At 67.7% G+C, this 57,671-nt stretch carries 48 protein-coding genes (2 of these 48 cut by a window edge); 28 read left to right on the forward strand and 20 right to left on the reverse strand.

From position 1 onward, the window contains the following. The 4 genes in view from OXG83_07275 to OXG83_07290 are tightly spaced (at most 19 nt apart) and all read left to right on the forward strand, a layout consistent with a single transcriptional unit that may run on beyond the window. On the forward strand, positions 1–439 hold the 3' portion of the coding sequence (locus OXG83_07275) for an ABC transporter ATP-binding protein (protein MCY3964820.1). Its footprint begins 416 nt before the window's first position; the window shows 439 of its 855 coding nt (coding positions 417–855); the start codon falls outside the window, past its left edge; it ends in the stop codon at positions 437–439. A gap of 19 nt (positions 440–458) precedes the next feature. Then, on the forward strand, positions 459–1,739 hold the full coding sequence (locus OXG83_07280) for an ABC transporter permease (protein MCY3964821.1): 1,281 nt from the start codon (positions 459–461) through the stop codon (positions 1,737–1,739). 4 nt (positions 1,740–1,743) lie between these two features. Further along, on the forward strand, positions 1,744–2,667 hold the full coding sequence (locus tag OXG83_07285) for a ribokinase (protein MCY3964822.1): 924 nt from the start codon (positions 1,744–1,746) through the stop codon (positions 2,665–2,667). A gap of 9 nt (positions 2,668–2,676) precedes the next feature. Next, entirely contained in the window at positions 2,677–3,975 is a 1,299-nt protein-coding gene (locus OXG83_07290) for a DegT/DnrJ/EryC1/StrS family aminotransferase (protein ID MCY3964823.1), read from the forward strand. Here the strand turns inward: OXG83_07290 and OXG83_07295 are convergent. From OXG83_07295 to OXG83_07315, 5 genes are all read right to left on the reverse strand, one after another. Continuing rightward, the gene (locus OXG83_07295; protein ID MCY3964824.1) at positions 3,972–5,240 is read right to left on the reverse strand and encodes a DUF1552 domain-containing protein; all 1,269 of its coding nucleotides are present in this window, start codon (positions 5,238–5,240) and stop codon (positions 3,972–3,974) included. The genes OXG83_07290 and OXG83_07295 overlap by 4 nt on opposite strands. A gap of 2 nt (positions 5,241–5,242) precedes the next feature. Next, the gene (locus OXG83_07300; GenBank protein MCY3964825.1) at positions 5,243–7,693 is read right to left on the reverse strand and encodes a DUF1592 domain-containing protein; all 2,451 of its coding nucleotides are present in this window, start codon (positions 7,691–7,693) and stop codon (positions 5,243–5,245) included. Positions 7,694–7,778: 85 nt separating this feature from the next. Continuing rightward, positions 7,779–9,188, reverse strand: a complete 1,410-nt coding sequence (locus tag OXG83_07305) for a M23 family metallopeptidase (protein MCY3964826.1) — start codon at positions 9,186–9,188, stop codon at positions 7,779–7,781. Positions 9,189–9,204: 16 nt separating this feature from the next. After that, positions 9,205–9,606, reverse strand: coding sequence for a VOC family protein (locus OXG83_07310; protein ID MCY3964827.1), 402 nt, complete (start codon positions 9,604–9,606; stop codon positions 9,205–9,207). A gap of 66 nt (positions 9,607–9,672) precedes the next feature. Beyond that, positions 9,673–10,293 (reverse strand): hypothetical protein, encoded by a 621-nt coding sequence (locus tag OXG83_07315; GenBank protein MCY3964828.1) that lies wholly within the window; start codon positions 10,291–10,293, stop codon positions 9,673–9,675. A gap of 135 nt (positions 10,294–10,428) precedes the next feature. On the opposite strand from OXG83_07315, the gene OXG83_07320 reads away from it, so the two are divergent. The 11 genes from OXG83_07320 to OXG83_07370 all read left to right on the forward strand — a co-directional run bounded on the left by OXG83_07320 (position 10,429) and on the right by OXG83_07370 (position 21,277). After that, the gene (locus OXG83_07320) at positions 10,429–11,160 is read left to right on the forward strand and encodes an alpha/beta hydrolase (protein ID MCY3964829.1); all 732 of its coding nucleotides are present in this window, start codon (positions 10,429–10,431) and stop codon (positions 11,158–11,160) included. Positions 11,161–11,164: 4 nt separating this feature from the next. Further along, positions 11,165–12,964 (forward strand): VWA domain-containing protein, encoded by a 1,800-nt coding sequence (locus OXG83_07325; protein MCY3964830.1) that lies wholly within the window; start codon positions 11,165–11,167, stop codon positions 12,962–12,964. Then, positions 12,954–13,532 (forward strand): MOSC domain-containing protein, encoded by a 579-nt coding sequence (locus OXG83_07330; protein MCY3964831.1) that lies wholly within the window; start codon positions 12,954–12,956, stop codon positions 13,530–13,532. The genes OXG83_07325 and OXG83_07330 overlap by 11 nt, the downstream gene beginning before the upstream one ends. A 5-nt stretch (positions 13,533–13,537) precedes the next feature. Next, positions 13,538–13,948 carry a rhodanese-like domain-containing protein gene (locus OXG83_07335; protein ID MCY3964832.1) on the forward strand — a complete coding sequence of 137 codons (411 nt, stop codon included), beginning with the start codon at positions 13,538–13,540 and terminating at the stop codon, positions 13,946–13,948. Between the two features lie 247 nt (positions 13,949–14,195). Continuing rightward, the gene (lysW, locus tag OXG83_07340; protein MCY3964833.1) at positions 14,196–14,381 is read left to right on the forward strand and encodes a lysine biosynthesis protein LysW; all 186 of its coding nucleotides are present in this window, start codon (positions 14,196–14,198) and stop codon (positions 14,379–14,381) included. 10 nt (positions 14,382–14,391) lie between these two features. Further along, entirely contained in the window at positions 14,392–15,273 is an 882-nt protein-coding gene (lysX, locus tag OXG83_07345) for a lysine biosynthesis protein LysX (GenBank protein ID MCY3964834.1), read from the forward strand. Beyond that, entirely contained in the window at positions 15,270–16,352 is a 1,083-nt protein-coding gene (gene argC, locus OXG83_07350; protein MCY3964835.1) for an N-acetyl-gamma-glutamyl-phosphate reductase, read from the forward strand. Before lysX ends, argC begins: the two co-directional genes overlap by 4 nt. 15 nt (positions 16,353–16,367) lie before the next feature. Then, positions 16,368–17,285: a [LysW]-aminoadipate kinase gene (locus tag OXG83_07355; GenBank protein ID MCY3964836.1), complete on the forward strand. Its 918-nt coding sequence runs from the start codon at positions 16,368–16,370 to the stop codon at positions 17,283–17,285. Continuing rightward, positions 17,282–18,475 carry an aspartate aminotransferase family protein gene (locus tag OXG83_07360; GenBank protein ID MCY3964837.1) on the forward strand — a complete coding sequence of 398 codons (1,194 nt, stop codon included), beginning with the start codon at positions 17,282–17,284 and terminating at the stop codon, positions 18,473–18,475. The genes OXG83_07355 and OXG83_07360 overlap by 4 nt, the downstream gene beginning before the upstream one ends. Positions 18,476–18,477: 2 nt before the next feature. Then, positions 18,478–19,728, forward strand: a complete 1,251-nt coding sequence (locus OXG83_07365; protein ID MCY3964838.1) for a M20/M25/M40 family metallo-hydrolase — start codon at positions 18,478–18,480, stop codon at positions 19,726–19,728. Between the two features lie 4 nt (positions 19,729–19,732). Beyond that, positions 19,733–21,277 carry a BCCT family transporter gene (locus tag OXG83_07370; protein MCY3964839.1) on the forward strand — a complete coding sequence of 515 codons (1,545 nt, stop codon included), beginning with the start codon at positions 19,733–19,735 and terminating at the stop codon, positions 21,275–21,277. A gap of 27 nt (positions 21,278–21,304) precedes the next feature. Here OXG83_07370 and OXG83_07375 read toward each other — a convergent pair whose 3' ends face one another. Together OXG83_07375 and OXG83_07380 are read right to left on the reverse strand one after the other, a co-directional pair. Beyond that, positions 21,305–22,084 (reverse strand): hypothetical protein, encoded by a 780-nt coding sequence (locus tag OXG83_07375; protein MCY3964840.1) that lies wholly within the window; start codon positions 22,082–22,084, stop codon positions 21,305–21,307. A 47-nt stretch (positions 22,085–22,131) separates the two neighbouring features. Continuing rightward, positions 22,132–23,862, reverse strand: coding sequence for a hypothetical protein (locus OXG83_07380; protein MCY3964841.1), 1,731 nt, complete (start codon positions 23,860–23,862; stop codon positions 22,132–22,134). A 181-nt stretch (positions 23,863–24,043) separates the two neighbouring features. On the opposite strand from OXG83_07380, the gene OXG83_07385 reads away from it, so the two are divergent. Continuing rightward, positions 24,044–26,752: a TonB-dependent receptor gene (locus OXG83_07385; protein MCY3964842.1), complete on the forward strand. Its 2,709-nt coding sequence runs from the start codon at positions 24,044–24,046 to the stop codon at positions 26,750–26,752. Between the two features lie 21 nt (positions 26,753–26,773). On the opposite strand, the gene OXG83_07390 is transcribed toward OXG83_07385, so the two are convergent. The 5 genes from OXG83_07390 to OXG83_07410 form a co-directional block, all read right to left on the reverse strand. Continuing rightward, complete coding sequence (locus tag OXG83_07390) at positions 26,774–28,582, reverse strand: ABC transporter ATP-binding protein (protein MCY3964843.1); 1,809 nt, start codon at positions 28,580–28,582, stop codon at positions 26,774–26,776. Continuing rightward, entirely contained in the window at positions 28,579–29,721 is a 1,143-nt protein-coding gene (locus OXG83_07395) for a hypothetical protein (protein MCY3964844.1), read from the reverse strand. Before OXG83_07395 ends, OXG83_07390 begins: the two co-directional genes overlap by 4 nt. 54 nt (positions 29,722–29,775) lie before the next feature. Beyond that, positions 29,776–31,071: an NCS2 family permease gene (locus tag OXG83_07400; protein MCY3964845.1), complete on the reverse strand. Its 1,296-nt coding sequence runs from the start codon at positions 31,069–31,071 to the stop codon at positions 29,776–29,778. Between the two features lie 27 nt (positions 31,072–31,098). Beyond that, positions 31,099–35,757 (reverse strand): ATP-grasp domain-containing protein, encoded by a 4,659-nt coding sequence (locus tag OXG83_07405; protein MCY3964846.1) that lies wholly within the window; start codon positions 35,755–35,757, stop codon positions 31,099–31,101. 141 nt (positions 35,758–35,898) lie between these two features. Beyond that, on the reverse strand, positions 35,899–36,837 hold the full coding sequence (locus OXG83_07410; protein MCY3964847.1) for a hypothetical protein: 939 nt from the start codon (positions 36,835–36,837) through the stop codon (positions 35,899–35,901). Between the two features lie 42 nt (positions 36,838–36,879). Here OXG83_07410 and aroE point away from each other — a divergent pair, with 42 nt between their 5' ends. Continuing rightward, complete coding sequence (gene aroE, locus OXG83_07415; protein MCY3964848.1) at positions 36,880–37,746, forward strand: shikimate dehydrogenase; 867 nt, start codon at positions 36,880–36,882, stop codon at positions 37,744–37,746. On the opposite strand, the gene OXG83_07420 is transcribed toward aroE, so the two are convergent. Genes OXG83_07420 through OXG83_07430 form a run of 3 tightly spaced genes read right to left on the reverse strand, consistent with a single transcriptional unit; the run spans position 37,680 to position 41,632 of the window. Then, positions 37,680–39,104: an ABC transporter permease gene (locus OXG83_07420; GenBank protein MCY3964849.1), complete on the reverse strand. Its 1,425-nt coding sequence runs from the start codon at positions 39,102–39,104 to the stop codon at positions 37,680–37,682. The genes aroE and OXG83_07420 overlap by 67 nt on opposite strands. Further along, the gene (locus OXG83_07425; GenBank protein ID MCY3964850.1) at positions 39,097–40,635 is read right to left on the reverse strand and encodes a sugar ABC transporter ATP-binding protein; all 1,539 of its coding nucleotides are present in this window, start codon (positions 40,633–40,635) and stop codon (positions 39,097–39,099) included. Before OXG83_07425 ends, OXG83_07420 begins: the two co-directional genes overlap by 8 nt. 22 nt (positions 40,636–40,657) lie before the next feature. Continuing rightward, on the reverse strand, positions 40,658–41,632 hold the full coding sequence (locus OXG83_07430) for a substrate-binding domain-containing protein (GenBank protein ID MCY3964851.1): 975 nt from the start codon (positions 41,630–41,632) through the stop codon (positions 40,658–40,660). 97 nt (positions 41,633–41,729) lie between these two features. Here OXG83_07430 and OXG83_07435 point away from each other — a divergent pair, with 97 nt between their 5' ends. Together OXG83_07435 and OXG83_07440 are read left to right on the forward strand one after the other, a co-directional pair. After that, positions 41,730–43,622: an ABC transporter ATP-binding protein gene (locus OXG83_07435; GenBank protein ID MCY3964852.1), complete on the forward strand. Its 1,893-nt coding sequence runs from the start codon at positions 41,730–41,732 to the stop codon at positions 43,620–43,622. Between the two features lie 22 nt (positions 43,623–43,644). Beyond that, entirely contained in the window at positions 43,645–45,030 is a 1,386-nt protein-coding gene (locus tag OXG83_07440) for a TIGR00366 family protein (GenBank protein MCY3964853.1), read from the forward strand. Positions 45,031–45,042: 12 nt separating this feature from the next. Here the strand turns inward: OXG83_07440 and OXG83_07445 are convergent, their stop codons facing one another. Beyond that, positions 45,043–45,891: an inositol oxygenase gene (locus tag OXG83_07445; protein MCY3964854.1), complete on the reverse strand. Its 849-nt coding sequence runs from the start codon at positions 45,889–45,891 to the stop codon at positions 45,043–45,045. A gap of 74 nt (positions 45,892–45,965) precedes the next feature. Here OXG83_07445 and OXG83_07450 point away from each other — a divergent pair, with 74 nt between their 5' ends. Next, a complete protein-coding gene (locus OXG83_07450; protein MCY3964855.1) occupies positions 45,966–46,334 on the forward strand; it encodes a hypothetical protein in 369 nt (122 codons plus the stop codon). A gap of 290 nt (positions 46,335–46,624) precedes the next feature. Here the strand turns inward: OXG83_07450 and OXG83_07455 are convergent, their stop codons facing one another. Both OXG83_07455 and OXG83_07460 read right to left on the reverse strand, forming a co-directional pair. Continuing rightward, positions 46,625–47,008, reverse strand: a complete 384-nt coding sequence (locus OXG83_07455) for a hypothetical protein (protein ID MCY3964856.1) — start codon at positions 47,006–47,008, stop codon at positions 46,625–46,627. Positions 47,009–47,026: 18 nt separating this feature from the next. After that, positions 47,027–47,521 carry a glycine/sarcosine/betaine reductase selenoprotein B family protein gene (locus OXG83_07460; GenBank protein MCY3964857.1) on the reverse strand — a complete coding sequence of 165 codons (495 nt, stop codon included), beginning with the start codon at positions 47,519–47,521 and terminating at the stop codon, positions 47,027–47,029. A 47-nt stretch (positions 47,522–47,568) separates the two neighbouring features. Between OXG83_07460 and msrB the strand changes: the two genes are divergently transcribed. The 3 genes from msrB to OXG83_07475 all read left to right on the forward strand — a co-directional run bounded on the left by msrB (position 47,569) and on the right by OXG83_07475 (position 50,053). After that, on the forward strand, positions 47,569–48,039 hold the full coding sequence (gene msrB / locus OXG83_07465; protein MCY3964858.1) for a peptide-methionine (R)-S-oxide reductase MsrB: 471 nt from the start codon (positions 47,569–47,571) through the stop codon (positions 48,037–48,039). 2 nt (positions 48,040–48,041) lie between these two features. Next, positions 48,042–49,649: a carboxylesterase family protein gene (locus tag OXG83_07470; protein MCY3964859.1), complete on the forward strand. Its 1,608-nt coding sequence runs from the start codon at positions 48,042–48,044 to the stop codon at positions 49,647–49,649. A 140-nt stretch (positions 49,650–49,789) separates the two neighbouring features. Next, positions 49,790–50,053 carry an RNA-binding protein gene (locus OXG83_07475; GenBank protein ID MCY3964860.1) on the forward strand — a complete coding sequence of 88 codons (264 nt, stop codon included), beginning with the start codon at positions 49,790–49,792 and terminating at the stop codon, positions 50,051–50,053. Positions 50,054–50,101: 48 nt separating this feature from the next. Here the strand turns inward: OXG83_07475 and OXG83_07480 are convergent, their stop codons facing one another. Further along, a complete protein-coding gene (locus tag OXG83_07480) occupies positions 50,102–50,827 on the reverse strand; it encodes a carboxypeptidase-like regulatory domain-containing protein (protein MCY3964861.1) in 726 nt (241 codons plus the stop codon). A gap of 73 nt (positions 50,828–50,900) precedes the next feature. Here OXG83_07480 and OXG83_07485 point away from each other — a divergent pair, with 73 nt between their 5' ends. The 3 genes from OXG83_07485 to OXG83_07495 are packed head-to-tail and all read left to right on the forward strand — an operon-like array spanning position 50,901 to position 55,179. Then, positions 50,901–52,283, forward strand: coding sequence for a hypothetical protein (locus OXG83_07485; GenBank protein MCY3964862.1), 1,383 nt, complete (start codon positions 50,901–50,903; stop codon positions 52,281–52,283). Between the two features lie 50 nt (positions 52,284–52,333). After that, on the forward strand, positions 52,334–53,551 hold the full coding sequence (locus OXG83_07490) for a DEAD/DEAH box helicase (GenBank protein ID MCY3964863.1): 1,218 nt from the start codon (positions 52,334–52,336) through the stop codon (positions 53,549–53,551). A 5-nt stretch (positions 53,552–53,556) separates the two neighbouring features. Then, positions 53,557–55,179, forward strand: a complete 1,623-nt coding sequence (locus OXG83_07495; protein ID MCY3964864.1) for a DNA mismatch repair protein — start codon at positions 53,557–53,559, stop codon at positions 55,177–55,179. Between the two features lie 34 nt (positions 55,180–55,213). On the opposite strand, the gene OXG83_07500 is transcribed toward OXG83_07495, so the two are convergent. Then, entirely contained in the window at positions 55,214–55,906 is a 693-nt protein-coding gene (locus OXG83_07500; protein MCY3964865.1) for a TIGR02453 family protein, read from the reverse strand. Positions 55,907–55,994: 88 nt separating this feature from the next. Here OXG83_07500 and OXG83_07505 point away from each other — a divergent pair, with 88 nt between their 5' ends. Then, complete coding sequence (locus OXG83_07505) at positions 55,995–56,744, forward strand: aquaporin family protein (GenBank protein ID MCY3964866.1); 750 nt, start codon at positions 55,995–55,997, stop codon at positions 56,742–56,744. A 12-nt stretch (positions 56,745–56,756) separates the two neighbouring features. Beyond that, on the forward strand, positions 56,757–57,671 hold the 5' portion of the coding sequence (gene glpK / locus OXG83_07510) for a glycerol kinase GlpK (GenBank protein MCY3964867.1). The gene runs 573 nt beyond the window's last position; the window shows 915 of its 1,488 coding nt (coding positions 1–915); its start codon is at positions 56,757–56,759; the stop codon falls past the right edge of the window.

Here is a 57,671-nt window from a genome sequence, read left to right on the forward strand (position 1 = left end):
GCAGCGGCGACTGAACCTGGCGGTCGCGATCATCCACGACCCGGAGTTGGTGCTGCTCGACGAGCCGACCGTCGGCGTGGATCCTCAATCGAGGAACGCGATCTTCGAGCGCGTCGAACAGCTCCGGGACGCAGGCAAACAGGTCGTCTACACGACCCACTACATGGAGGAGGCCCAGCGTCTCTGCGACCGGGTCGCAATTCTCGACCGGGGCCGGCTGATGGCGCTCGATACGGTGCCGGCTCTGATCGAGGCCCACGGCGGCCCTGGGAACCTGGTCGTCAGGACCGGCGACGGCGAGTCACGCCACGAGACGACCGATCCGCTCGGAACGCTCGCCGAACTCCAGGCCCGGCAAGCGGTGGATCACTTCCAGTACCTGCCGCCGGACCTGGAAACGGTGTTCCTCAATCTCACCGGCAGGGCGCTGCGGGACTAGAGCCGCTCAGGAGAACACCGTGAACAAGATCGTCGCCATGGCCGCGAAGGACATCCATATCCTCTTCCGGGACAAGCTGGGTTTCTTTTTCACGATCTTCTTCCCATTGATGATGGCGATCTTCTTCGGCGCCATGTTCGCCGGCCTGAGCCGCGGACCGGCGAGTATTCCGATCGCCCTGGTCGACGCGGACAGGACCGCCGGTTCAGCACGCTTCGTCGAGCGGCTCGAGACCGCCGGTGGACTCGCCATCGAGCGGATTCCAGGCGACCAGGCGCTGGAGCAGGTGCGCCGGGGTCAAACCGCCGTCCTGGTCACCTTGAGGCCCGGGTTCGGAGCCGCCCTGGACAACCCCTTCGTGGCGACGCCCGAAGTCGAGATGAGCGTCGACCCCACACAGTTCGCCGCTGCCGGGATGGTCCGCGGCGTACTGCTCGAAGCGGCCGGGGCCGAACTGCAGGCGTTCATGAGCGATCCGTCTCGCATGTCCGTAACGAACGAGCAGAATCGGCGCCTGATCGAGGAGTTCAGCCCTCCCTCGGAGGCCCGCGACGACCTCCTGAACGTTCTCGACCAGATCCCGCGCATTCCGGTGCTGATCGACGAAGCCGGGCTGGGCTCGGTCACCACGGGCGCAACCGGCGGATTCGGCCCTCCACTCGAGATCGAGCAGACCCAGGTCCAGGCGCAGAGACGTGGACCCACCAACTCCTACGCCACCTCGTTCGCGCAGGCCATGCTCTGGACCCTGATCGGCGGTTCCGTGTCCTTCAGCATGTCGATCGCCATCGAGCGGAGCCGCGGCACGCTGATGCGGCTGCTGGTGGCGCCGATCACGGCCCGTCAACTCCTGGCGGCCAAGGGGCTGGCCTGCCTCGGGGCAACCCTGTTCACGAGCTCAGCCCTGATCACGCTCGGGATTACCGTGTTCGACGTGACGCCGACTTCCTATCCGCTGCTCGCCCTGGCCCTTCTCTGCGGTTCGATCTGCTTCTGCGGCATCATGATGGTCCTGAGCGTGATCGGCAAGACGGAACAGGCAGCTGCCGGGGTCGGCTGGGGCATCGCGCTCCCCTTCACGATGCTCGGCGGCGGCATGGTGCCCCTGTTCCTGATGCCGGAGTGGATGCAGACCCTCGGCAACATCAGCCCGATGAAGTGGACATTGATGGCCTACGAGGGCGCGATCTGGCGCGGTTTCACGCTGAGCGAGATGCTGCTGCCCTGCGCCGTTCTGGTAGCCATCGGGGTCGTGGCCTTCACGCTCGGCGCCAGGAACCTGCGCTGGGACACCGGTTGAGCCCTTGACCGCGCCCCTGCTCGTCATCGGTTCGGTCAACTACGACCTGATCTTCCGGCATCCCCGTCTGCCCCGGCAGGGGGAGACGGTCACCGGTACCGAGCTGTTCGAATCCTGCGGCGGCAAGGGCGCCAATCAGGCGGTGGCGGCCGTGCGGTGCCGCGGCGCGCTCGATGGCGAGACGCCGACCATCTACTTTGCCGGCGCCGTCGGCAACGACGGAAACGGAGACGCCCAGCGGCGCGTGTTCGTGGAGGCCGGCCTGGACACCCGCCATCTGCTCGTACTCGACGACATCCACACCGGCCTGTCCGCAGTCTGGGTCGAGGCCGGCACCGGAGACAACCGGATCATGAACTCTCCTGGAGCGAACTCGCGTGTAACGGCGAGTGCGCTCGCGTCGGTGCCCGTGGAGGAAGCCGGATTGCTGCTGATCCAGAACGAAACGCCGGCCGACGGGGTGCGAAACGCGATCAAGCGCGCCTCTGACTCCCGCGTGCCGGTGATCTGGAACCCCGCGCCCATCGACGAACACACCGATCCCGGCCTCGAACCCGAGCAGATCGCCTGGGTGACGCCGAACGAGGTCGAGTGCGCGGTGCTGCTCGGCCGCGCGGGCGAGCGGATCGACGCGGCCGGCGCCGCCGATGCGGCTTCGGAGTTGCTCGCTCTCGGCTACGGCGGCGTCGCTCTCACCCTGGGTCCCGCCGGCGTCCTGCTGGCCGAACCCGGATCGGCGCCGACCTCGGTTCCCGCACCCGACGTCAACGCCGTCGACACGACGGGCGCCGGAGACGCCTTCAACGGCGCCTTCGCCTCCGCACTGCTTGCGTCGGCCGACAGCCGCGCGGCCGCCGCGTTTGGCGTCCGTTACGCCAGCGACTCGGTGACCCGGCCCGGCACCCAGACCTCCTTCGCACGCTGGTAGCGTCGCCGCGTGTCCGGCCGCGACTCCCACTCCAAGCTCGCCCTGTTGGGCGGTACGCCGGTTCGCACCGGTTCCTGGCCGCAGTGGCCGGCGCGCGGACCGGAAGAAGAGCGGGCCGTCGTCGCCGCGCTGCGTGAGGGCGACTGGGGAGGCTTTCCCCTGCCCAACACCCGCGCTGCGTCCTTCGCCCGAGCCTTCGCCGAACGGCACGACTGCACGGACGCGCTCTGCGTCGCGAACGGCACGGTCTCGCTCGAAGTCGCACTGCAGGCGATGAGCGTGGAACCGGGTGCGGAGGTCATCGTGCCGGCCTACACCTTCGAGGCGACAGCCTCGGCCGCGCTGTTCGCGGGCTGCGTGCCGGTTTTCGCGGACATCGAACCGGAGACCTGGTGCATCGATGTCGAGTCGGCGGCGGCCCTGGTCACGGAGCGCACCCAGGCGATCGTGCCGGTGCATCTGGCAATGACCATCGCCGACCTCGACGCGATCGGAGAGCTTGCCGGGAAGCACGGACTCGCCGTACTTGAGGACTGCGCGCACGCCCACGGCGCCCGCTGGCGCGGCCGCGGCGTCGGCTCCTGGGGTGACGCCGGGTCCTTCAGCTTCCAGACCTCGAAGCTGATGACCGCCGGCGAAGGCGGCATCGTGACGACCTCTGACGACGCTCTTCTCGACCGTCTCCACGCCCTGGTCAACTGCGGCCGCCAACGCCCCGGGGCTGCGGAGCCGGCCCCCGTCGTCGGCCACAACTACCGGATGACCGATCTGCAAGCGGCGATCCTGGAAGTGCAGCTCGAGCGGCTCGATCGCCAGCATGAGATCCGCGCCGCCAACGCCCGGCGTCTCCGCGCTGAGATCGAGGGTATCGACGGGCTCGGGAATCTCCGGATCGACGACCGGGTGACGACGCAGGCGATCTACCAGTTCGTGTTCCGTTTCGACAGCAACGCCTTTGCGGGCATCGACCGCGACGTCTTCGTCGCTGCCCTCGAAGCCGAAGGCGTGCCGGCCGACGGCCGGTTCTATGAGTCGCTTCCCGTGAGCGAGCTTCTTCGCCCGGACCCGGCCCGCTACCCGGCGTGGAGCACGGCTCTCGCGGACGCTCCAGCAGCGGAATGCCCGCACGCCGAGCGCGCCGCGTACCGGGAGTCCGTCTGGCTTCCCCACCAACTCCTGCTCGGCACGGAGACCGATGTCGACGACATCGTCGAAGCCGTGCTTAAGGTGCAGCGCGGCGCCACGGGACTGGCTGGGCTCGAGAGCGCTGAAGTCGAGCGCCTGCGACAGGCGCGATCAGCCCGTTAAGCCCAGGTCAGGGTGCTTGTGCTCTGCCCGAAGGAGTCCGTCTCCACGCCCATCGACTGGAGCAGCGTCACGTACAGATTGCAAAGCGGCGCGTTGTGATTGCCCTCGTGCACGATGTGCTGGCCGTGGCTGAAGCCACCGCCCGCGACCAGGATCGGCAGGTCCTTCGGCTCGTGGGAGTTTGCATTGCCCAGGTTGCTGCCGAACAGTACCGCCGTGTTGTCGAGTAGCGAACCGTTGCCGTCGCCGCGCTCGCCGAGATCGACCAGCAGGTCGTCGAAGCTCTCGACGATCTCCGTCTCGATCTTCTTGAGCTGGGTGATCTTGGCCGGATCCTGGCCGTGGTGCGACAGGCTGTGCTGGTCGAAGTTCACGCCCGGGACATCGATCACGACGCCGTGATCCTGGATCATCAGGCTGATGACGCGAGATGAGTCGGTTTCCAGGATCAGCGGGATCATCCGGAACATCAGTTTGATCCGACCGATCAGGTCGGAGCGCGACGGGATGTCGACGGGCGGTTCCGCGTCGACAACCGGCTTCGGCTTCTGCTGCCAGGCCTTGACCTCGGCGAGATCGAGTTCGGCCGTACGCACGGCGTTGTAGTAGGCGTCCAGCTTCAACTGGTCCGCCATGCTCACCCGGCGGCGGAGCGATGCCGTCTGTGACTTGAGCCGGTCCAGGATGCTGCCCCCGTCGTTCAGGCTCTGCTTCTCGCGCTCGACCTCCTCGGGCGTCCCCTGGAGGAACAACTGGCGGAAGAGGTTCGCCGGGCTCGTCTCGGCCGGCACCATCGCGCCGCTGCTGGTGTAGGACTGGCTCTGCGGCGACGCCGTGCCCAATACCACGGACGGGAACCTGGTCGTGTACCCGAGATGGTTCGCCGCCACCTGGTCCATCGAGATCGTATTCCGGAAACCGTCGAGCCCGGGGCGCCGGGCGGCCGTCAGGAAGGTGATCTCCGAGTTGTGCGGCTGCCGGCCCGTCTGCTCCTCGTGCGAGAACCCCGTGAACAGGGTGAAGTTCTGCCGGTGCTTCTCGAGAAGGGAGAGGTACTCCGTGGTCTCCCAGGCCGCACCGGCTGCCTTCGGAAACCAGGCCTCCTTGTAGAGGCCGAGCGTGTTGCAGATGTTGACCATCCGCCTCGGCCCGGCGGCTGCTGCATGGGCCAGCTTCGGGGTCATCGACTCAAGCATGGGCAACGCCAGAGCAACGCCGGAAGCGCGCAGGAAGGTTCGGCGGTCCACGGGCTGTCTCAGGTTCATCGCTACCTCGTCCTGAAGAGGCCGCTGTTCGCGACTTCGTGAATCATCGTCCGGAAAGGGAACCCGTCGTCACTCAGCTTCGCCACGACGTCCTCGACGCCCTCCCGGTCCGCGAACTCAATCTCGGCGCCGGTCGAGTAGACGAGGAGTTGGGACACCATGTGGCGGGCCACCTGCTCCACGTCCCTCTTGAGCAACCTCTTGTACTCCTCGATCCCGGCGAAGGGCTCGCCGTCGGCCGTGATGCCGGTGGCGTCGACCGGGGGCCCCTGCTTGTACGGCATCGGATAGGTGTAGCCCTCCGGAGTCGTTCCTTCACCGCCCGCCGCGCGGTAGTGCGTGCGGAGGCCGCCGATCACATCGAAAGACTCGAGGGCGAAGCCCGGCGGGTCGATCACCCGGTGGCAACTGTTGCAGACGGGCTCGTTGCGGTGCTTCGCCAACTGCTCACGGACCGTGGTGGCGCCACGCGTGTCCGGCTCGAGGGCCTCGACGCTCTCGGGCGGCGGCGGCGCCGGTTGGCCGAGCAGGTTCGCCAGCACGAAGTTGCCGCGGGGTATCGGCGAGGTGATCGTGCCGTTGGCCGTGATCTTGTGGATGCTCGCCTGGGTAATCAGCCCGCCGCGGACGCTGTCCGGCGGCAGCGTGACCTTGCGCATGAACTGTCCCTCGATTCCCGGAATACCGTAGTGCTCGGCCAACCGCCTGTTGACGAACGTGAAGTCGGCGTCGATCAGGCTGCCAACGCTGTGGTCCCCGGCGATCAGTTCGGCCAGGAACATCCGCGTCTCCTGGGCCATCGCCTGCCCCAGTCGGTCGTCGTACTCGGGATAGAGGCCGGAGTCCGGGTTCGTCGCCTTCATCTCGTAGAGCCGGAAGGCCTGGCCCGCGAAGTCCTTGACGAACCGCTCCGACCTGGGATCGTCGAGCAACCGCTCGACCTGAGCCGTGAAGACCTCCGGGTCGGACAAGCTGCCGTCGTCCGCACTGGCAAGCAGCGCATCGTCCGGCAGGCTGCGCCACAGGAAGTAGGAAAGCCGGGACGCCAGCGCGTGATCGTCCAGTCGACCCGGATCGCCGGTCTGAAACAGGAAGGGCGGCGCGCTGAGGATGGCGCGGAGCGGTATACGCACCGCTTCGGTGAACGGCCTGCCGTCCTCCAGAAGCGGCTGAGCCAGACTCGCGTAGGCCTCGAGCTCATCCTCCGCGAGCGGGCGCCGGAAAGCCCGCGGCCCGAACGCCGCGACGATGTCGACCACGTGCTCGTACGGCGTCTTCGTGAGGACGACGTCGCCCGCGTCGTCGAAGTCCAGACCGACCAGGAGCTTCCGGGCGCTCGGCGGCGGCCAGTCTTCGAACAGCGGACCCTCGATCGTCAGCGACCGGAGCGCGATCCCCTCGCCCTTGTAGTTCTCGACGTTCCTGTCCGGGGGGTAGTAGTCGAAGTACTCGCCAGGCGGAGGGTCCGCCTCGGCGATCGACGGGGCGAGGAGGTCGCCCGGCCGGAGGAAGGTCTCGAACTGCACCGTCCGCGGTTGTGTACCGACCAGATCGTAGGAAGCGATCAGTTCGTCGAGCGACGCGGCGGCGCCACCATGCTTCGACCCCCGGTAGACGGTCAGCGTCAGCGGACCTTGAGGCTGATATGCCCAGCCCTCGATCGTGGCGCGATAGCGCCCGGCGTAGGGCACGTGGTAGTCCTCGGTCTCACTGTGCATGAGATACGTCGAGCCGCCGTCGACGAACATGACCGCGGCGTCGTCCAGCATCTTGGTGATCCCGCCGCCCAGGATCTCCGCCTTGCTCATGAACGTGAGGTACTGCGAATCGCCGTAGGCGATCTCACGCCGGCCCGTAGACGGCCGCGGCCCGATCTTGATCGCCTCGTCGAGCGCCCGGTCCGCCACCTCGAGATAGCTGCGGACATGCAGGGGCGACATGCTCTGGTTCGCCGCCACGGTGTCGAAACCGCCGGAGTCGGCCTCGGCCGGCAGCGACTGACTCAGCTCCATCGCCACCGCCTCGTCGATGGCGAGCAGATCCTGGATCGTGTAGGCGTACTCGAGCCGGGTCAGGCGCCGCAACGGCACGCGCTGGCCTCCGCGGGCGGCCAGATTGGCCTCGACGAGGGCTCCCTTGAGCGACGCCAGCGCCGCGTTGATCAGTTCGGCTTCGGGCTTCGGTGCCTCAGGTGGCGGCATCTCGCCGTTCTTCAGCCGGTCGTGAATGCGCTGCCAGGTGCGGAACGTCTTCGCGTTCGTCAAGTCATGACTCAGACGGGTGATGCTGAGCGGCGTTGCGGTGCGGTTGCCGTGGCACCGAATGCACGACCGGTCCACGAGGGGCGCCACGCCCTCGAAGAACCCGGCGGCCTCCGACGTCTCCTGCGCTGCGCCGGCCGGTACGAGCAACGCTAACGGCAACGCCGCGACCGCGATGCGATTCTGCTTCATCCCTCTACCCCTTCGGACGCCGCTCACCGGGCTGGCTGAGAATTCGCCTCTGGAACTTGTAACACCCTACCAAACTGGGGCCGCCTCAGCCGTTGCCCTGAAGCGGCAGAACTGCTCCGACATGGTCCCCAATCCACTTGGCGTCGAACCACTCCAGCGGGTTGACCGGCAAACCGCCGAGCAGCACGGAGAAGTGGAGATGGTCGCCGCCGGCCATCCCCGTCTGGCCGCTCAGGCCCAGCCGCTCGCCCGCCGCTACCTCCTGCCCCACGACGACATCCATCCGCGACAGGTGCGAGTAGAGGGTCTGCAGGCCGTAGCCGTGGTCGAGGATCACGCTGTTGCCGTAGATGCCGAAGTACTCGGCGAACACGACGACTCCGGAGTTCGCGGCCGGCACGTCGTCCTGAACGCGCGACGCCAGATCGAAGCCCAGGTGATCCTGCGTGTCGACGACCCGTCCGTCGTAGAGGTACTGCCTGCGGGCGGCGAAGTGATCCATGACCTGAGTGTTGCGCATCTGCCGGAACGGCCCGCTCCAGAGCTGCCGGGACGCCGAACCGGAGGCCAGCTCGACCAGACGTTCGGCGTTCATGCGGCGAAGGTCGCCGTTCAGCATCAGGTAGTTGTCGAGCAGATTCCCCCGATCCGCCAACTCCGGTGTCTGGGCCATGATCGCCGGGACGACCCGGCTCATGAAGGTGTCGGTCAGCCGGATCGTCGACGACTTGAGCGGCAACGGCTCGATTTCGCTCAGAAAGGACACCCTCGCCTCGTTGCCGAGTTCGTCCCGAGCCACCAGACGGAAGGACGACGGGTCGGCGCCGTCGTACGGTACGCCGAACAGAGCGAAGCGTTCGCCGACGACGCCTCCGGGAACCAGGTAGCCGGGGAAACGGTAGCCGCGGATCTCGACTCCGCTCTCCGTGGCGCCCGCACCCACCCTGTAACGCACCACGCCGCTGCCAGATTGCGTCGGCGTCGCCACGACACCAACCGAGTCGAGTGCGGGCGGACGCAAACGGACCGGCAGGGACAGCTCCGCCACCGTGGGCGGCGGGCGCCGCAGCCACGTGCCCGGTCTCTCGACGCTGACCCGCACCGTGGCCTCGCCCTCTACCAGACTGGGCACCGAGTCGCTGCCGACTTCGACCTCGAAGACCGCCTCCCTGACCGGGTCGCCGCCGAACGACAAGGCCCTTGGGGGACGATGCGGTCTCTCCTCGAGCAGCAGCGACTCCGCGCCCTGGATCAACTCCACACGGATCGAGCCGATGCCGCGGCCGCCCGTCCGCGCCGCCGTCGTCAACACGGTGCGCGGACCGATGCCGGGGAGGTCCGAGTCGATCGTTACATCCGGTTCCGGACCGACCCGGAACCACAGTACGGCCCCGACGGCGAGCAGAAGGGCTGCGACCGCGATCAGAGCCGCCCGGGGCAGCCGGCGGCCGCGACCCGAGCCCAGCCCTACGGCCTTTCTCTCGCGAAACGGCAACGTCTGCTGCTACTCGTCAGCCGACCTGCAGCAGTTCGACCCAGTTGCCGTCCGGATCCTCGATCATCGAGATCTTGATGCCCGGTCGAATCTCGCGCGGCGAGACGACGACCTTGCGGCCAGCCTCCTCCGCCCGTGTCGTGGCCTCGTCCAGGTTCGAGACCGACAACGTCCAGTACCGGTAGCCGGTGGCTCCTCCGATGCCTCCCGGCGGCGCCGCTGCCTCCGGCTGTCTCGACAGCGAAACGAGCTTGATCAGACTCGTGCCGCAGAGCAGGCGGTGCATCGTGCCGCCCGGCATCGGCATCTCTCCCTGGTCTTCCAGCCCCAGGATGTCACGGTAGAAGTGAAGCGCCGCTTCCGCGTCGCGCACCACGATGCCCAGATCGATCGAGTCCTTCGTCAGCTGTACGCCCAAACCACCTTCCTCCTCGTCGTCGTGGCGGCGGATGTTATCCGGCCAGGACGTGCGGGGAAGGAGGCGTCAGGGATCGAATCGCCGCCCCTCGTTCTCCTTCTGCCGGAAAGCCACCGCACGAAACAGCAGGAACAGGCCGATCGCCATGACCACGACGGGCCAGAAGTCGAGAATCTGATCCGCCCACTCCCACTCCGGAAAGCCGGCGATGACGAGCACCGCGCCGGGAATCAGCGGCCACCAACGGTGCACCCGTTCGTAGAGCAGGGAGACGACGTAGATCAGGAGGAACCCGACCCCGAGGCCGAAGAGGGCGCTTTCACCGTCGACGAACGAACGCGAGTACAGATCGTCGTAGGCCAGGCCGGAACCGAGTCCGATCAGGATCCCGCCCGGGATCAGCAGTCCGAACGCCTTCCTGTAGAAGTAGCCCGCCGCGAAGACCCCGCCTACCAGGATCAGAAACAGATGATCGGGCGAACCGCCCGTTCGTTCGAGCACCAGCAACGCGGCGCCCAGGGCGATCAGGGCCACGCCCGCGGCCACCTGACCCACCAGCGTCGGTCCGGAGTCCTCCTCCGGTGCGGACGGCGGCTCGGGTGGTCCAGCGGATGTCGATGCCGTCGATTCGGCCTCGGAGCCCGCGGACGGAGCGGCGGTGTCGTCGTTGATCTCTTCAGGTGCCATTTCGTCCCCCCTAGTAGCCACAACAAGGTGAGCCGCAACAAGAGCGCTCCAAACACTCTACGCGGCTCGCAACCGCCAGGTTCCATCGACTTCACTTCAGCGGCGCCTACCGGCCGTGACTGGTACGCTTGCTACATGCCTGTGTTCGAACGGGGCGACGTCCGAATCCAGTGGTGGGAAGCCGGTTCCGGCTACCCCGTCCTTCTGTTCGCGCCCGGCGGCATGCGGTCCGCCGCCGACATCTGGGGAACGAGCCCGTTCGATCCGCGCGACGCGCTCTCGGAGTCGTTTCGGGTCATCTCGATGGACCAGCGCAACGCTGGCGGATCGACGGCTCCGGTGACCGTGGCGGATGGCTGGCACTCGTACGCGGACGATCACCTGGCGCTGCTCGATCACCTCGGCATCGAGCACTGCCACGTGATGGGGGGCTGTATCGGCTCCTCGTACTGCCTGGGCGTACTCCGGGCCGACGCCTCCCGGGTCAGCGCCGCGGTGCTTCAGAATCCGATCGGCCACCACGAGAACCAGGATCTGTTCTACGCCATGTTCGACACCTGGGCCGAAGCGCTCCTCGAGCAGCGCGACGACGTGAACGCGGCGGACCTTCCCCCGTTCCGGGAGCGCATGTACGGCGGGGACTTCACGTTCAACGTCGACCGCGACTTCGTCGCCGGCATCCAAACGCCGCTTCTGATCCTCGCCGGAGACGACGCGTACCATCCCCGGCCGATCGCCGAGGAGATCGCCACGCTGGCGCCGAGAAGCGAGTTGATCCTCGAGTGGAAGAGCGAAGAGGCGGCGGCGGCGGCAGCCGCGAGCGTCAGGGACTTCCTCCAACGACACACGCCCCAGAAGACCGGGTGACGTCATGATCGGAGCAACTCTCTTCGGCCTGTTTCTTGCCCTGGGCGCTCCGCCGCAGCCTGCAGCCGGTTCCGAAGGCGTGCAGGACCCGCCGGTCGGCCGCGGCGTCGGCGACCTGACCGATGTGGTCGAGGTCACCGTGGTCAACGTGGACATCGTCGCCACCGGCCGCAACGGGCGGCCGGCCCGGGACCTGACGCGCCAGAACTTCCGCGTCTTCGACAACGACGAACCGGTCGACATCGAGTACTTCGGCCACGCCGGCGGCAGCGGCGATCCCGCTGGCTCGGGTCTGCTCCGCGAACCCCTGTCGATCGCCTTCTTCTTCGACAACACGCACCTCTCCGTCGCCAGCCGCTCGGCGGTCCTCGAGCAGATCAAGGACTTCGCCCGCGGCCAGCTTGAAGCGGGCGACGAGAACGCCCCGGTCCACGCCATGGTCGTCGCCTTCGACGGCGAGCTGCGGATGCTCATGGACCTGACGGCCGACTACTTCGCACTGGCCCAGGGGCTGAACCGGGCCGAAGCCGCCCACCAGGTCTACACGGAGGCCAGCAACCTGAAGCGGCGATCCCAGGAGAGCTTCCTCCAGTTGATGGAACAACTGAACTCCGACGCCCGCCGCTCCGCCGGCGGCATCGGCGCCCTGCGGACCACGCTCGCCGAGATGCTCGCGTACGCCCGGGTCCTGCACGAGGACAGCGCCCGCACCGCCGAGGCGATCGAGGAAGTGGTCGAAGGCCTCGCCCTCGTCCCCGGCCGCAAGGCCTTCTTCCTGATCAGCGACGGCTTCCCCTCCCGGCCTTTCGACCGCCTCCTGCAGCACGTCCAGAAGCGGGTCGCAGGCAGACGTGAGCAAACCGGCGTCGAACTGATGCAAACCCGCATCATCGACGCCCCGGAAGGCTTCGACGCGCCGAACAACCTGTACACAAGGAACTCGAACATCCAGGGCACCGCGGCGCTGACGACCACCTCCTTCCAGCAGCGTCTGTCCAACTTCGACCTCAGCTCGCGCTTCTCCGAGATCGCCGCTCGAGCCAACTCGTACCGCGTCTCGTTCTACGCCTTCAAACCTCCCGAAACCGAGGTCGCGGCGGCAACGCTCTCTGAGCGCGTGGCCGACCAGCAGAAGCTGACCTACCTGTCCGACCTGCGAGGCGTCCTGCATCAACTAGCCGACGACACCGGCGGCCGGTCCTGGGTGTCGGGCCGCAACGTCGACGCCTTCTTCGACCAGGTGGCCGCAGACCTGGGCTCGTACTACTCGCTCGGATACGTGCTGGACCAGTTCGTCGAGGGATCGGTTCACCAGATCCGCGTCAAGCCGAGACCGCGACACCTGCGTCTGAGGCACCGGACGAGCTACGTCGCCCGCTCGCTCCGCGAGCGGATCGCCGAGCGGACGGTGGGGGCCCTTCTGCTCGGCTGGACGGAGAACCCGCACGCTCTCCACATCGACAGCATCGAATGGGATACGGGCGGCGGCGGCTACTACGACGTCGACTTCACCGTGTCGGTACCCCTGGGCAACCTGGCGATGATCGAGCAGGGCGGCAACCGCACCGACCAGGTGCGCGTCGTCGCCGCGGTGCTGACCGAGGACGGGGAGCAACTGGCCCCCAGCCACATCGTCCTGCCCCTTACCATTCCCGCCCAGGACTGGGCGCAGGCGAAGGACCAGTTCTTCGCCGTGAGTTTCGAGTACGCGATCCCCCGCGGCCATCACCGCGTTGCCATCGGCCTCTGGGACGAGAACGGCGGCAACGGCTCCTACATACGGAGAGAGTTCAATGTCCGCTGACAGCTTGACCTCCGAAGCCGCCCCCCTCGGCCGGATCGAGTTGGAGGCCGGCTTCGAACACGTCCTCGACTCACCCCTTGACGGCGGCACCATCGACATGATCGTCCGGCGCCCCGGAGTAAACCACCGCGAAGTGATCGAGGAAGGCCGGCTCACCTTCGAGGCCGGCCTGGAAGGCGACACCTGGGACCGCCGCAAGGGCTACGTCACCGACGACGGCTCCCCGGATCCGGATGCGCAACTGACGCTGACGAACTCCCGCTTCGCCAACCTCATCGCGGGTAGCCGCGACCGTTGGCCGCTGGCTGGAGACCAGCTCTACGTCGACCTCGACCTCGGCGCCGAGAATCTGCCGCCCGGCAGCAAACTCCGCCTTGGCGAAGCGGTGATCGAGATCACGGCGCTTCCCCACACCGGGTGCAAGAAGTACGCGCAGCGCTTCGGCGCGGAGGCACTCAAGTTCACCGCCCAACCGGAAGGGAGGCGGCGCAATCTCCGCGGTATCTACGCGCGGGTCGTCGTGCCGGGAATCGTTCGGGTGGGCGACATCGCCCGCAAGATCCGCTGATCTCCATGGCGATTACCAAGGGCATTCGGCAGCTTGTCGCGGAGGCCGATGCAGCGATCGAGACCGTGACGGTTGACGAAGCCCGGGAACGTCAGGCTCAGGGAGCCGTGATCGTCGACCTGCGGGACATCCGCGAGCGGGCACGCGAAGGCTTCATCCCTGGTTCCTTCCACGCTCCGCGGGGAATGATCGAGTTCTGGGTCGATCCCGAGAGCCCCTATTTCAAGGACATCTTCGGGAGCGGCCCGGAGTTCATCTTCCACTGCGCGAGTGGCTGGCGCTCGGCGCTGGCGACGAAGGCCGTCCAGGACATGGGGCTTGAGCCGGTCTGCCACATCGGGGGCGGCTTCACGGCATGGAAGAAGGCGGAGGCCCCCGTGTTGAAGACCGGGGACGGCCGGGAACCAAGAGCTTGACAGCACGGTACTGATTCCTTACCCTCTGCGCCCGTTCCAAGCCGAACCGCAAGATGCTCGTCCTCCTTACCTCCGCCTCGACCGCTCCCTTCGCGAAGGGTCACTGCCACGGCGCGAAGCGTCCGGGACAAGATCCTGGGTGACCTGGTAGATCGAGAACGCATCTTCTCCTAGAGGCCGGCCATCCAGAGGGATGAGCCGGCTTTTTCTTTCTGTACCTTTCCCTGCCAACCGAGGAGAACCCGCGATGGAACTAGCGACCGTGACCGCTCAGTCAGAGTGTCCCGAGTGTTTCGACGAGATCCACCTGACGGCCGTCATGCAGAACGAGATCGTCCAGTGCTCCGGCTGCGGCGTAGACCTCGAGGTCATGGAACTCGAGCCCCTGACCCTCGAACTGGCACCGGAAGAGGAAGAGGACTGGGGCGAGTAGCCGGCAGACGATGCGTATCGGAGTCCTCTACAGCCGGGTTCGGCCCGAAGAGAAGCTCCTGTTCCGGGAGCTGGAACGGCGGCGTGCCGAGGTCGAGTTGATCGACGACCGAAAGGTGGTCCTTTCGTTCGGCGGCCCAAGCGCGCTGGAACCGGCCCTTGACTTCGATGTCGTCTTCGACCGTTCGATCAGCCACAGCCGCGCCCTGGTCCACCTGAAGGTGCTGGCCGACCGCGGGATACCGACCGTGAACCGGATCGACGTCGCCCTGAACTGCGGTGACAAGGTGCGGACCTCGAGCCTGCTGCAGGCCGCGGGCGTGCCTACGCCGGACACACGGGTCGCCTCGACGCCGCAGGCTGCGCTTTCGGCCATCGAGGAACTCGGCTACCCCGTCGTGCTCAAGCCGGCCGTCGGCTCGTGGGGACGGCTGATCGCCCGCATCAACGATCGCGACGCGGCCGAGGCGGTGCTCGAGCACAAGAGCACCCTCGGCTCTTACCAGCACTCGATCTTCTATCTGCAGCGGTACGTCGACAAGCCGGAACGCGACATCCGCGCGTTCGTCGCCGGCGGCGAAACGATCTGCGCCATCTACCGTCAGGCGCCTCACTGGATCACGAACACGGCACGCGGCGCCAGGACCACGAACTGTCCGGTGACGCCCGACCTGGAAATCCTGTGCAGGCAGGCCGCGGATGCGGTCGGCGGCGGACTGGTGGCCGTCGACCTGGTCGAGGACAGGCATCGCGGGCTGCTCGTGCTGGAGGTCAACCACACGATGGAGTTCCGCAACTCGATCGAACCGACCGGCGTCGACATCCCCGCGCGGATGATCGACTTCGTCGAGCAGGTGGGCGCCGAAGGCCAGGACCGTCAGGAGGGAACATGACCGTGCGTGCCAGCATCGTCGGCGGATCCGGCTACGCCGGCGGCGAGTTGCTGCGTCTGTTGCTCGGTCATCCCGGGTTCGAGGTCGCCCAGATCACTTCCCGCCGACTGGCCGGTTCCTTCGTCCACTTCACCCACCCGAATCTGCGGGGCAGCACGGATCTTCGCTACTGCATCCTCGATGAACTGGAGCGATGCGACCTGCTCTTCCTCTGCCTGCCGCACGGCAGCGCGGCCCAAGACGTCGACCTCTACTCCCGGCTGTCCCCACGGATCGTCGACCTGTCGGCCGACTTTCGGCTCCGCTCGTCCCGCGTCTACGCGGACTGGTACGGCGCCGAACACCCCGCGCCCGAGTGGCTCGATCGCTTCGTCTACGGCCTGCCGGAACTCGATCGAGAGGCGGTCGCCGGCGCGGCGAACATCAGCGGCGTCGGCTGCAACGCGACCGCCACCCTGCTCGGCCTGTTGCCGCTACTCGAACCTGAACCTCTCGAGCGGAATCTCGTCGACTGGAGCCGTGGGGTCGTCACCGAACTGAAGGTCGGCAGCAGCGAGGCCGGCGCGTCGTCGTCGAGCGCCTCCCACCACCCCGAGCGGTCCGGAGTGGTGCGCAGTTTCCGCCCCACGGGCCACCGCCATACCGCGGAGGTCGAACAGGCGCTGGCGATGCGCGGTGTTACGGCCGCCGGCTGCGTCCACCTGTCGGTGACCTCGGTCGAGATGGTGCGCGGCGTTCTCGCCACGAGCCACGTGTTCCTGAACCAGCCCGAGACCGGCAGCCCCGTGGATCGCGACCTGTTCCGCGTCTACCGGTCCTTCTGCCGGCGACAGCCGTTCGTTCGCCTGGTCAAGGACCGGCGCGGCATCCACCGCTACCCCGAACCGAAGATCCTGGCCGGCAGCAACCACGCCGAGGTCGGTTTCGATCTCGATCCCCGCACCGGACGCCTGGTCGTCATCTGCGCCATCGACAACCTGATGAAGGGAGCCGCCGGCAACGCGGTCCAGTGCGCGAACCTGATGTGCGGATTCCCCGAAGTCGAAGGGCTGTCCTTCCCCGGCCTTCACCCGGTGTAACGGCCCATGCCCGCATTGCGCACGACTGACCCTGCCGCCGACCTTCGCAAGACCGGCGAGGAGCCGCTCGTGGTCAAGGCCGGAGGCGGCAGGTCGCTCGACCTGGAAGCGATCGCCGGCGACATCGCCGAGCTGTCGGCTTCCGGCCTGCGGATCGTTCTCGTTCACGGTGGCGCGGAGACGACGAACGAGGTCGCCGAGCAGTTGGGGCATCCGCCCCGGTTCGTGACCAGTGAGAGCGGCTACAGCAGCCGGCGCACGGACCGGCGCACGCTCGAGATCTTCGAGATGGTCTACTGCGGGCTGCTGAACAAGCGGTGGGTGGAGTCGTTGCAGCGACGCGGCATTCCCGCGGTCGGGCTCTCCGGCCTCGACGGACGCCTGTTCGAGGGCCGGCGCAAGGACAAGCTGCGTATCCGGGTCGGCGCTCGCCGCCTGGTGCTACGGGATGACTGGACGGGCACGGTCGACCAGGTCAACGCGGACCTGCTCCGCCTGCTGCTCGAGGCCGGCTACCTGCCCGTGCTGACGCCGCCGGGCTCGTCCTACGACGGCGAGGCGGTCAACGTCGACGGCGACCGCGCGGCCGCCGCGGTGGCCTCGGCGCTGGGCGCGAAGACGTTGGTCTACCTTTCCGGAGCCCCGGGCCTGCTCGCCGACTTCCCCGACGAGGCGTCCCTGATCGTCCGCCACGACGTCGCCCACACCGATCTGGCCGGGCCGGAAGCCCACGCCGGACTTGAATCGCTGATGGCGGCCGCCCAGGACCGGATGAAGAAGAAGGTACTGGGCGCTGCCGAGGCGCTGCGCGGAGGATTGGAGCGGGTGATCCTCGCCGACGGCCGCATCGAACGTCCGGTCCGAGCGGCCTTGGGTGGCGCCGGTACTCACGTCGTGGTCCGCGGCACCGGTCCAGGGGAGGATGCGCCATGAAGTCCGTTGTCCCGCAAAACGTCGCGGAGGTCGAGAACCGCCGGCTCGGCACCTGGGCGCCGCGAAAACCGACTCCACCCATCGTCCGTGGCGAGGGCTGCGAACTGATCACCGAGGGCGGCGACCGCTATCTCGACCTGACCGCCGGCTACGGCGTCTGCTGCCTCGGCTACAACCATCCGGCGCTGGTCGAAGCGCTCACCGCCCAGGCGGAGCGGCTCACCTACTGCCCGATGAACATCTCCAGCCAGAACCGGGCCGAGTACCTCGAGGCGCTGGCCGGCGTCCTGCCTGAACCTCTCGACCGGGTCTTCCTGTGCAACAGCGGCACCGAGGCGGTGGAGGGCTCCCTCAAGTTCGCCGCCCTGGTCACCGGGCGGAGCCGCACGGTCGCTCTGCGCGACAGCTTCCACGGCCGCACCCTGGGCGCGCAGGCGACGATGTGGAACCCGGCCGCCCGCAGGCTCTACAGCGGTCTGCTGCACGAGAACGTGTTCGTCCGACCGGACCCCGAGGCCATCGACGAGGCGGTCGACGACGACACCGCGGCGCTCATCCTCGAACCGGTCCAGGGCGAGGGCGGAGTCAACGTGCTGGGCGACGAGGTGCTGCTCGCGGCGCGCCGGGCCTGCGACCGGCACGGAGCACTGCTCATCGTGGACGAAGTGCAGACCGGCTTCGGGCGCTGCGGGGCCTGGTTCGCGCACCGCACGACGCCCGGACTCGACGCCGATCTGATGCCGCTCGCCAAGGCGATCGGCGGCGGCTTCCCGCTGGGAGCGATCGCATACGGTGAGCGGGTCGCGGCCGCTCTCCGCCCCGGCTGCCACGGCTCGACCTACAGTGGCAACCCGCTCGCCTGCGCCGCCGGCCTGGCGGTCATCGACACGCTACAGGCACTCAACCTTCCGGAGCGAGCGGCCAGCGTCGGCGCACTCTTCCTGACCTCACTGCGTGAGCGTCTGGCCTCCAACCCGCTGGTGCGGGAGGTGCGCGGTCGGGGTCTCATGCTGGGTGTCGTTCTGCGCCGGCGGGCCGGACGCCATCTCGCCCGTCTGACCTCGGAACACCGGATCCTGGCGCTGCCGGCCGGGCCGAACGTGATCCGCCTGCTGCCGCCGCTGATCGTGAGCGCGGCCGAGCTGGACCGCGCCGCCGACGCGCTGGACGCGGTGCTCGGCGAGGAATGACGATGGACGAGGCCATCCCCTGCCGTCGCGACCCGGCTCGCGACCGGACCGAGATCGAGCTCGTGCGAGGCCTCGTCTCCGTGCCGTCGCTCTCCCGGCACGAGGCCGCCGCGAGCGGCTGGCTGGCTGGCGAAATGGAGGCTCGCGGTCTGGAGCGCTGCGAGGTGGACGGCGCTCTGAACGCGGTCGGCGAACTCGGAGAGCCCGGAGCGTCCCGACTGGTCGTCCTGCTCGGGCACATCGACACCGTACCCGGGAACATTCCGGTCCGGATCGAGGACGACGGATCGCCCCACGGCATCCTTCACGGCCGCGGTTCGGTCGACGCGAAGGGACCGCTCGCGTCCTTTGTCGCGGCGGCGGCGCGCCTGGGCGGCGACTGGGCCCGCGCGCACGACCTCCGTTTGATCGTCGCGGGGGCGACGGAGGAGGAGGCGGCCAGTTCCCGGGGAGCACACCACCTCCTCGAACGGCTCAACGGCCGCGACGAGCCGACCCCCGACTTCTGCATCATCGGCGAACCCAGCCACTGGCACCGGGTGACGCTCGGCTACAAGGGTCGCCTGTTGATCGACCTCCTGGCCCGCCGCCCCGCCAGTCACACGGCCGGCCCGGAAGCCGGCGTCGGCATCACCGCATTCGACCTCTGGCGACAACTGGAGGCCATGGCCGAACGAAGCGGCGGCAGGTCCTCCTTCGAACGCGTGCTGCCCAGCCTGCGCTCGATCAACACGACGAGCGACGGCCTCTATGACACGGTCCGCGCCGACTACGGACTCAGGCTGCCCGTCGAGTTCGATGTCGGCGCCCTGGTGGACGAACTGACGGACTGGTTCCGCGACGCCGCGGCGGACATCCACGGACCGCTGTTCTCGGACCTCGATCCGGAGCACGCCACCGGCACGATCCGCTGCGAGCAGGGCGACGCCAGCCTGGAACTCAGCCTGCGCGGGTACGAAGTCGGCGTCCGCGCCGACCGCCACTCCCCGCTCGTGCGGGCCTTTCTCAGCGCCATCCGAACAGTCGGCGGCCCGGAGACGGCGCCGAAGTTCGTCGTGAAGACGGGCACCTGCGACATGAACATCGTCTGGCCCGTGTGGCGATGTCCCATCGTCGCCTACGGCCCGGGAGACAGTACACTCGACCACACCCCGAACGAGCACCTGGAACTGGACGAGTACCTGCTGGCGGTCGATACCGTGGAACTTGCGCTGAGGAACCTGGCCGCCGCGCCCGTTGGCGCCGCCTCCTGACCTGGTGGCCTCTCGCCCACCACGGGTCGACCGCATCGCCTTCGGTGTCAGCGCCGGACTGATCGCCCTCGTCTGCATTCCGCTCGCACTGTCGCCCCAGACCGGCGGTGCCCTGGTCGTCCGCGCCTACGAGTCCCTCACCGAGCGCTTCGGTCTCCTCTACCAGTGGGCAACGCTGCTGGTCACGGTGTTCCTGCTCTGGCTGGCCTTCAGCCGCCACGGTGCGCGACGGCTCGGGGACGAGGACAGCCGGCCGGACTTCAACATCTTCAGTTGGATGGCCATGCTGTTCTGCGCCGGCATCGGCGCCGGACTCCTCTACTGGTCGACGATCGAGTGGGTCACCTACCTCGATGCGCCGCCCTTCGGCCTGGCTCCCAACTCGACCGAAGCGGTCGAGTGGGCGGCAACCTACGGCATCTTCCACTGGGGCGTCTCGGCCTGGGCGCTCTACTGCTTCCCGGCGGTCGCGATCGCAATTCCCTACTACCGCCAGCACGCCCCGGCGCTGCGCCTGAGCACGGGCCTGCACGCGCTGATCGGCCGCGACGGATACGACCGCCCGCCGGCCCGCATCGTCGACGTCCTGTTCATCCTGGCGCTGGTCGGCGGCACCGGGACGTCCCTCGGCCTCGGCACTCCGATGGTCGCCGCCTGCATCAGCGAGGTGTTCGGCATCGAGCAGAGCTTCGGGCTGCAGGTGGGAATCCTGTTCGTCTGCGTCAGCCTGTTCGCGGTGAGCGTCTACCTGGGACTCGAGCGCGGCATCAAACCCCTTTCCGACGGTTCCGTCATCGCGGCGATCGTCCTGCTGGCCTTCGTGCTGATGGTCGGCCCGACGAACTTCCTGCTCCGCACGGGCACGAACTCGATCGGCCTGATGCTCGAGAACTTCATCCGGCTCAACACCTGGACCGACCCGGTGGCGAGAACGGGCTTCATCGAAGACATGACGGTCTTCTACTGGGCGTGGTGGATCGCCTACGGCCCCTTCATGGGCCTGTTCGTGACCCGCATCTCGCGCGGCCGGACGGTGCGGCAGCTGATCTTCGGGATGCTCATCCTGGGCACCCTCGGCTGCGCCGTCTTCTACGGCATCTTCGGCAACTACAGCATGCACCTGGACCTGTCGGGGGCCCTGCCGGTACGCGAGATCGCCGCGGCGTCGGGCAACGAGAACGCGATCGCCCAGACGATCGGCTTCCTCCCGCTCGGCACCGCGGTGCTCGCGATCTTCGCGCTCGTGGCCATCGTCTTCATCGCCACGACCTACGACTCCGCGTCCTACTGCCTGGCCGCCTCGGCGACCCGCAACCTGACCGAAGGCACCCATCCCGCTCGCTGGCATCGCCTGTTCTGGGCCGTCGCCGTCGGCGTGCTGCCGATCACGCTGATGTTCATCGGCCAGGAAGGGGGAAACGACCAACTGCGCGTGATCCAGTCCGCGACCCTGGTCGTCTCCCTGCCGCTCCTGGTCGTGGGCGTGCTGATGGCGATCTCGCTGATGCGATCGCTGCGGCTGGACGACGAGTCCGCACACGACCCCTGACGCCGGGCGGATCGTTCCCGGACCCGGTCAGCGGTCGCCGCCGGCCTCCATCGCCGACCTGAGTTCACCGATGGCGCTCTCCATCGCGTCGAGCGCGCTCTCCCAATCCCCCCAGTGGAACGCGTGTCCAGCCTCAATCGCTTCGTCCCAATGGGCGTTGATCGCATACAGCGCGTCGGCCGCCTCGTGGCGCTTCGAGGGGTCCCTGAGCCGCAGGATGGCACGGCTGACCTCGCTCCGCTGCCGCCCCAGACTCCGCAACCGCGCCAGGTTGCGGCCGCCCCGCGCCAGCGCCTCCTGGCCCTCTTCGCCGGGGAAACCGACCACCTCGTGGTCGGCGTCCGGGCCGTGACATCGATTGCAGCGCGCCTGCAGACCGCCCTCGACGCCCAACGACTGGGCCGCCACGCTGCCGTGACAGGTCCTGCAGGTCGGAGCCGCGTGGATCCTGCGTTCGAGGAGCGCGAAGTGGGCGCTCTGCTGCAGCGCCCGGTACTCGGCATCGTGGCAGCGGCCGCAGGTCTGGGGAAGATTCCAATGGTTCGTGGGGCTGTCTCGGTGGGCGCTGTTCAGTACCCCCTTGTGCGCGCGCAACTTGACGAACGTCGACGTGTTACCGCCATGGCAGTTGGCACAGGAAACGCCGGCAGCAGCATGGGCCGAGTTCCGCCACTGACGCAGGTGGAATTCCTCCGTCTCCTCGAGTTCCTGCGCCGCGTGGCATTCCACGCAGGGATCCTGCGCCCAGAGCCCGCACGCGCATGCGGCCATCGCGAGCAGCAGAAGCGCGGAGCGAACCGGACCCATGCCCGTCAGCCTACCAACGCGGGGCGTCGGAGCTTTCGGAACGGCCTTCAATCCCACCGGAACTCGGGCTGCAGCAACACCTCGCGCTCCCCGACCATGGGGATGCCGGGCAGTTCCAGCCGGTAGTAGTCCAGCGGAATCCCGCCGTACCAGTACGTGTGGCGTGCGATACGACGCGGGCGCTCGAGGACGACGCGGGTCGCTTCGCCCCCGTTCGCCTCGACGGGGACGAGGTCCACCGTCAGACCGGCCAGGGGTACGGGCGACCCGATCAGCATCTCGCCGTCCGTCCCCGGCCGAAAGCGGATACCGCCCTCTCCATGCGGCCAGACGCCGGCACCGATCAGCCGCACGCGAAGATCGCCGTGCTGGATGTCCGCCGGCGCCGAACTCAGATGGATCTGGGACGTCTCGAGCGGCAGGAGCCGCTTCGCGGCCGGTGAGACGTAGCGCAGCTGGCGCGAACCGGTATCGGGATCGATCACGACGGGGAAGGAAGCCGCCGAGCGCCACTGGGGCGCCACGAAGAGGGCAGCGACCAGGGACCAGGCAAGGAGCCAGCGCCGCGTCGGCGGCCGTTCGACGAGGAACCAGCACACCGGATAGAGCGGCAGAAACCACCGGTTCGCGATCGCGCCGGCGCCCCCGTAGAAGTTGTGCGGGCTCTTGACGAGGAACGCGGCGAGGCCGAGGGCGATGGCCACGAGCAGCCACCGCCGCCTCGAGTCCGGCCGGAGACAGAGGCAGGCGAGAACCAGGGGAAGGAAGTAGGGCACGATGCCGACGCTCCTCCCGAGGAAGGCGTAGACCACGTTGTGTCCGAGCAAGGCGGCGTCGAAGGAGGGCAACAGGAAGTCCTCCCGAACCCACGAGGCGTCGCCACGCGCGGCCAGCAACTCCGCCCAGCCTTCCCGGTCGAAGTCGATGTCGGGATAGCCGGTCGCGCTGCTGAACCCCTGCCGTTCACCGACGTACGGGCTCCAGGCGCCGCCGCTGGCCAGATGGAACCAGGCCGAGCCTGCGAGCAGGACAATGGCCGAGCCGAGGACGATGGCAGCCGACCTTCGCCCCCAGGACCGACGCAGCGTCGGCGCGGCCGCCAGAAGCACCGCCGCCAGGACGGCCAGGTAGAACGGTCGCCCGGCCCCGGCCACCGCCAGCAGGGCGCCCCCTGCCGCCAGCCGCCCGGGCGGCGGTCTCACGCCTTCGAACCACGGGTCGAGGCAACAGAGCCCCATCGCCGTAACGACGAGGTAGAACAGGTCGGCATGGACCCAGAACACGTGGCCGAACGTGACCGAGAAGAAGAGCAGGAACGCGGCCACCAGCGGTCCGTCGGCACCAACACGCTCGAACAGCAGGCACTCGAGCAGGAGGGCGGCGAAGATGAGCAGCAGCAGGTTCGCCACGATCGGCCCCCGCTCCGGCGCGAAGCGCACGAAGGGCGCGAGGTAGACCGAGTAGAAGGCGGGCTTCGCGTACACCAGGGTGGCGCCGCGGTCGGTGCTCTGGAGGATCAGGGGGTCCGGGACCTTGCCCGTGGTGTCCAGATAGCGCCGGTAGTCCGAGGCCTCGTACCGGCGATCGAAGTCGAACGCCAGGCTCTGGGCCTGCATCGAGTAGACGCCCTCGTCGCCCACCGTGTACGGCCAGTCCCGCGGGTCGAAGACGGCCACGGCAGTCGTAAGGACCAGGACCAGCGTCCATAGCACGGCCCGTTGCCAGGTCAGCCGCCGGCATGCCGGCCAGCCCCACCGGCGTTTCCCCGGAACGCTCATACTCTCCGGAGGACGGTAGCAGCCGCTTGCGAGAAGCCCCCGAACGCGTGTTTCAGCTACCGGGGAATCGGACAAGATGCGCCGTTGTTCGGTCCAAACGACCTCAAACTGTCCCCGAAGGGCCTCCCTGATGTAGTCTTCGCGGACGGTCGACGCGAACTGGAACCCATAGGAGTGTCTCGTGAAGAAACCTCGAACCGGTCTTTCCACGCTGTTGCCCCTCGTCGCCATCATGCTCTCGCTTTGCCTGGGCGCTCCGCTCCTGGCGCAAGAAGGCGATTCGCAGGACGAAGGCGAAGCGGCTGAAGAAACACCTGAATTCGGCGAAGCGATCGTCGTCGTCGGTACCCGGACGGAAGGACGGACTGTCACCGCATCCCCTGTGCCGGTCGACGTGATTCCCGAGACCGAGCTCGTCAGCCAGGGAACCAACGACCTGACGGACCGGATCCGCACCGTCGTCCCGTCCTACAACGTCGGCACCCAGCCGATCAGTGACGCGGCCACGCTGGTCCGACCCGCCAACCTCCGCGGTCTGGCGCCGGACCACACCCTGATCCTCGTCAACGGCAAGCGCCGTCACCGCGCCGCCGTCATCGCCTGGCTGGGTAACGGCATTTCGGACGGTTCCCAGGGGCCGGACATCTCCGTCATCCCCGCCATCGCGCTGCGCCAGGTCGAAGTCCTGCGTGACGGCGCCTCGGCGCAGTACGGCTCCGACGCGATCGCCGGCGTCATCAACTTCCAGCTCAAGGACGCGAGTTCGGGCGGAAGCGTCGAGATCCGCTCGGGTCAGTTCCAGGATGCGAACCCGGGCTCCAGCTCCGGCTTCGGCGGCCAGTACACGTTCGCCGGCGACAAGGGCATGTCCTACGCTGTGGCCGCGAACTTCGGCATGCCGATGGGCGAAAACGGCTTCTTCAACCTGAGCATGGAGTACGGCGCTGCCGACCCGACGAGCCGCAGCGTCCAGCGGAACGACGCGATCGCGATCATCAACACCGGCAACTCGATGATCCGCAACCCGGCGCAGGTCTGGGGCTCGCCGCTGGTCGAGGACGACATCAAGCTGTTCGCCAACTTCGGCTCGCTGTTCGACAACGGCACCCAGTTCTACGGCCACGCAAACTACGCCAGCCGGACGACGACCGGCGGCTTCTACTTCCGCAACCCGCACACGCGGACCGGCGTCTTCACCTACTCGGATCCGGCGAGGCGCGGCAAGTTCCTGCTCGTTGGTGACCGGGAATGGGCCCGCACCGGCGTCGAGGGCGCAGGCGGCTGTCCTGCCGTTCCCGTCGTCGACCACGTGCCCGACCCCGGTGCGCTGGCGGCGGTCGAGGCCGACCCGAACTGCTTCGCGCTCTACTCGCGCTTCCCCGGCGGCTTCACGCCCCAGTTCGGCGGCGACCTGATCGACTCCTCGATCGTCGCCGGCCTCCGCGGCTACCTGGACAGCGGGATGACCTGGGACCTCAGCGTCAACGTCGGCAACAGCGAGGTCGACCAGTTCATCTACAACACGGTGAACGCCTCGCTCGGCTACGACACCCCGACGTCCTTCATGCCCGGCATCTACGAGCAGACCGACACGAACGTCAACTTCGACATCACCTATCCGGTCCGGGACAACGTGAGCCTCGCGGCTGGTGTCGAGTGGCGGAACGAGCAGTTCCGGATCGGCGCCGGTGACCCGGCCTCCTGGGAAATCGGCCCCTACGCCGCCCAGGGCTTCAGCTCCGGTTCGAACGGCTTCAACGGCTACCGCGCCGATGTCACTGCCGGCACCTGGGACCGGGCCAACGTCGCGATTTACGGCGATGTCGAGATCGACGCGCCGGACGACAGGGGGACCTTCACCGCCGCACTGCGGGTCGAGGACTTCGACGGCTTCGGCAATACGATCAACGCCAAGGTGTCCGGCCGCCGGCAGGTGTCCGACGTCGTGTCGCTTCGCGCCGCCGCCAGCACCGGCTTCCGCGCGCCGACGCCCGGTCAGCAGAACGCGTTCAACGTGACCACGGCGTTCGATCCGGAGACCGGCGGACTGTCCAACAGCGGCACCGTGCCCTCCAACTCCGCGCCCGCGGCTCTGCGGGGCGGTGAGGATCTCCAGCCCGAGGACGCGGTCAACTTCTCGGCCGGCCTGGTCGTCGACAAGGGCGAGTTCACCCTGACGGCCGACATCTTCCATATCGACGTGGACGACCGGATCGCCCTGTCCGAGACGTTCCGCCAGTGCAACATCCTCGCCACTCCGGAACCGGGCTGCGTGACGGACGAGGAGATCGAGCAGTTGCTCTCCGGCGGTTTCGTCGAGGCACGCAACCTGAAGAACTTCAGGTTCTTCGTCAACGACTTCGCCACCCAGACCCAGGGTCTCGACGTCGTCGGCACGTGGACGCCGCCGGAGCTTGGTGGCGACACGAGCTTCAACCTCGTGTTCAACTACACGAAGACGGAGGTCACGGACCACAACCCCGACACGGTCGGCCCCTTTCGTATCGCCACGATCGAGCAGGGCCTGCCGGAGTTCCGCTGGACCCTGGGGATGAACCACAGCGCCGAGCGCTGGAACCTGATGACCCGCGTGAACTACTACGACGGCTGGTGGGACAGCGAGGACGCGCAGAACCTCCTCGGCCGGAACAACGCGCCGATGTACGGGGACTACAGCGGAGAGTTCCTGCTCGACGTCGAACTCGGCATTCCGCTGCCGAACGACACGTCGATCGCGATCGGCGTGCAGAACCTGTTGAACACCTATCCGGAAGAGAACCCCGGCGGCGCCGACGGAGTCGGCAACCAGTACGGCCAGTTCTCACCGTTCGGCTTCAACGGGGCCTACTACTACGTCCGCTTCAACTACGCCTGGGGCACGAGCTTCTAGGGCGGTTCCAAGAAGGCCCAATCAGCCGCCCGTCGCGAAACGGCTCGCGGCGGGCGGTTGTTGGCTTTCCAGGCTCTGCAGCAACCAGTAGCGGCGGTACAGCTCGTTCGTCTCGTACAGCTCCTCGTGACTGCCGCCGGCAACCAGCCGGCCCTGATCGAGGACGTGAATTCGCCGGGCCCGGCGCGCGGTAGCAAGCCGATGGGCGATGACGATCGTCGTCCTGCCCTCCAGTAGCTGTTCGATCGCTCGCTGAACCGTAGCTTCCGAGTCCGGATCGAGAGCGCTGGTCGCTTCGTCCAGCAGCAGAATCTGCGGATCGCGCAGGAAGGCCCGAGCGATCGCGATTCGCTGACGCTGACCCGCCGAAAGGCGCACGCCACGCTCGCCGACGCCGGTGGCGAAGCCCTCGTCCAGCCGCTCGATGAACGAGACGGCACCGGCCGCCTGCGCGGCCGCTCGGACATCCGCATCGTCCGCACCAGGCCTGGCGAGACGGATGTTGTCGGCCACCGAGCCGGAAAACAGGAAGATGTCCTGGGGCACAAGGGCGATCCGGCGCCGCAGATCGCTGAGCGCCAGATCGGCGAGCGGCCGGCCGTCGAGCAGCAGCTCACCCTGCTGGGGTTCGTAGAACCGTAGCAGCAGGGCGAACAAGGTGCTCTTCCCGGAGCCGCTCGGCCCGACCAGCGCCGCCAGCTCACCCGGCGCAATGTCCATGGACACGTCCGCGATGGCGTGTTGTTCGGAACCTTCGTAGCGAAAGGCGACCGAACGGACACTGAGCGCCGAAGCGTCCTCTCTCAACCGCACGGGCGACGGCGACTCCACAATCGCCGAACCCTCGTCCAGCAGTTGAAAGACGCGCTCACTCGATCCCCGCAACCTGCGGTAGCCGGCGTAGAGGGAGCCCAACTGGCCCACCGACGTGGCAATCGCGAACGTGTAGAGCAGGAAGGAAGTCAACTGGCCGGGCGTCAGTGCCCCGCCCAGCATCAGGTTCCCCCCGTATCCGAGCACCAGGGCGAAGGCAGAAAAACCCAGGAAGGTCATCAGACCACTGAAGGCTCCGTAGAGCCGTACGTTCCGCAGCTGGACGGCGAGCAGATCAACCAACCGTTCCCGGTAGCGGCCCCGCGCCTGATCTTCCGCCGAGAACGCCTGCAGCGTCCGGACGCCGGCCAGAGCTTCCTCAGCCCAGGCCGACGTCTCGGCGACCGCGTCGCGCTCTTCGACCGCGACCCGTTCGAGCCTCCGGCCGATGACCATGGCGAACACCACGACCGGCGGTACGACCAACAGGGCCACGGCCGTCAATCGCGTGTGGAGCACGAGCAGGATGGCCAGCACGCCGACGAACCGCGCTACTGCCTGGAGCCCGGACGGAATCTGCTCCGTCAGGGCCGTCTGAACGACCGTCAGGTCCGAGTTCATGCGCGACAGCAACTCGCCGACCCGCCGCCGGTCGAAGAAGTCGATCGAAAGGCCGACCAAATGGCCGAACAGCCGCCGCCGCAGATCGCGCAACAGACGCGCACCCGCGGCCCCGAGAAGCCACGCCTGAAAGTAGCCCAGTACACCGAGCACCGCGAACAGCCCGATCAACAGGCCGACCAGCTCACTCAGGCTTTGTTCCGACCCCGACTCGAGCGCCGTGTCGACGAACTGCCCAGCCCGCATCGGCACCACCAGAAAGACACCGGTCCCGGCGAGAAGGAGGACGGTGCCCGCGAGCAGAGGCCGCAGATACGGCCGCGCCAGGCCGTACAGGCGGCGGAACGGAACCGGCGCGGAAGACTGCTCGTCCTCCGGGGTGCTTTCGTCCCTCACTTCGTTACGGCGAGCGTGATGACGAGTTCGGGCCTGTCAGGACCCGCCACGGCCGCGGCAAAGTCCTCAGCAGTCATCGACATCGGTACCTCGAGCGCGACCGAACCGTGCTCAATCTGTTCGGGGAGGGAGCGCCCGGCTCGGCCGGACGCGCTACCGGACGCTACGACGGCGCTCTCGTCAGACCGCCCGGCCTCGACCAGGTCGATCTCGACGTCGACCCGGCTGCTCGCCTGCACGGCATGGAGGGCCAACTCCACCTGGAGTTCCACCCGGCCGCGCCGCGCCTTCCGGGACACCTCGAGGCGCTCGATCGTCACGCCCTCGCAAACGTAGGGCGTGGTGTCCCTGGTTATCCAGGCGTAGCCGTCCGGAAGCGCCTCGACGGCCCCCAGCGGCAGCCGCAGCACCATCGGCGACGCCATGGCGATGCGCTCGATGTCGGCGGCGTCGGCGGCGCGCTCCGAGTCCGGCGTCACCTCGCCAGAAGCCGGCGCCTGGACCTGGGAGGGCACCGGCTCGACCTCGACCGGTTCCGGGGCTGCTACGGCTTCGACGGCCGGAGCGGGCCGGTGCGCCGTCTCGGCGCGAGCGGCCGGCGCCGGAGACGGCTCGGCAGGCCTTGAAGGCTCCCTCAAGGGCTCATCCATGGACACGTAGTGGCCCTCGAACACAACGCTTCCGTTGGGATCACCCTGATCGCCCGCCGTCGAGGAGCGCGCCACGCGGGCAACCCGGCCATCCGCTTCCGGAGTCAGGCGCTCACCCCAACGCAACACCTCTCCCTGGACCGTCGTGCGCTCGCCTCGCAGCAGCAGCGCACCTTGGTCCACCTTGCCGGACGACCTGGTCATGACACCCTGGTTCGAGACGCTGAACCGGCGCCACACGCCGGCTGCCGCGTCGAAGGAGGTGTAGGTGCGGCCCGACCGGTCATCAGCGAACTCCCAGGTCTCGGCGATCAAGCAACCGTCCTCCAGCTTCTCCACCCGACTCCGGCCAACCGTCTGGCCGTCCGAGACCAGCCGCCACTCACCGACCAGGAAGTCGAGCGCGCCATGGCTTCCTTCCACCCCACAGGCGCCGTCGCTCTGCGCCCCTGCCGGAAGACCGGCCAGGAATGCAAGAACGGCCGGCATCAGAAGGAGGGCCGCTCCGACCCGACTTGTCGACTGCTCCATTGCTTCGCTCCGTCAGGTGCCAAGAAACACGATCTTCACCACGAACAACACCGCCAGAACCGCCACCGCCGGACGGAGCTGGCCGAACCGGCCGGAGAGCAGCTTGATCGCCGCGTAAGTGATGAAGCCGGCCGCGATGCCGTGCGCGATCGAGAAACTGAAGGGGATGGTCACGGCCAGGACGACGGCCGGCACGTATTCGGTGGCGTCGGACCAGTCGATCTCCGCCATGTTGCGGATCATCACGCTCGCGACGAAGAGGAGGGCCGCCGCGGTGGCGAAGTCCGGAATCGTCGATGCCAGAGGCGAAAGGAACAGAGTCAGCAGAAACAGGACCGCGACCGTCACCGAGGTCAGGCCGGTGCGACCGCCCACCTTCACGCCGGCCGCGCTCTCGATGTAGCTCGTGACCGAGGAGGTGCCGAGCACCGCACCCAGCACCGAAGCACCGGAATCCACGATGACCGCCTGGCGGAGCCTGGGCAGATTCCCTTCGCTGTCCAGCAGGTTGCCCTGCTTCGACACGGCGATCAGGGTTCCGGACGTGTCGAATAGATCGGTGAACAGGAAGGCGAAGATGACGCCGAAGAAGGCCGCATCGAACGCGGCATCGATCCGCAACTGGCCGAGAGTCGGCGCGAGCGACGGAATGGCCGAGACCGCTCCCTCCCAGTTCGCCTCGCCGACCAGCAGGCCGATCGCCGTCACGGCGAGGATACCGATCAGCACGGCACCGGCTTTCTTCAGAGCGTCGAGCGCCGCGATCAGCACCAGCCCGACGATCGCGAGGACGACGCTCCAGGAAGTCACGTCGCCAAGACCGACCAGCGTGTCCTCGTTCGTGACGACGAGTCCGGCGTTCCTCATCGCGATGAGGGCCAGAAAGAAGCCGATGCCGGCCGCTGTCGCCATCTTCAGCGAGCGGGGAAAGGCATTGACGATCCAGGTCCGGATCGGAAGCACGGAGATGATCACAAAGCAGACGCCCGAGATGAACAGCGCGCCCAGTGCCACCTGCCACGGATGCCCCATTCCCAGCACGACTCCATAGGTGAAGAAGGCGTTGATCCCCATTCCCGGCGCCAGGGCAATCGGATAGTTCGCATACAGACCCATCGCTGCGCAGGCGATCGCCGCCGCCAGACAGGTGGCGACGAAGACGGCGCCGTGGTCCATTCCCGCCTCACTCAGGATCTGCGGGTTGACGACCGCGATGTAGCACATCGTCAGATAGGTCGTCACACCGGCGACGACCTCTCGCCTCGCGGTCGTCCGGTAGCGGTCGAGCTGAAAGAGGCGGTTCAACAATGGCGCGCCCGATTCCCCTGCGGGGGCCTAACCGTCAGCTACCGGCCTGACGACGAACAGAAGGTCGCCCTGGTTCACGACCTGGCCGTTCGCGGCGTTGACCCGCATCACCTCGTACCGGGCGTCGCGGTCGAACAACTCGCCGCCGGCGTCGATCGACGACAGGGACACCGGGCGGAACAGTTTCATCGCCTCGATCAGGCACAGGGTCTTGTCCGTGCCGAGAACGTCTCCCACCCTGATGAAGGGCGGATCATTGGGAGAAGCGGCCGCGTAGAAGAGGCCGCCCGACGGCGCCTGGACCTTCAATTCGTCGCTACCCTCGATCTCGATCTCAGCGCGGTCCATGGTCGCCGAAACGCCCGCGGAACGCTCCACTTCGCGAACCAGCTCACCGGCGTCCACGCGGGAGAGGAAGCCCGGGAGATACCGCGTGTCGTAGTCGCCCGCACGGAACTGCTCGTCGTCGAGCACGCGCCGAAGCAGCGGGAGATTCGTGCAGACACCCTCGATCGCGACCTGGTCGAGGTAGGAACGCATCCGGGCGATCGTGTCCGCGCGATCCTTGCCGTGGCAGACGACCTGCGCCACCAGGCTGTCGTAGTACGGCGAGACGACCGTTCCCGAGTTGATCGCGGACAGCACGTCGATGTCAGGCCGCGCCGGGAACTCGCAGCGGCTCACCGTCCCCGGCGAGGGCAGCAAATCGATCCCGTCCGGCGTGACAACGACACGTTCCGCGTTGATCCGGACCTCCATCGCGTAGCCATCCTCCGTCGCCGGCGGGTCCTTGATGCGCGCACCTCCGGCGATCTCGAACTGGGCCCTGACGATGTCCACGCCGCTTGTCGCCTCCGTCACCGGGTGCTCCACCTGGAGGCGCGTGTTCATCTCCATGAAGTAGAGCTTCTGCTCCTCGAGGTCGTAGATGAACTCCACGGTGCCCGCGCCCACATAGCCGATCTTGCGGGCAATCGACCTGGCCGAACGGAAGCTCTCCTCGCGCAGCACCTCCGGCAGAGCCGTCGATCCGGACTCCTCGATCAGCTTCTGGTTGTTGCGCTGCACGCTGCAGTCGCGCAGGCCCAGAACGTTCACAGAGCCGTGCTGGTCGCAAAGCACCTGCACCTCGACATGGCGGAGCGACACGACGCACTTCTCCAGATAACAGTCCGCGTTGCCGAAGCTGCTCTCCGCCTCGATCCGGATCTCGGCGAACGCCTCCCGGAAGTCCTCCGCCCGGTCGACCCGGCGGATGCCCTTGCCGCCGCCACCGTGAACCGCCTTGAGCATCACCGGGAAACCGATCGATTCGGCCACCTCGAGCGCCGTATCGGCATCGGTGAGGATGCCTTCGCTGCCCGGCACGACCGGCACACCGACCTGCACCGCGGTCTGGATCGCGTTCGATTTGTTGCCCATCCGCCGCATCGCTTCGCCGGTCGGGCCGATGAAGTTCAGGCCGTGGCTTCGGCACAGATCCGCGAACGAAGCGCTCTCGGACAGGAACCCGATTCCCGGATGCAGGGCGTCGGCTTCCTCCCGCTCGGCAATCCGGATCACCGAGAGGGCGTTCAGATAGCTCTCGTCGGGCGTACTGCCGCCGATACAGACCAGTCTGTCCCTCTGCCGCAACATCGCTGCCGCCGGCGACTCGACATCCGGATCCGACTGGACGAGGACGACTTCGACGCCGGCTCTCTGGGCGACGCGAACCAGCTTCACGGCGGTACAGCCCCGGGCATGAATCAGGGCCCGCCGCACCGGCCGCGGCGACACGCTCGGCGCCGGGTCGGTGACCTCCGCCTCACGGCGACGGCGACGCGCCGACAGGAACTCGACACGCCGCTCCTCTTCGAGCAGACGCCCCAGGACGTCCTCGACCGTCTCCTCCGGCACCGGAATCTGCGAGTCGACCTGGCGGAGCTGATCGTCCAGGTCATCACAGAAGGGATGCTGGACGAGGCCCTGCATCGAACCCTCGACCTCGAGCAGGTAGTTCGACAGCGTCGAGGCCATCGGCAAGTGGGACGGAACGACGATCTGGCCGGCGAACGGCATGTTCGTGCCCGAGAAGTAGTAGGTCTGGACCAGGGGGTGGGTGACCAGGCTCGCCTGGGCGCCGCCGGTGCAGTCCCCGTAGCCGAAACAGATCACGGGCAGGTCGTTGTCGCGCACGAACCGGGTCAGCCGATCGTTGACGATCGACATCGAGAACAGGGCGCCGGCGCCCTCCTTCGTCAACATGCCTCCCGACGAAATGAAACACACCACCGGCAGCCGCTCCTCCGCGCAGCGCAGCAGCAGCTTGCAGAACTTCTCGGAGCTCGCCATGTCGAAGGAGCCCGCCTGGAAAGCCAGGTTGGAGACCAGGACGCCGACCCTGCCGCCGGCCGGAACGCCTTCCCCGTCGCCGGCCGCGCCGGTTCTGATCCGGGCCAGGCCGGCCACCGTTCCACACGGGGTCACTCCCTGTTTGAGCGCCCGCTCGATCGAGACCCGGAGCCCCGGGAAGCCCACCGGATCCGCGGTCATCCGGTCCGGTTCGATCTCCTGTACGTCGGTGAAGAACCGGTCCAGAATCGCCTGAGGTCGCCGGGGAGTCCGCCGCTTCTGCTCGCTCAGCACGTCTTCGAGAAGCAGGTCGCGATAGGCCGCGTCGAGGCGGTTCCAGAAGTCCTTGATGCCGATGTTGCGGGGGGAGATGCGGCCGTCGTACGCGCGGATCCCCTGCTCGTCTTCGTAGAAGTTCGGCAGCAGACGCTCGAACAGGAACGTGACCAGCCCGAACAGCGGCTCGGAGATGCGCGGCATCTGCAGCCGCTTCCACTCGGCCACCGACTTGAGCAGCCGGCCGCGGCGTGGATGCCTCGAGAAGTGGCGCAACCACGAACGGAACTGCCGGCGAAGCCGCGCCTCCGCCTCGGCGGCCACCTCCGCCTCGAGTCCGGCCGTCAACTCGCCCAGCGCCGCGTTCAGCGAGTGGCGCAGCAACAGGTGGACCGACTCGCGGGCGATCACGTTCTCCCGGCGGGCCTCGCTGGCGATCTCCCGCAGGTGCAGGAAGATGTGATCGTAGAGGCGGTCGAAACAGATGAAGTTCTCGCATTCGCGCCGGAACAGCCGCAAGAGCTGCGGCTGGAGGATCACGTCGAGCACATTGAGATCCGCCGCATCCGGAGCGAGGCCTTCACTGGCGACGGGTTCCGACTCCGCGACGTCCTCCGCCTCGACCGCGCGCATGACGTCCAGCAGCCGGCCGAAGTTGTCCTCCGCCGCGTCCTTCCACTGGTTGTACAGGTGGAAGCCGAACTCGAGCAGCAGCTCGGCGCGGGCACGGTTCAGGTGGTACTCGCGGCTGCCAAGCAGGAAGGACGCCAGTCGGCCCCGCCCCTCGTGGAGCGAGTCTCGGGCCGCGGCGTAGCGCTTGTACGTTCGGCTCAGCACGTCGTCGTAGCGCACCGCGAGCGGGTTCTCGAACCAGCGCTCGAAGGATGCCCGGCGCTGCCGCTCGCGGCGCGCCCGGGCTGCCCCGGCCGGGACCTCGGCCGCAGCCAAGCGACCGTAGCTGGACATGGTCGTCGAACTCAGGCGCCGTCGGAGTCCCAGATAGCGCAGGTAGCGGAAGGCGATGCCGAAGACGTTCACCTGCTCCGCCGGACTCCGCAGCCGCGAGAGAGGCGCAACCTCCTGGAGCGCCGTAAGGCTCAGGGACGGATCAACGTAGCGTTGCGTGTTGCGGCGGTAGTGCTCGAAGACCGCCGGCTCATCGCGCACGAAGGTCTTCGCCCGCTGCTCGACGACCGCGATCGACGAAGTCACCGCCGCCTCGAAACACGCCAGCCGATCGCCACCCTCGCCGGGAACGAAGTCCACGACTCCGTCCAGATACCCCTGGTCGTAGAGCTCGTAGGCCGAAACACCGACGGCCTTGGCGCACTCCTCCCAGGACAGGTCGTACCGGCGCACGATGTTCGCCAGGCCACGCGGCTGAATCGTGTTGAACACTCCGTCGCGCACCGACAGCAGCACGTTCGTCGTGGCCAGGGGGATCGCACCGCCGGAGTAGCCGTTGCCGAGCACGATGCCGACCGTCGGCGCGTGAAGCTGGGCCATCTCCGCGATCAACCGCGAGATCGAATGGGCCTGGTTGCCTCGATTCGCGGCCTCTCCCGCGTCGGCTCCGGGCGTGTCCATCAGGGCGACGATGGGCAGGTTGCGGCCCGCGTAGGAACGAACCACATCGACGGCCAACAGGTGGTGCTCCGGCATCCACACGCCGTTCTGGACGGAGCGTTCCTGGGCCAGCACGCCGAACCGGCGGCGCCACCCCTCGATCTCGGTCTCGAACACCGCGGCGTAGAGCGGACCGTGGTGGCTCTCTTCGATCAGATCCCAACTCGTGGCGAGCAGAACTTCCCCGGCGCCAACCCGCCCGGGGTCCTCGGCCGGGGCCACAGTGCGCCGGATGTACTCGTCGACCTCGAGAGCCGCGAGCCTCTTCAGGGTCCGGCGAATCCGCCGCCGGGAGATCAGCCCGGCGATGCCCCCGGCCCGGCCCGCAAGGTGAGACTCCTGGGGCCCCGGAACCAGGGAGAACGACTGCGCCCGCTGCTCCGCGTCGCGGAAAAGCGGGTCGACTGCACCTCCTCCAGGGGCCGCCTGACTCTGAAGCAGGATCGTCATGCCAAACGCCTAGTTTACCCGTTGTTCACTCCGGGATGGCGAATCAGGCGAAACGGCGCGCACGCCGCCCTCTATTCCCGCCGCGCTGTAACCCACTGGAGCTGTTGAGGATGGAGAACTCGCGTTCCCCTCTGCCCTGCCTCAGTTGCCCCGTTCCTCAGCCCGGGTCGGACCGATCTCCTCCAGTGTCGCCAGGCTGGGAGCGACCATCACGCGGGCCGCCGTCTCCTCGTAGGCCGCGTACATCTCCGGCAGCTTCTGGCGCAGGTCGTCCTGGTCCCGGATGGTCCATTCCTCCTCCCACACGGGGCCATAGGGCGCCTGAAGGTTCCAGGCCGTCGAGATGAACCAGTACGCGAACTCCTGCATCTGGACCCGGAAGCGGACCTCCTCGTCCTCGAAGTCGGCGTACTGGTCCATCTGGTAGTAGCCCTCCTCCGCGGCCTTTGCCATCGCCTTCGCTAGTTCCGAGTCCTCCGCGATGCCCCACACCTCCGGGAACGTGTAGTGCAGGCCGATGTCCGTCACGTAGTGGAGGATGTGCTCGACCACCTCCATCACCTGGCCTTGGGGAACGTCCTGCATGATCACGTCGCACACGGAGTTGTCACGCTCGATCGCGGCCCACTGCTCGTCGGCCTCGTCCATGAAGCTGTAGTCGTAGCCGAGGGGCACCGGGATCAGGGCGTTGTAGCGATAGTGGTTCGCAAGCAGTTCGCGCTGGAGATCGGCGTCGAGGCCGGCGTCCCGCGGAAACGACTCGGCGATCGTCCTCGCGACCAGTCGCATGTAGTCGTCCGAGATGTCGTCCCGGGCGGCGAGCTTTAGGCCATAGACCTGCAGTTCCTTGGTGAACGGCGGCATGGCGTCGGTGACGACCACGTCGCCGTGCTCGTACACGTCGTCCGGGACCTCGCCGACCGGAGATAGCAGGATGCAGCCACCGAGGTGAGTCGGGTCAGAATCGGCCGCAGTGGCGCCAACCTCCTCGCCGTCGGCGTCGGTCCCGTAGATCGGCTGCCAGTCGTCGCAGGCGCCTACCGCCAAGATCAGAAGTACGAACCCGAAGCGTCTGTCCATGTCGGCCCTCCCTCGTTGATCTGATCCGTGACTCCCTAGACTATGTCCTCGACTGGCGCCGAGATGAACTTCCTGCCCCAAATCGTCGGCTCCTTTGCCGACCCTGCGGCCGAGAACCCGACCGTCGAGATGGTCGAGGCTGCGTTCCGTCACCACGGCCTGCACTGGCGGTACCTGAACTGCGAAGTGCCGGCGGATCGGCTGGCGGCGGCGGTAGCCGGCGCCCGCGCCATGGGTTGGGCCGGATTCAACTGCTCGCTGCCGCACAAGGTCGCTGTGATCGAGCACCTGGACGGGCTGGGCGAGTCGGCCCGCCTGATCGGTGCGGTGAACTGCGTCGTCCGCGACGGCGACGGCCGATTCATCGGCGAGAACACGGACGGCAAGGGCTTCCTCCGCTCACTCGAGAAAGTGACGTCGGCGGCGGGCAAGCGAGTCGCGATCTTCGGCGCCGGGGGTGCCGCTCGGGCGATCGCTGTCGAACTGGCGCTAGCCGGAGCAGCCGAGATCACGATCGTCAACCGCACCCGGGAGCGGGGCGAAGAACTGGCACGGCACATCGCCAGCCACACGGCGACCCGAACCGGGTTCGAACACTGGCGCGGCGCCTACCGGCTGGCGGCGGACGTCGACGTGGCGATCAACGCCACCTCGATCGGCCTGTTCCCGGACGTGGACGCCGAGCTGCTGCTCGACTTCGACTCGCTCCGACCGTCGATGGTGATCGCCGACGTGATCCCCAACCCACCAAGAACCCGCCTGCTCGAGGCGACCGCAGCACGCGGCTGCACCGTGCTCGACGGCCTCGGCATGCTCGTCAACCAGGGCTTAAGCGGGATCCGCTACTGGACCGGTGTCGAGGTCGATCCCCGGGTCATGCGCGCCCGCCTGGAGGCGATCTTCGGCTGAAGCCGGTCCAGCAGCACCGCGGCGAGGATCAGGGCACCGAACACGACCTTCTGCTCGTAGGACGCGACACCCGCGATGTTCAGGCCGTTCTGGATGACGGCGATGATCATCGCGCCGATCAGCGTCCCCGCGATCCGGCCGCGGCCGCCCGCCAGGCTTGCGCCGCCGACCACCACGGCGGCGATCACTTGCAGTTCGTAGAGCTCGCCGGCGTTCGGCCGTCCGCCCTCAAAGCGCGAGGCGTCGACGATCCCCGCCAGTCCGGCGAACGCCCCGCACAGGCAGTAGACTGCGAGCAGTACCGCGGTCACCGGCACGCCCGACAGGCGCGCCGCCTCAACGTTGCCGCCGACGGCGTAGACGTAGCGTCCGAACATGGTTCGCGTCATCAGCAGGTGGGCGGCCACGAACAGGACGAGCATGAGCACGATGGGGTTCGGCACGCCGAGCACGGCGCCGTTGCCGAGCCAGGCGAAGGCCGCCGCATCGACCCGCACCGCCTCCGGCGTCCCCTCGGCGCCGCCACCCACCAGGCGCCGCTGGTAACCGACGGCGAGGATCAGGGCAAGACCGCGGGCGAGCATCATCAGGCCCAGGGTGGCGACGAACGGCGGCACCCGGAAGGCGGTGACCATCGTCCCGCTGAGGAGGCCGCCCAAGGCCGCAGCCGCGACACCCAGGAGCATCGCCGCCAGAAGTCCCGCTGGTGACGCCGCGTCGCCGCCGAACCACTCCTGCGCCGCCACCGCGGCGATCACGCCGGCCAGCGCCAGCAGACTGCCGACGGAGAGATCGATTCCCGCGGTCAGGATGACCAGGGTCATGCCGAGCGCGATGATCGCGATGTCCGCGTTCTGGTTCACCACGTTGAGCAGGTTGCGGGCAGTCAAGAACGTCGGCCAGTGGTAGCTCCTCGGCGAGAACACCGGCGTCCCTGCGGTTCGCACCGGCCCCCACTCGGACGCGATCCGGTGGGTGGCGATCGCATCAACGGAACTGCCCGCCCCAACGATCCGCTCCAGTTCGAGCCGGACGTCGCGCGGCTGGCCGAACACGCGGCCGGCGATCCGGACGCCGGCAACGTCGAGGCCCTGTTCGATCGCCTGTACGAACACCCGGTCGGCCTCCGTGTCCCGTGCAACGACGAGCACCGAGCACGGCGCCTGACAAGCCTCCAGCACCTGGCGCGCGACCGCGCCGCCGGAACGACTCGTGATCGGATTCTGTTCGCGCCAGGTCGCCGCGCTCGAGATCAGGCAGAGGAGGACCAGCACGACGATCGAGAGGTTGCGGCCCAGGACGTCCAGCAACCTGCGACGCCACCGTCCGGCGGCGGACTGCCCGACCCCTTCAGGCAACGGACGGTTCCTCCGAAAGGCCGAGTCCGGCGGCGATGCGCAACACCCCGGCCGGGTCGGTGCCCGCTGGATCCGGAATCTCGCCGCGAATCCGCCCGTCGTGCATGACCAGCACCCGGTCGCTCATGCCGAGAACCTCCTCCAGCTCCGAGCTGATCAGGAGCACCGACTTGCCTTCCGACGCGATCCGGCGGATCCACTCGTAGATCTCGTAGCGCGCCCCGACATCGATGCCCCGGGTGGGCTCGTCGCAGAGCACGACCCTGGCGCCGCGTTCGAGCCACCTGGCGATCACGACCTTCTGCTGGTTGCCGCCCGACAGCGTCGCCACCCGCTGGCCGGGCCGGGCAAGCCGGATGTCCAGTTGCTCCCTCCACCGGCTGAAGGCGCGCCGCTCGCGGCGGCGATCGACCAAAGCCCGCAAGCGCCGGAAGCGGTCCAGGTTGGGAAGCGCGAAGTTGTCCTGCGCGCTGCGGCCCAGTATGAGGCCCTGGCCCCGGCGATCCTCCGGCAGCAGGCAGATGCCGCTCCTGATCGCCTGCCGCGGCGACCGGAGGTCGAGCCGCTCGCCGTCGAGTCGCACCTCGCCGCCATCTGACGGCATCGCGCCGGAAATCATCCGCGCCACCTCGGTGCGGCCCGCGCCGACCAGGCCGGCGAGCCCCAGAACCTCGCCGCGACGAATGTCGAAGGAGACATCGCGGACGCGGCGCCCGGCCGACAGCCCCCGGACTTCGAGCCGCGTCCCACCGATCGCCTGCGGCAGTCGAGGGGGAAACTCCATGCTCAGACTGCGGCCGACCATGGCCTCGATCAGCTCGTCACGGTCCAGAGGGAGGCGACCATCGCCGCCGTCGGTCGGCCCACGCCGGTCGACGCCGTGCACCAGTTCGCCGTCGCGGAGTACGGCGACCCGATCGGCGACCGCCTCGATCTCCTCGAGCCGGTGGCTGATGTAGATGGCGGCGGCACCTCGGCGCGCCACTCCCCGCACCTGACGGAGCAAAGCCCGCGCCTCGCGCGGCGACAGCGCCGCCGTCGGCTCGTCCAGAATCAGCAGCCGGGGCTCGAGCGCCAGCGCCTTCGCTACCTCGACCGCCTGGCGGGCGCCGAGCGACAGCTCCGAGCAACGGGCATCGGGATCGACGTCCATGTCCAGCAGGCCGAGCAGACGCCGCGCCTCCCGCTCTTCCCAGCGCCGGCGCAGGATCCCCCGCCGGGACCAGCCGGCGCCGAGAAAGAGGTTCTCGCGCACGCTCAGTTGCGGCACCAGGCTGAGTTCCTGGTGGATCACCGCGATTCCTCGGTCGCGAGCGTCCGCGGGCGATGCGAACGACGCGGCTTCGCCCCCGAACTCGATCCGGCCGCCGTCCGGCCGCTCGGCGCCCGAGACGATCCGGATCAGGGTGCTCTTGCCGGCGCCGTTCTCGCCAACGAGGCCCAGTACCTCTCCGGCGACCACCGCCAGACTGACGCCTGAGAGGGCCCGAACGCCCGGGTAGCTCTTGCTGATCCGATGGAGTTCGAGCAAGTGACCGCCGCCCGGCCGAGCCCTAGTCGAGTGTCGGATCCTGCTCGGCGTCGGCCTGCCGGTAGAGCTCCGTCGGGATCAGGTGGACACGCTCGAAGTCCTCGCCGTCGAGGTAGCGCACGATGTTCTGCACCGTCATGACCCCCATCCGATCCGGGTACTGGATCGGATCGGCGTAGATCTTCCCTTCCCGGATCGCCTGCCGGCCCGCGATCTCACCGTCGAAGCCGACGATCCTGACCTGGTCCGCACGTCCCGCCTGCTCGAGCGCGGTGCGCGCGCCCAGCGCTGAGGGATCGTTGATCGCGAACACGCCGGCGAGGTCCGGATAGGCCTGGATGCCGTCCGCCATCGCCCGGTAACCCTCGTCGCGCAGGCCGCCGCCCTCGAGTTCGGCCACGATCTCGATCCGGCCCTCGGTCCGATCGCGGTTGTACTCGCCGATCGCGTGACGGAAGCCGTCCACGCGCAGGACGCAGGAGTTGGCTTGCTTGAAGTGCAGCACGAGCACGTCGCCGCCGGCCTCTCCGAGCGCCTCGATCATCGCTTCGCCGGCGAGCAGCCCGCCCTGGTAGTTGTCGGTGCCGACGTGACCGGCGATCTCGACACCCTCGGCGACGGCCTGGAGGTCGGACGTGAACACCGGCACGCCGGCTTCGTTTGCCCGCCTCACCGCGGGGCCGATGGCGATGCGGTCGACCGGGTTGAGCACGATCGCGGCGACGCCGGAAGCGAGGAAGTTGTCGACCTGCTGCGATTGCCGGTTCACGTCGCGCTCGGCGTCGGTGACCACGACCTCGAAGCCGTGCCGCTCGGCCTCGGCGGTCATCGTGTCCGCGATGATCTTGAAGAAGGGGTTCTTCAGCGTCATCGCCGAGAAACCGATCGTGCCTCGGGCGACGCTGCCGCTGCCGTCGCCCCCGTCCGTGCCACCGCCGCAGGCGCCAAGCACGGCAAAGGACATTGCCGCCAGCATCCAGGTCAGCGCCCGTTTCACGATCCCTTCCCCATCGGTACGACCTCCCTCGACATCCTGGCAACCTGAACGCCAGATTGTGACACGCAACCCGGAGGGGCCGGATAGAGTCACGCCGATGACCGAAAGCGGTGTGTCCTCGTCGCCGGCCGCGACGCCGCCCCTTCTCCAGATTCGGGAGCTCCGCACCTACTTCCACGGCAAGCACGAGACCGTTCGCGCGGTCGACGACATCGACCTGGTGATCAAGGAGGGCGAGACGCTCGGCCTCGTCGGCGAGTCCGGCTCGGGCAAGTCGGTGACCTCGCTTTCGGTGATGCGGCTGCTCGAGAGCACGGCGAACATCGAGACCGGCGAGATCGCCTGGTTCGGTCGCGATCTGGTCCATCTGCCCAACCGCGAAATGCGGGACTTGCGCGGCAAGGACATCGGGATGATCTTCCAGGAGCCCGGCACGTCGCTGAACCCGGTGTTCCGGGTCGGCGACCAGGTGGGCGAGGCGCTCCGCGTCCATCTCGGCATGAACCGCAAACAGGCCCGCCAGCGAACGATCGAACTGTTCGAAGAGGTCGGCATCCCGGAGCCCGAGCGCCGGATCGACACCTATCCCCACGAGATGTCGGGCGGCCAGAAGCAGCGCGTGATGATCGCCATGGCGCTGTCCTGCAACCCGAAGCTGCTGATCGCCGACGAGCCGTCGACGGCCCTGGACGTCACGATCCAGGCCCAGATCCTCGACCTGATCCGCCGGCTGCGCGACGAGCGCGGCATGTCCATCCTGTTCATCAGCCACGACCTGGGCGTGATCGCCGAGATCGCCGACCGGATCGCGGTCATGTTCCGGGGCCGGATCGTCGAGCGCGGCTCGGTGACCGACGTGTTCAGCAACCCCCAGCACCCTTACACCAAGGGGCTGCTCGCCTGCCGGCCGCACCTCGACCGCGACTTCCGCCGTCTGCCCACCGTCGCCGACTTCATGGATGTGGACGACGAGGGCGACGGAGGCGAGATCCGGATCACCGAGCGCGAACTGACGCCGGAGTCCCTCGCCGAACTCGTCGGGCGCGGACGGGGACGGCTGTTGCACCCGCGGAGCGCGCTCGAGGACCTGGGCTACGCCGAGAACCCCGGACCCGGCGACCAGGTCGCGGGCGGCACCGAACCCCTGCTGCGGGTCCGCGATCTGAAGGTCTACTACCCGATCAAGAGCGGCTTCCTGCGCCGGCAGGTGGGCGACGTCAAAGCCGTCGACGGCATCTCCTTCGACGTCTATCCGGGCCAAACCCTCGGATTGGTCGGGGAATCCGGCTGCGGCAAGACGACCACTGGGCTGGCGCTGCTGCGACTGATCGACATCACCGGCGGAACGGTCCAGTTCGAGGACCAGGACGTGACCACGATCCCGGCGAGCCGCTTGAGGTCCCTGCGCGGCAAGATGCAGATCATCCTCCAGGACCCCTACTCGTCGCTGAACCCGCGCATGACCGTCGAGGCCATGCTCAGCGAAGCCATGGCGATCCACAAGATCGGCGAGAGCCGGAGCGACCGCCGTGACCGGGCCGCCCGACTGCTCGAAGAGGTCGGCATGGAGACCGGCCACCTCCGCCGCTACCCCCACGAGTTCTCTGGCGGCCAGCGCCAGCGGATATCGGTAGCCCGCGCACTGGCGGTTCAGCCGAAGCTGATCATCTGCGACGAATCGGTGTCCGCGCTCGACGTTTCGGTGCAGGCGCAGGTGCTGAACCTGCTCAAGGACCTGCAGGAAGAGCGCGACCTGACCTACATCTTCATCAGCCACGACCTGTCGGTGGTCAAGTTCATGTCCGACATGATGGCGGTGATGCTCGACGGCAAGATCGTGGAGCAGGGACCGTCCGAGGCGATCTACATGACACCGCGCGAGGAGTACACACGCCGCCTGATCGAGGCCGTCCCGGACGACTCGATCACCAACATCGAGAGCCGCCAGCAGCAACGCCGCGAAGCCCGCAGCCGCCGCCACGCGAATTGACGCCCTGCCGGCGACAACGGTCATGACGACCAGCAGCCCAAGCCGTTTTCCGGAAGCCCTGGTGCTGATCTTCGCCATGATCGTGGCGGCGCAGGTCCTCACCTACGTGCTGCCGGCAGGCGAGTACGAGCGCGACGGCAGGCAGGTGCTGGCGGGCACGTACCACACGGTCGAGGCGGCGCCCCTGCCCTGGCACGCCTCCCTCACGAAGGTGCCCAGGGGGCTCGAGGCGGCGGCCGAGATCATCTTCTTCGTCTTCCTGGTCGGCGGCGCGATCGGGGTCATCCGGACCACCGGCGCGATCGACGCCGCGATCGGTGCAGCGATCAAGACCCTGGGCGGGCGGCCGGTCCTGCTGGTCGGAGGAATGACCGCCCTGTTCGCGGTCGGTTCGTCCACGATCGGCATGGCCGAGGAGTACATGCCCTTCGTGCCGATCCTGGTCGCCATGTGCATCGCGCTCAAGATGGACGCCGTGGTCGCCCTCGGCATCGTCTATCTCGGCGCCGGGATCGGCTACGGCACCGCGGCGATCAACCCCTTCACCGTGATGATCGCCAAGGACATCGCCGGCCAGGACCCGAGTACCGGCTTCGGGCTCCGCTGGGCGCTGCTGGCGGTCATGCTGGTGGTCGGGGTCCACCACGTCCTGCGCTATGCGCGCCGCATCGGCGACGACCCGGAACACAGCCTCGTGCGCGACATCGACTACTCCGGCGGCGCGCATGAACTGAGCGCAGCCGAACTCACGCCGGCCCGGCTCGGCATCCTGGGTTCCTTCGCCGCCATGATCGGCATCTTCATCTGGGGCGTCAACGTGCACGGCTGGTACCTGGTCGAACTCGCGGCGCTCTTCCTGGGCGTGACGATCATCTCCGCCGTCCTGGGCCGCGTGTCGGCGAACCGGACGGCCAGGGCCTTCACCAGCGGCGCCGCCGAACTGACCGGGACCGCCCTGCTGATCGGCTTCGCGCGCACGATCGAGGTCGTGCTCTCGGACGCCCGGGTCATCGACACCGTGATCCACGGCATCGCCTCGCTGCTCGAGCGAGCGGAGGCCCTGGGTTCCGGCGCTGCCGTCGTCGCCGCCTGGGGCATGCTGGCCGTGCAGAGCGTCTGCAACTTCCTGATTCCCTCAGGCAGCGGCCAGGCCTACGTGACGATGCCGATCATGGCGCCGCTCGCCGACCTCACCGGCGTCGGCCGCGAGACGTCCGTGCTCGCCTATCAGCTCGGCGACGGGTTGATGAACCTGATCGTCCCCACGAACGCCCTGCTCATGGGCATGCTGCTCCTGGCGCGCATCCCCTACCAGCGCTGGCTGCGGTTCATCCTGCCCGCGATGGTCAAGCTCTACGTCGTCGCGATGCTCATCCTCGCCGTCGCGGCGCTAATGCGGTTCGAGTAGCCGCCGGCCGAGCTACAGGTTCAGCTTCGCCGGCAGGTACCGGTCGATCAGCCCCTGGTAGTACGGCCGCAATTCGGCGGCATCCGGCGGACGGTCGCTCTTGGAGTACAGGTCGTAGCCGTTGAAGAGTCGCACCCAGGCGAACATCTCGCGGTCACGGTCGTTCATCAACTCCCGGTATGCGCCTTCGCGGTGACACGCATAGAAGGAGTGGTAGCGGATCATGTAAAGGGCCGGCTCCGGCAGGTAGTCGCTGAGCACCTGGTAGAGGTACTCGTCGTGCCCCCAGGACAGGTGAACCTGGTCCAGCCCACAGCCCGGTTCGTACACGCCAAGAGGTGTCGAGTAGGTCGGATCCGCCGTGTCCGGGTTGCCCTCGAAGAGCTCCGGATAGACGATTCGGTCCGAGAACGCGCAGCCAACCGGAAACGTGTCGCCGACCACCGCCCACTGCGGCTCGCCCCACAGGCAGAGCACCTTGCCCAGGTCGTGTATCAGTCCGGCCAGCACGAACCAGTCCGGATGGCCGTTGGCCCGGATCGCCTCGGCCGTCTGCAGCAGGTGGTCGAGCTGCGAGAGGTCCAGATCCGGGTCCGAGTCGTCCACCAGCGTGTTCAGGAACTCGAGCGCCTCCCAGGCCGGGAGTTCAGCCCGGTCGAGCGTGAGGTACTCCGCCTTCTTGTCCTGAACGAAGTCCCAGGTCTGGTGGCGGTGGTTCAGCCGGTAGAACTCGCGCACCGTGTCACGGGGCGGCTGTTCGAAGTCCCGGTAGTCCTCGCGGCGCTTTCCGCCGGCCTCCGCCGGCTCGGGATAGAGTTCCGCCACGAAGTCGTCCCAGTCGTCGAGTCGCTCGAGCGGCATCAGGGACCTACGCTAGCAGCCGCAGATCGCGGTCAGCAGGGTCGACGAAACACGGTCCAGGACGGTAGAGCACGATGTCCTATCTCGCCTACAAGCTGCTGCATGTGCTCGGTGCGCTGCTGGTGCTGGCGGCAGCCGGCGGTGTCGCCCTCCACGCCGCGAACGGTGGCCGGCGCGAGGACAACGATCTGCGGGGCGTCCTCGCTTCGATGCACGGCATCGGCCTGGTCCTGAGCGTCGTGGCCGGCTTCGGCCTGCTGGCCAAGCTCGGAGCAGGCGCCATGCCGCCGCCATGGGCCTGGGCGAAGCTCGTGATCTGGCTCTTCTTCGGAGCCGCGCTGACGCTGCCCTACCGCAGCACCTCGCTGGCGAGAGCACTCGTCATCGCACTGCCGCTCCTGGCCGCGATCGCCTCCTACCTGGCGATGTACAAGCCGTTCTAGGCCGGCTTCCGCCCGCGCCGACGCGCCCGGCAGCGCGCCCCGAGGACCCGGTCAGGTTCCGGTCAGCAACAGGTCAGCCCCAGGTCCGCGACCGATCGCGAGAATGACGTCCAGAACGAACCGATCGGGGAATCCGCCTGTAACCCCAGTTGTTTCTTTTCGTAGACAAGGTCGGGTTCGTGCCCTAAAGGGGCAAGGCACGGATCCGGTCGGCGTCGGGCGGTGCGAGCGTGTCGTGCCGCCCGGCGCCACTCTTCCTGACGACTCTGACCACCAATCCGGAGCCGCGGTCAAAGGAAGACGCAGGTGGGGCAATCGCCTGCGTCCTGCGCCAGCCCGCGGTCGGCTTCGCACTGGTAGACCGGTTCAGCCGAGCGTTCTGTCCTCGTATCGCCACCCTCCATCACTTCCCGCTTCCAGTCGTCGTCGTCCGACCAACGGAACGGCAGCATCTTGACCGCTCCCGGTGTATCCAGCTCGTCGAGGGCGGCGAGAGACGCCATCATGATGTCCCGCTGCAGGTGAGCGTCCAGCGCCTTGCCCGTCGTGTGCCCCAGCGGATAGTCGAGAAACACGGCGCGGGGAGGATTGACCGATCTCGTAATCGAGAACGCCGACGTCATCGAGAGTGTCGGAATGCCGTCCGCCTCGACGCGGCGGGCTATCAGTCCCACGGACTGATGACAGACCGGTCACACCGGGACCAACAACGCGAGATCAACCTGGTCCTCCGCAAGCCGGCGGCTCACTTCCGGTGCCAGCGTGTCGCGTACCCGACGCGCCGAGTAGATGCCTCCCATGAAGGTGTAGGCGCGGGGGGACAACTCCCCGATCACGCCATCCCGCGCCAGAGCGCGCAGCGTGTCGACGGGAAAGACCACGTTCGGATCGATCCGGGCGTCCGTCTGGTCGTAGGCGAAGTGGCTCGTCCGCAGCTCCGCCGCAGGTACACCGGTGTCGATGATGCGCAGGGAAAGGTCGTCCCGATGATGGAAGGCGACCTGTCCCGTCCGATACACGCCTCCGGAGGCCACCAGGGCGACCCGACACTCCGCAAGCGGCTTTGTCAGCCGCGCCCACGAGGGGGGATCGACGCTCTGGACCCACCGGTAGGGTTCGTGTCCAAGGCTCGAGTACAGCTCCCGGGTGCGAACGATGTGGTCGACCGGCCCTCTTCGTGTTCCCATGTTCCCGATTCTGCCTCAAACCGGACGCGGCGATAGGATGCAGCCGAATGAGCGATGACCGCCCGCGGCCTGCGGAACCCGGCTCTGAAGGCGTCCCGCAGAACGAGCGGATCGACCTGGCCGAATCCGAGTGGCGCGCCAGACTGGCTGACGGCGAGTTCCGCGTCCTGCGCCAGGAAGGGACGGAACGGGCCTTCACGTCGCCGCTCAACGGGGAACATCGGGACGGCGTCTTCGTCTGCGCAGGGTGCGGGGCCGAACTGTTCCGCTCCGAGTGGAAGTACGAGAGCGGCACCGGTTGGCCCAGCTTCTACGAATCGATGCCCGGCGCGGTCGAAACGAAACGCGACTTCAAGCTGTTCGTGCCGCGAACCGAGTACCACTGCGCCCGCTGCGGTGGACATCAGGGCCACGTGTTCAACGACGGTCCCGCGCCAACGGGGCTGCGTTACTGCAACAATGGAGTCGCCCTGCGCTTTCGGCCGGCCAAGCACCCCGCCCCAGCCAAGGAGGACTGAACATGTCGCCCACCCTGAACACCCGCCACGCAGCGGCCGGGGTTTCCGCAGCCCTCGCACTGATGCTGGCCTGTGGCGGCGAATCGGTCGAGCCCCTGACGTCGACGGTGGCGACGGAGTCGGGCGTCCTCGAGGGTGTGACGCTTCCGTCCGGAGTTCTCAAGTTCAGCGGCGTACCCTACGCGGCGCCGCCGGTCGGTGACTTGCGCTGGAAGGCTCCCCAGCCGGTCGCGGCCTGGGAGGGAAGCCGCGACGCGACCGTCTTCTCATCGAGCTGCTGGCAGCCGCTCTCTCCCCCCGGCTCGTTCTACGAGTCCGGCGACATCGAGCGCAGCGAGGACTGTCTCTACCTGAACGTCTGGACCAGCGCCGAACACGCCGAGGCCGCGTTGCCGGTCATGGTCTGGATCCACGGCGGCGGACTCCAGACCGGCTCTGGCAGCACCACTCTCTACGACGGAGAGAGGCTGGCGAGACAGGGTGTGGTTCTGGTGACGATCAACTACCGGCTCGGGCCGATCGGCTTCATGGCCCATCCGGAACTCTCGGCCGAAAACGAATCGGGAGCCTCCGGCAACTACGGCATCCTCGACCAGGTCGCCGCACTCCAGTGGGTGCAGGCGAACATTGCGAGCTTCGGCGGGGATCCGGGTCGGGTCACGATCTTCGGCGAGTCGGCCGGCTCCTGGAGCGTCAACTACATGACCGCGACGCCATTGGCGGCAGGCCTGTTTCAACGTGCGATCGGGCACAGCGGCGGCGTTTTCTGGCCCATGCCCCGGCTTGCGGACGCGGAGTCCGAGGGCGTGCGGGTGGCCGACCGGCTCGCCGCCAGCGACCTCGAGGCAATGCGCGCCGCTTCCGTCGAGGAGGTCTACCAGGCGGCGAGCGAAGCCGAAGCACTACAGTACATCGGCATCAACGACGGTCACGTCTTTCCGCGCGACATCTACGACATCTTCGCGGCCGGCGACCAGAACGATGTCGACACGATCGTCGGCTTCAACAGTGACGAAGGCACGGCCCTCTTTGCGGGCACCGGCACAGTCACTCTCGCCGACTATCGCCAGTCGCTCGAGGACACTTACGCCGAACACGCCGACGCGATGTTCTCGGTCTATCCCGCCGAGACCGAGGAACAGGCGCGCGTGGCTTCCTATGAGAACACGGCCGACAACTTCTTCGCCTGGCAGATGCGAACGTGGGCCCGTCTCCAAAGCAGTACCGGCTCAAGCCCCGCGCGCATGTACTACTTCTCGCGCGTTCCGCCCTGGGACGAAGCCGAGAGGTACGGCTCGTACCACGCTGCAGAGATCATCTACGCCTTCGACAATCTTCACCGGAGCGGCGAGATGCGTGACGGAATCGGGCCGTTCAATCATGCCTGGGACGACACCGACCGGGCGCTGGCCAGCACGATGTCGGCCTACTGGGTCAACTTCGCCGCCACCGGCGACCCGAACGGGGACGGACTGCCCAACTGGCCGGTGTACGACCCGAGCGCCGACGGCGTTCTCGAACTCGGAGATACGATCGGCGTGATCCAGGACCTGCTCAAGGATCGACTCGACGTTTTCGACGCTTACTACGAGAGCCTGCGGGGCGGCTAGAACCGCCCAGCGGCCCGTTTTGTGCTAGCGTGCCGCACCCAAGGCAGTGGGTACAGAGCTCACGCGGCGAACCAGGATGCGCCTGTCGTTCTCGAGCGTTGATTGATGTGGAACCCCGACGCCGAGCACAGGAGCAGCAGATGGCAGTGAGAATCTACGTGGGCAACCTGCCCTTCGACACGACGGAAGAGGCGGTGCGGAATCTCTTCCAATCCTACGGCGATGTCTCCGAGGTCTCGCTGATCAACGACCGGGAAACCGGACGTCCCCGGGGGTTCGGTTTCGTCGAGATGGCGACCGGCGGCCCGGAAGCCATCTCTGCTCTGGACCAACAGCAGTTCGGCGGCCGGACGCTCCGCGTCAACGAGGCCAGACCCCGCGAGGAGCGGCGGCCCCGCTGGTAGGCGGCCCGGCAACGAAGCAACGCGGAGCCACCTCCTGCGGGCGTTCCGCTACATCACCGGATTGAAGAACTGCGCGATCGCGATGTCGGGCAGCGGCGACGGCTTGAGTTCGATGATCTCGTCGCGCTCGCCGCCCTTGGACATCTTGAACGAGGCGTTGACGCGTGCCGGGGCATCCCAGAGCACGACCGCGAACTCACCGTTCTTCTCGATCGGGCCAGCGGCCGAGAACTCGCCGTCGCCGGACGTGATCGTGACCTCGCCTCCGCCCTTGACCGCCTTGCCCCGCTTGTCTTCGACCCGGCCGACGAGCACCGTGCGCACACCCTTCGTTTCCATCGACTCGCCTTCCCGGAACAGGATCGGATAGACCTGCTGGGAACCGCCGCGCTGCACCGCGACTCGCGTCAGCACGGAGCGGTAGCCGTCCCGCTCGAAGGTGATCCGCAGCACGATGCCTTCATAGTCATCCCGGCTGTATAGACGCCCCATGTTCCGCAGCAGATACGTCCCCGTCTTGCGCCCCTTGGCCCGCACTCTCGCCGCGGGCGAGTTGTCGTTCTGAAGCCAGATGTCGACATCGGAGAGCGGTTGTCCGCTCGAGTCCAGGATCGTCCCGAAAACGCGGGTGTTGTCACGGCCGCCGACCGCGCCAGTGACATCACCGCCACGCAGGTCGGCACCCGCATTGACCGGCTGTTCCTGGGCCAGCAAGGGCACGGCCACGAGCAGCGCTGGAGCGAGCAGCAACGGAAACAGATGTCTCTTCGTCATTTTGATGGCGCCTCCTCCGCAGTCCTCAGGAGCGGACCGTGGAGACTATCAGCGCTGCGACTAGGATGACGCCATGCCGGTACCAGAACCCGATCCGGCTGCGCGGCCACGGCTGCGACAGATGTTGGCAGCGGCCGCCATCGGCGTTGCGGCGGCCGTGCTTCTGCTCCGATGGACGGCGCCCGACGCGGCCCCGGCCGCACTTGACGACCGCACCGCGGTCACTCCGCCACCTCTGCCGCCGAGGCCGGAGCCGACTCCCATCGCACCGCTGCCGCCACAGCTCAGCGATGCGCTCGATCTGATGGCCATCGGCCGGCTGCAGGAGGCTCAGCGCCTGATGCTCGACTTCAGTCGCGGTCCCGGAGCCGAAGCGCTGCCGCCAGAACATCAGGAGACGATGACGGCGATGCTCGGCCGGCTCGCGAACGATCCGGTGCTTGCCGCCGCCATCGAGCTGGAGGAGGGCTTCAAAGACGCCGACCTGAACCGGCTCCGCCGGACACTGGGCTCGCTGGCGCGGCAGCAGATGATCTCCCTGCGGCGCGATCCGCAAGCGGCCCGCCGCGTGGACGACGCACGGCGGTTGACCGCCGAGGTGGACGCCATCGAAGCCCGTCTCGCCAGCGACCGTCTGGCGGCGCTCCGGCTGGCTCAGGACTTCCGTCGCCGCCACCCGAGATTCGCTGCCGGACTCGACTTCGAACGGCGGGCCGCCGCCGCCATCGACGAGACCGCCGGACGGTTGATCGCGGCGGATCGCCTGGATGAAGCGAGAACCCTGCTGCTGGAACTCAAGGCCCTGCGCGGCGACCAGGCAGGGGAGAGTCCCCACGTCGAGGCCAAACTGGCTGCCATCGAGGCGGTCTTCAGGCGCCGCGACGACCTGGACGCCACGGTCCGCCAGATCGAGGTCCTCGGTTGGAAGAGGCCGCACGAGGCCCTGCAACTCCTTGCCGGGATGGAGCGCACTCCGGAGAACCGGGATCGCTTCGCCCAGTTGCAATCGACCCTCACGATGCTGATGGAGGATCTCGATCAGAACGGACCGGAGGTGGAGATTCTGATCCCGGAGGACCCGGAGAAGGCTCCGGGCGTGTACGACAGAGACGAGGACGTCGTCCTGCGGGTACGCGCCATGGACGACTACGACGTCCTCTCGGTGAGGTTCTTCTGGCGCTGGTTCGACAAGGACGGCACTGGTGAGGTCGTCGAGGCAGCCCTGCGACCGGCGACGCCGACACCTATGCCCGTCCCAGCGGGCTCGGCGGGCGCCGCGACGGCTGAAGTGGAATTCGAGGTCACGATCTCCGTCGGCGAACATCAGGGCCGCAACCTGCAGTTCTGGGCCGAAGCGGCAGACCGCGGCGGTCGCGCTTCGCGAAGCGCCGAAGGCGAGCTCGCACCGGAACGCCGCGGCTTTCTCCGGCGGCTCGGTCTGCGGCGCGGACTATGATGACGGCCGTTGTGTCGGACCATGGAAGCTCTCGGGCGGAAGATCCCGAGGTGCGGGACGCCCTCGCCGCGATTCCCCAACATCCTGTCGAGACCACGGATCGCGACTTTCTCGGCCTGGGCCTCGAACCGGCGGTTCTGGAGGTCGTAGCCCGGATCGGCTTCGAACACCCGACGCCGATCCAGGCTTCCGTGATTCCGGACGCGGTCGCCGGCAAGGATCTGATCGGCCTGGCGGAGACCGGCTCGGGCAAGACGGCCGCGTTCGTGCTGCCGATCGTGCAGCGCCTCCGGCGCGGCAGGGGGGTGCGCGGGCTGATCGTCTCTCCGACCCGGGAGATCGCCCTGCAGACGAAGGCCTTCCTGGACCTGTTCCGCAAGAGCCGCCTGCGCGTGAACTCCGCGTGCCTGATCGGCGGCGTGAAGATCGGACCGCAGTTCGACCAGTTGCGCAGAGATCCCGATGTCCTCGTGGTCACGCCCGGCCGGCTCCTGGATCACTCCGAACGGGGCACGGTGAGCCTGGGTGGAGTCGAGGAACTGGTTCTCGACGAGGCCGACCACATGCTCGACCTGGGATTCATGCCTCAAATCCAGCGCATCGTGAGCCAACTCCCGAGACAGCGGCACACCATGCTCTTCTCCGCCACCATGCCGCCGCCGATCGAACGCCTCGCGCAGCGGTACATGAAGGATCCGCTGCGCATCGACCTTTCGCCCAAGGGCGCCGCGTCGGGGATCGAGCACCGCCTCTACCTGGTCGACGAGAAGGACAAGAAGCGCTGCGCGCTGGCCCTCCTCGACAAGGTGCCCGGATCGACCCTGGTGTTCACCAAGCGCCGATCCGACGCCGAGTGGCTCTGCCGGGTCCTCGAGCGCGGAGAGCACAGCGTCGCGCGCATCCATTCCGACCGTTCGCAGCGGCACCGCGTCGCTGCTCTGGAGAGCTTCCGCGCCGGCCGCCACCGCATCCTCGTCGCAACGAACATCGCCGCTCGCGGCATTGACGTCGTGGGCATCGAGCACATCCTGAACTACGACCTCCCCGACACGCCCGAGGACTACATCCACCGGGCCGGGCGCACCGCCCGGGGCGCCGCCGAAGGCGTCGTGTCGTCGATCGGCACCTGGCTCGACAAGTCGCTGATCCGGCAGATCGAGAGCGCGCTCGGACACGCCCTGCCCCGCTGCGAGGCGGACGGCGTAGCCCCGTACCGAGAGATGCAGTCCCTCCAGGAGCGTCGCCGGCGTTCGCCGCTCCGCCGCTAGGGCCGATGCTCCCCATCCCGGACCTGCTCAACCGGGAGCCCTTCCTCGGCATCGACCGGAAGGCTCTGTCCGACCTGCTGGGTCTCGCCATTCTCGGTCGCGAGATCGGCACGGAGTTCCACGACGCGATAGCGGATGCCGAAACGCCCGACAGCACCTGGCGGCCGGAGTTCTTCGAAGAGGACCTGTTCGTCGATCGCCTGATCGCAGAGAGCTTCGAGCTTCAGATCGACGGAGTTCACTATCCGATCAACGAGCGCTTCCTGCGCCGCGTCCTGGCCGCCACGCCCACCGATCTGGAGACCACCCTGTTCCGTCAGGAGATACTGCGCGAGCTGGACGAGGACGAGGAGCTCCTCGCCGCGGCACGGCGTCTCTACCGCGAACTGTTCGGTCTCCTCTCGCTCCACCGAACGCCCCGCTATCACCGCGTCCTCGACTCGGCGGCCCACAACCTCGACATCCTGAAGCAGAGCCGGCTGGTCATCGACCTGATGCATGACCTCTTTGAATCGGCCCGCTCCGGGCTGCGGCGTCTCCACGAAGGCGCCGTAGCCATCCGCGAGACCGACGAGTACGCGACGCTGGTCGCCCTCCTCGACTACGAGAGTCGGCTTGCCGAACTGAACCTGGATATCACTCTGGGCGCCGACGGGCGCATCCGCGGCCTCGACGTGCGCTCACTCGAGGAATGCCGCGACAACCCGTTCTGGGCCCGCCCCATAAGGCGCCTCTGGAGCCGCCTGCGGCTCGGCATGGGCGGTTACTCGATGAGCAACCGGGAACTCCTGAACCGGGTCGTGGAACGCGTCTACGTCTCCCTGTCGCCCGCCCTGATTCCGCTGATCCAGATGCTGGGTCAACTGGAGCTCTATCTCGCGGCCCGGGCTTTCCGGGACCGCTGCGGCGAGCGTGGCCTCTCGATGTGCATTCCCGAGTTCCGGCCGGTCGACGATCCCGGTCCCGCGATCGAGTGCGAACACCTGTTCAACCCGCTGTTGCTCGGACAGGAGGAGGCGCCCGTACCCTGCACCGTCAGGACCACGGGGAACGTGCCGATCACGGTCGTCACGGGGCCGAACTCGGGGGGCAAGACGCGTTTGATCCAGGCGATCGCATTGGCTCAACTGCTGGGCCAATCCGGCCTCTACGCACCCTGCAGCCGCGCCCGCCTACGCGTTCAGCGGGGACTGTTCGTTTCCCTGATCGAGCGCGAGAGTGCGGATCAAACCGAGGGTCGCTTGGGGCGCGAACTCGTGCGCATCCGCACCCTGTTCGAAGAGATGGAGCACGGCTCGATGGTGGTCCTGGACGAGCTGTGCTCCGGCACGAATCCCTCCGAGGGAATCGAGGTCTTCACGCTCGTACTCCAGCTCCTCAGGCGGGTGCAGCCCGTGGCCTACGTCACCACGCACTTTCTCGACCACGCCCGCGCCCTGCAGCAGAACCACACAAAGCTCGGCCTCGAGTTTCTCCAGGTCCAACTCGACGACGAACGCCGGAGCACCTATCAGTTCAAGGATGGCGTCGCGCGCACATCCCTCGCGGCGCTCACCGCCGAACGGCTTGGCGTGACCTTCGAGAACCTGTCGGCCGCGGTTGACGGCCGTCGGACGCCGACCCGCTAGCGCGGCGCCCGGCAGCACCGCGAAGAACCCGGCTTCAGAACGGAACGCCGGTCGCCCGGCAGACGAAGCGCATCAGGGGCGAGACCTCCGCGCAAAGCCCCGTGAACTCATCGAGGAAGCCGCGGCTCAAGAGCCGCGTCTGGTTCAGCCGAGCTACCGCCATGAAGGACTTGCGCTTGATGTCGTCGATGCGCGGGTGAGCGGCGTCGAATCCCCGCGGCGCCCGCTTCAGGCTCTCGCCGCCGAGTTCCAGGGAGTCGCCGAGACCGGGGTCGACCGTCACTTCCCGCCAGCCGGCGCCGTCCGCGACGATCTGCTGCCGGATCGCCCGCAGGGCCTCGGGATGGGGCCGCCACATGCCGCCGCCCATGAACACGCTGCCGGGCTCGATGTGGAGGTAGAAGCCGGGCGCGTGGGCGTCCTTGTGCTGCTTGTGACGGAAGTGAATGCCCAGGTGGGTCTTGTAGGGCCGCTTGTCGCGCGAGAACCGGACGTCACGGTGGATGCGGAAGAGCGAACCGCCGACCTTCTTCGGGACGGCCAGGAAGTGGGTGGAGACCGTGTCCAGCCTCGTGCCGAAATCGCTGATGAACTGGAGCGCCGGCTCCCGCACGACGTCCTCGTAGCGCTCCGAGTTCGCCTTGAACCAGTCGCGGTCGTTGTTCTCTCTGAGGTCGCGGAGGAAAGCGAACGTCTCGCGCGAAAACGGGTTCTTCCAGTCGGCCATGGGTTCTCCTTCGTGGTCCGGCACCGGGGCGGCTTGCCGGCGCGAAGTGTATTCTCCAGGATCGCGCCGCAGAACAAGGAGGGGCCGCATGGACATCTTCGTTGCCGAACTGGTCGGCACCGCGCTTCTGATCATCCTGGGCGACGGCGTGGTGGCCAATGTGGTCTTGGCTCGAACCAAGGGCAGCGGCAGCGGCTGGATCGTCATCGCGACCGGCTGGGGATTGGCCGTCGCGCTCGCCGTGTACTCCGTCGGACGAATCAGCGGCGCCCATATCAACCCTGCGGTCAGCGTCGGCCTGGCGGCGATCGGCGAACTCGACCCCGCCCTGCTGCCAACCTACATCGGAGCTCAACTCCTCGGCGCCTTCGCCGGAGCGGTCGTCGTCTGGCTCACCTACCGCCCACACTGGAGCGCCACCTCCGACCAGGGCGCCAAGCTGGGCGTCTTCTGCACGGCGCCGGAGATTCCCGGACGTCGGGGCGCGAACCTCATCACCGAGATCGTCGGCACGGCGGTGCTGGTCTTCGGCGTACTGGCGATCGCGGCCAACGCCTCCGAGCTCTCCGGCGGCGAGATCGACCTCTCCGCCGTGTTCGCCACGGGCCTCAACCCGCTGCTGGTCGGCTTCCTGGTCTGGGCGATCGGCCTTTCTTTGGGCGGTCCCACGGGCTACGCGATCAATCCGGCTCGCGACCTCGGACCGCGCATCGCTCACGCGGTGCTGCCGATCCCCGGCAAGGGCGGTTCAGACTGGGGCTACGCGTGGGTGCCGGTGGTGGGACCGCTGGCCGGGGGCGTCCTCGGCGCGCTGGCCTTCCAGGGTCTCGGCTGGTAGACAAAGCCGAACATGGTCTACGTTCTCGCCCTCGACCAGGGCACCACGTCCAGCCGCTCCATTCTGTTCGAGCGCCGGGGAACCGCCGCCGCCTCCGCGCAGGAGGAGTTCCCGCAGATCTACCCCTCCCCCGGTCACGTCGAACACGACCCCGAGGCCATCTGGACGACCCAGATCGAAACCGCGCGCGCGGCCATAGGGAAGGCCGGCGCAGACGCCTCGGACATCGCCGCGATCGGCATCGCCAACCAGCGCGAGACGGTCGTGCTCTGGGAGCGCGACAGCGGCAAACCGGTCGACAACGCGATCGTCTGGCAGAGCCGCATCACGGCTCCGTTGTGCGAGGAGTTGAAGCAGCAGGGTCATGAGGGCCTGTTCCGCGCCAGGACCGGACTTGTGCTGGACCCCTACTTCTCCGGCACGAAGATCGCCCATCTCCTGAACAAGCACGACCTCCACGGGCGGGCGGCGCGGGGCGAGATCCTGGCCGGAACGATCGACAGCTTCCTGCTCTGGCGACTGACTGGCGGCAAGGTTCACGCTACCGACGCCAGCAACGCCTCGCGCACCCTGCTGTTCGACATCCACCGGCTGGACTGGGACGACGAGCTGCTCGCGATCCTGGGCGTGCCGCGAGCCATGCTGCCAGAGGTGCGCGATTCGAGCGGCGAGTTTGGCCATACCGAGGCGGGTCTGTTCGGTCGGCCAATCCAGGTCGCCGGCATTGCCGGAGACCAGCAGGCGGCGACCTTCGGGCAGGGCTGCTTCGAACGTGGCATGGTGAAGAACACCTACGGAACCGGCTGTTTCATCCTGATGAACACGGGCAACCGGGCGGTGGCATCCGAGAACGGCCTGCTTTCAACCGTCGGCTGGGTGCTCGGCGGGCGACCCACTTACTGCCTGGAGGGGTCGGTCTTCGTCGGC

It is taken from the genome of Acidobacteriota bacterium, from assembly GCA_026707545.1.
GTDB lineage: Bacteria > Acidobacteriota > Thermoanaerobaculia > Multivoradales > Multivoraceae > Multivorans.

Excerpts from the sequence above, each read along its gene's own strand:
- OXG83_07295 (MCY3964824.1), bottom strand. The coding sequence starts at position 5,240 with ATGAACCTGAGACAGCCCGTGGACCGCCGAACCTTCCTGCGCGCTTCC.
- OXG83_07300 (MCY3964825.1), bottom strand. The coding sequence starts at position 7,693 with ATGAAGCAGAATCGCATCGCGGTCGCGGCGTTGCCGTTAGCGTTGCTC.
- OXG83_07315 (MCY3964828.1), bottom strand. The coding sequence starts at position 10,293 with ATGGCACCTGAAGAGATCAACGACGACACCGCCGCTCCGTCCGCGGGC.
- OXG83_07320 (MCY3964829.1), top strand. The coding sequence starts at position 10,429 with ATGCCTGTGTTCGAACGGGGCGACGTCCGAATCCAGTGGTGGGAAGCC.
- OXG83_07325 (MCY3964830.1), top strand. The coding sequence starts at position 11,165 with ATGATCGGAGCAACTCTCTTCGGCCTGTTTCTTGCCCTGGGCGCTCCG.
- OXG83_07330 (MCY3964831.1), top strand. The coding sequence starts at position 12,954 with ATGTCCGCTGACAGCTTGACCTCCGAAGCCGCCCCCCTCGGCCGGATC.
- OXG83_07335 (MCY3964832.1), top strand. The coding sequence starts at position 13,538 with ATGGCGATTACCAAGGGCATTCGGCAGCTTGTCGCGGAGGCCGATGCA.
- lysW (MCY3964833.1), top strand. The coding sequence starts at position 14,196 with ATGGAACTAGCGACCGTGACCGCTCAGTCAGAGTGTCCCGAGTGTTTC.
- lysX (MCY3964834.1), top strand. The coding sequence starts at position 14,392 with ATGCGTATCGGAGTCCTCTACAGCCGGGTTCGGCCCGAAGAGAAGCTC.
- argC (MCY3964835.1), top strand. The coding sequence starts at position 15,270 with ATGACCGTGCGTGCCAGCATCGTCGGCGGATCCGGCTACGCCGGCGGC.
- OXG83_07360 (MCY3964837.1), top strand. The coding sequence starts at position 17,282 with ATGAAGTCCGTTGTCCCGCAAAACGTCGCGGAGGTCGAGAACCGCCGG.
- OXG83_07365 (MCY3964838.1), top strand. The coding sequence starts at position 18,478 with ATGGACGAGGCCATCCCCTGCCGTCGCGACCCGGCTCGCGACCGGACC.
- OXG83_07375 (MCY3964840.1), bottom strand. The coding sequence starts at position 22,084 with ATGGGTCCGGTTCGCTCCGCGCTTCTGCTGCTCGCGATGGCCGCATGC.
- OXG83_07380 (MCY3964841.1), bottom strand. The coding sequence starts at position 23,862 with ATGAGCGTTCCGGGGAAACGCCGGTGGGGCTGGCCGGCATGCCGGCGG.
- OXG83_07395 (MCY3964844.1), bottom strand. The coding sequence starts at position 29,721 with ATGCCGGCCGTTCTTGCATTCCTGGCCGGTCTTCCGGCAGGGGCGCAG.
- OXG83_07405 (MCY3964846.1), bottom strand. The coding sequence starts at position 35,757 with ATGACGATCCTGCTTCAGAGTCAGGCGGCCCCTGGAGGAGGTGCAGTC.
- OXG83_07410 (MCY3964847.1), bottom strand. The coding sequence starts at position 36,837 with ATGGACAGACGCTTCGGGTTCGTACTTCTGATCTTGGCGGTAGGCGCC.
- aroE (MCY3964848.1), top strand. The coding sequence starts at position 36,880 with ATGTCCTCGACTGGCGCCGAGATGAACTTCCTGCCCCAAATCGTCGGC.
- OXG83_07435 (MCY3964852.1), top strand. The coding sequence starts at position 41,730 with ATGACCGAAAGCGGTGTGTCCTCGTCGCCGGCCGCGACGCCGCCCCTT.
- OXG83_07440 (MCY3964853.1), top strand. The coding sequence starts at position 43,645 with ATGACGACCAGCAGCCCAAGCCGTTTTCCGGAAGCCCTGGTGCTGATC.
- OXG83_07445 (MCY3964854.1), bottom strand. The coding sequence starts at position 45,891 with ATGCCGCTCGAGCGACTCGACGACTGGGACGACTTCGTGGCGGAACTC.
- OXG83_07450 (MCY3964855.1), top strand. The coding sequence starts at position 45,966 with ATGTCCTATCTCGCCTACAAGCTGCTGCATGTGCTCGGTGCGCTGCTG.
- OXG83_07460 (MCY3964857.1), bottom strand. The coding sequence starts at position 47,521 with ATGGGAACACGAAGAGGGCCGGTCGACCACATCGTTCGCACCCGGGAG.
- msrB (MCY3964858.1), top strand. The coding sequence starts at position 47,569 with ATGAGCGATGACCGCCCGCGGCCTGCGGAACCCGGCTCTGAAGGCGTC.
- OXG83_07470 (MCY3964859.1), top strand. The coding sequence starts at position 48,042 with ATGTCGCCCACCCTGAACACCCGCCACGCAGCGGCCGGGGTTTCCGCA.
- OXG83_07475 (MCY3964860.1), top strand. The coding sequence starts at position 49,790 with ATGGCAGTGAGAATCTACGTGGGCAACCTGCCCTTCGACACGACGGAA.
- OXG83_07480 (MCY3964861.1), bottom strand. The coding sequence starts at position 50,827 with ATGACGAAGAGACATCTGTTTCCGTTGCTGCTCGCTCCAGCGCTGCTC.
- OXG83_07485 (MCY3964862.1), top strand. The coding sequence starts at position 50,901 with ATGCCGGTACCAGAACCCGATCCGGCTGCGCGGCCACGGCTGCGACAG.
- OXG83_07495 (MCY3964864.1), top strand. The coding sequence starts at position 53,557 with ATGCTCCCCATCCCGGACCTGCTCAACCGGGAGCCCTTCCTCGGCATC.
- OXG83_07500 (MCY3964865.1), bottom strand. The coding sequence starts at position 55,906 with ATGGCCGACTGGAAGAACCCGTTTTCGCGCGAGACGTTCGCTTTCCTC.
- OXG83_07505 (MCY3964866.1), top strand. The coding sequence starts at position 55,995 with ATGGACATCTTCGTTGCCGAACTGGTCGGCACCGCGCTTCTGATCATC.